Origin of the sequence: Neorhizobium populisoli, assembly GCF_019430945.1 — a bacterium.
Taxonomy (GTDB): Bacteria; Pseudomonadota; Alphaproteobacteria; order Rhizobiales; family Rhizobiaceae; genus Neorhizobium; species Neorhizobium populisoli.
In genome coordinates this window covers 330,278-387,948 of sequence record NZ_JAHYCB010000003.1, presented here as the reverse complement: position 1 = coordinate 387,948, position 57,671 = coordinate 330,278, and the positions used below count along the sequence as shown (strand labels likewise).

Below are 57,671 nucleotides of genomic sequence, written 5' to 3'. Positions count from 1 at the left end.
TGGGCCGAATTCAAAATTTAATGAAATCTTCATCCTGGATGCCGGGCATTTCGATTATCCTGAATGCGCCGCACAAAATGCGGCTCTCGACGAAAAGCTCCGACAGTTCTTCAGGGTGCCATGAATCGCGAATACCTGCGCTGGTACAGTCCTCGGCTTCATCGGGATATGGAGCTTCTCGTTTTCGGCCATTCCGGCGCCAAGGTATTGATGTTTCCGACCCGGGACGGCCGGTTCTTCGAATATGAGCAGCTTGGAATCGTCGAAAGCCTTGCGGAAAAAGTCAGGGTAGGGCAGCTGCAGCTCTATTGTATCGAGGGGCTGGCAACCGAGACCTTTTACGGATCGAATTGGCACCCATCCGAACGCATCCGGCGCCATGCGGCCTTTGAGGCATATATCCTCAACGAAGTCTTGCCGCTGATGGCGCAGAAGAACCCGCATAACTGCACGATCGTGCAGGGCTGCAGCCTCGGCGCTTTTCAGGCGGCAAGCCTCGTCTTCCGTCACCCGCATCTCTTCCACAAACTCGTCGCTTTCTCGGGTCGCTATGATCTGACGCTGAAAGTGGAGGCTTTTGGCGACCTGTTCGACGGCTATTACGACGACAGCATCTATCATCATATGCCGTCACATTTTCTGCCCGGCCTTTCGAGCGAGGAGCACCTTGCCAGCCTGCGGCGAATGGATATCGTGATGACGATCGGCAATGCAGACCCATTCCTCGACAATAATCGGCAATTCAGCCGGGTCATGTCCGAAAAGGGTATCGGTCATCAGATGCATGTCTGGGATGGCCGCGCCCATCGAGCGGGCGCATGGCGGAAGATGGCGGCGCTTTATATCTGACCGAAGATCGACATATCCGACCGAAAATCGACGGGCTGCCTGCGAGCCGCGAGGCTCAGTCCTTTATCCCTCGAGGCCTATCGGTCTTTCCGCTAAAGAGCGAGTGCTCGCTCCTTCGCCGCTTTAGGTATTGCCGCCGGAGCGGGTGCGGGCGGCGCCATCGACGGCGGGCTTGTAATTGGGGTCGATCCGCACGGCATGCGAATAGGAACGGTAGGCGCGCGACTTGTCGCCGCGGCGTTCATAGACCAGCGCCTGGTTCGCCCAGGACTCGGCGACCTTGTCGTTCATCTCGATGGCGCGGTTGAAGTCCGCGAAGGCATTGTCGTCGTTGTTCAGTGCCACATAGGAAATGCCGCGGCCGTTATAGGGTTCGGGCGAGCCGGGCGACAGCGAGATCGCCTTGGAGAAATCGTCGATTGCCTGGTCGTGCTGGCCGCGCAGCTGGAAGATCAGGCCGCGGCCATGATAGGCGCGACCGTCCGTTGTGCTGAGCTGGATGGCGCGGTTGAAATCGTTGAACGCCTCGTTGGTGCGGCCGTTCTGACGATAAAGATTGCCGCGGCCGATATACGCGACATCATAATTGGCGTTGATCTGCAGAGCGCGGTTGTAGTCGTTCGCAGCGTCGCCCGGGCGGCCCATGTTGCGATAGACCAGTGCCCGGTTGGCGTAGGCCTGATAGAACTGCGGATTGAGCTGGATGGCACGATTGAAATCGTCCAGGGCGCGGGAGAATTCGCCACCGCGGCCATAGGCCGTGCCACGGACGTTATAACCCTCCGGATCGCTCGGATTGGCATTGATGACTGCGGAGAGCGAGGAAATGTTTTCCTGGCTGCCCTGAGCGCGGTCGACCGTGATCACGTCCGTCGAGCTCGTTGTGGAGCAGGCGGACAGTGCCAAAGCTGCAAGCAGGACCGAAGCAAGAGCAGTTTTGCCACGAATGGGAAGAGCGCTGGTCGAAAGGCCGGAAATCAGAGTTCCACGATTGAGAACGGCGGTCTTGGCGGCCATCAGGCGCATTTCCTCATAGCGGTAAGGCAGTTTCCATCCGTCTGCGTGCCGTTTGATAAACCGGATCCCGTCTTCCGGTTTCAGTACGCAGCCGATATTACTTCAAATCAAAAGAGCGGCGGCGCCCATGTCGCCACCGCCCTCAAAAGCACATGAAAACGTCGAAAAAACGACAGCTCAACGAGCCGGGCGTGCGACGCGCGGAGGCGAAGGAAGCAGGCCTTCGCGCTGCATGCGCTTGCGAGCCAGCTTGCGGACGCGACGAACGGCTTCAGCCTTTTCACGAGCGCGCTTCTGCGACGGCTTCTCGTAATAATCCCGCATCTTCATTTCGCGGAAAATACCTTCGCGCTGCATCTTCTTCTTGAGAGCGCGGAGCGCCTGATCGACATTGTTGTCGCGGACAAGTACCTGCACGTGAATCCCGTTCCTTTGGTTTTGGTTGCTCGCCGGGAATCACAGGGAATTCGGGGCGAAATAATAACGTCCGCTCGGCGTAGGCCGTGCGATTGGTGTGTGCAGATATCAGATGAGTCTGTGGAAGTCCAGACGCCGTGGCGCAAACAGTGGTGAAATTAACGCTACGCTGCCTGTCGGGGAGGTTTGTCGAAACAATCTTCTCTTGCGTCGCAAAACGGCCATTGCGACGGATATTGATTTGCGATGGGTATGGCACTACCCAAGACCGATCCGATCGTTGCAGGAGAACAAGGCGAGATGCGCAGATATTCGGTTTTCGCCATAGCGCGCGAGGCGATGCGCGCCCATAGGGGCTGGGAGGCGCAGTGGACTTCGCCGGAGCCGCGTTCAAGCTATGACGTGATCATCGTCGGCGCCGGCGGACACGGGCTGGGAGCCGCCTATTATCTCGCCAAGGAGCACGGCATCACCAATATCGCGGTGATCGAGAAGGGCTGGCTCGGCGGCGGCAATACCGGCCGCAACACCACGATCATCCGCTCGAATTATCTCTACGAAGAGAGCATGGATATCTATGAGCATTCCCTGAAGCTGTGGGAAGGCCTGAGCCAGGATCTCAACTACAACACCATGTATTCGCCTCGCGGCGTGATGATGCTGTCGCACAACACGCATGATCAGCAGTCGTTCAAGCGGCATATCAATGCCAACACGCTTTATGGCATCGATAACGAGTGGCTGACGCCGGAACAGGCGAAGGCTTTTGTGCCGGTTCTCGATATTTCCAAGACGGCGCGTTACCCGATCAACGGTGCCGCTTTGCAGCGACGCGGCGGCACGGCGCGTCACGATGCGGTTGCGTGGGGCTATGCGCGCGCGGCGTCGGATCGCGGCGTCCATATCATTCAGAATTGCGAAGTGACCGGCATCCGTCGCGGACCGAATGGCGAAGTGCAGGGCGTCGAGACCTCGAAGGGGTTCATCGGCGCGAAGAAGGTCGGCGTTTCCGCTGCCGGCCATTCGTCGGTGGTGATGGAGATGGCGGGCGTTCGCGTGCCGCTACATTCCAACCCGCTGCAGGCGCTGGTGTCGGAGCCGCTGAAGCCGATTTTCCCGTGCGTCGTCATGTCGAACACGGTGCATGCCTATATCTCGCAGTCCGACAAGGGCGAGCTCGTCATCGGCGCCGGTACCGATCAGTACAATTCCTATTCGCAGACCGGCGGGCTGCAGATCATCACACATACGCTGGACGCCATCTGTGAGCTGTTCCCGATCTTCCGGCGCGTCAAGATGATGCGCCAGTGGGGCGGCATTACCGACAACACACCGGACCGTTCGCCGATCCAGGGCGTCACGCCGGTGCCCGGCCTGTTCGTCAATTGCGGCTGGGGTACTGGCGGCTTCAAGGCGACGCCGGGTTCTGCGAACCTGTTTGCCTATCTGATCGCCAAGGGCGAGCCGCATCGGCTGGCCGCCGGCCTGACGCTCGATCGCTTCCGCACCGGACGGCTGATCGACGAGGCTGCGGCTGCCGCGGTGGCGCATTGATGCTGACGGCGGTTCTCCTTTCGGCAGGCATGGCAAGCGCGGCGCCGGTCGTGCCGGTGGGGAATTTCGTTCCGACTGAGAAGGATTTTCGCACCCAGAAGATCCATCGGCTGCAGGGCGAGACGGAATGGCCGTTTACTGCCGACAAGGGATTGATGTTATGCGCGCCCAGCTGGCAAAATCGGTTGGTCTATTTCGTTCCCGAAGATGCGGGCGGTAAGAATGAGGCGCCGCTGGCGCTGGATTACGGGCTGGCGACGATTGCCCTGATCAATATGGGCCGGGCATCTGCATTCCGGCCTTACGAGAATTTCGAACAATTCGTGAAACGGCTTGCTCCTTATATCGCGATGGGCAAGCGGCTTTGTGATCAACCCGCCGGAACCGACCTTCCGGACAGTGCCTTCTAGGTGGACCAACGATGCTTCTGATCCATTGCCCCTATTGCGAAGAAGATCGCTCGGAACTGGAATTCCGCTGGGCCGGCGAGGCGCATATCGCCCGGCCGGAAAACATTGCGGCGATTTCGGACGAGGAATTCGCGGAATTCTTCTTCCTGCGCAACAACGAAAAAGGCCTCACCTATGAGCGCTGGCGGCACATTCACGGCTGCGGTCGCTTCTTCAATGCGGCGCGCGACACGGTGAGCGACAGGTTCCTGATGACCTACAAGGCGGGCATGCCGAAGCAGCCGATTCCGGTGATGGAAAAAGCCGTGGCGATTGCTGAGGAGAAGACCGTCGAAACGTGGGAAGCTACGGAAGGAGATGCCCGATGAGCGGTTCTTCCAAAAATCTCGGCGCGTTCCGCATCCAGGGTGCCGGCCGCCTGACGCCGGCGCGTACGGCGCGCTTCACCTTCGACGGCAAGAGCTATACCGCGATGGAAGGCGACAGCGTCGCCTCGGCGCTTCTGGCGCATGGCGTGCATCTGCTCGGTCGTTCGTTCAAGTATCACCGTCCGCGCGGCGTGCTTTCCGCCGGGCCGGAAGAGCCGAATGCGTTGCTCGACGTTTCGCGCGACGCATCCCGTCGGCAGCCGAACGTGCGCGCCACCGTGCAGGAAGTGTTCGACGGCGCCAAGATCGCTTCGCAGAACCGCTGGCCGTCGCTGGCCTTCGATATCGGGTCGTTCAACGATCTTCTGTCGCCGTTCTTTGCGGCCGGCTTCTACTACAAGACCTTCATGTGGCCGCGCGCCGCTTGGCATAAGCTGTATGAACCTTTTATTCGCCGCGCCGCCGGTCTTGGTGAGGCGCCGAAGGAAGAGGATGCGGATCATTATGCCGGCCGTTACGTCCATTGTGACGTGCTGATTGCCGGTGCGGGTATTGCCGGCCTGACGGCCGCACTCTCGGCCGCATCGACCGGCGCTTCGGTCGTCCTCGTCGACGAACAGCCGGAAGTCGGCGGCGCGCTGCATGCCGATGCCGCAACCACGATTGACGGCCAGAACGGTTATGACTGGGCACAGGCGACGGCGGCGAAACTGAAGGCCATGCCGAATGTCGCCGTGCTCAACCGCACGACCGTGTTCGGCTACTACAATCACGGCTTCCTCGGCCTCGTCGAGCGCGTTACCGATCACGTTGCCCGTCCCGGAAAGGACCTGCCGCGCGAGAGGTTGTGGCAGGTGCGGGCGAAGAAGGTGGTTTTGGCGACCGGTTCGATCGAGCGGCATATGGTATTCGCCAATAACGACCGGCCAGGCATCATGCTGGCGTCTGCGGCGCGCACCTTCCTGAATCATCACGGCGTCGCCGTCGGCCGGCGCATCGGCGTTTATACGGCGCATGATTCCGCTTATGAGGCTGCCTTCGACCTGAAGCGTGCCGGCGTCACGATCGTCGCGATCGTCGACAGCCGCGAGAAGCCGGGTGAGGCTGTGCTGGCGGAAGCCCGTTCGCTTGGTATCGACGTCCTGACCGGCCACGCGGTCACCAATACCGGTGGTCGCCGCCGCATCAATTCGATGACGGTGGCGCGCAACGGCAATTTCGACGTGCGCAAGATGCCGGTCGATGCACTGATCGTATCCGCCGGCTGGACGCCGTCCGTGCATCTCTTCTCCCAATCGCGCGGAAAGCTGCGCTTCGACGAACAGAACCAGCGTTTCCTGCCGGATATCTATGCGCAGAACTGCGTTTCCGTCGGCGCCTGCAACGGTACGGACGATCTGGCCGACCTGATCGACGAAGCGATCCGTGCCGGTAGCGGTTCAGTTGCGGTGTCGGGTGAAAACCGTTTCGAATGGACCGGCGGCATGATCGGTGCGGCCGAAAGTGCGGGGCCGGAACATGCTGTCAAGGCTTTCGTCGATTTCCAGCATGACGTGACCGCCAAGGACATCCGCCTTGCCGTGCGCGAGGGCATGCACTCGATCGAGCATATCAAGCGCTTCACCACCAATGGCATGGCGTCCGACCAGGGCAAGCTTTCCAACATGCACGGCCTGGCGATCGCCGCCGAAATGCTTGGCCGACCGATCCCGCAGGTTGGCCTCACCACCTTCCGCGCGCCCTATACGCCGGTGACCTATGGGACGCTGGTCGCACATTCGCGCGGCGACCTGTTCGATCCCGCCCGCAAGACGCCGATGCATGATCTGGAGACGGCGGAGGGCGCCGAATTCGAGGATGTGGGCAACTGGAAACGCGCCTGGTATTATCCGCAGCGCGGCGAGGACATGTTTGCTGCCGTCAACCGCGAGTGCAAGACGGTTCGTGACGTGGCCGGCGTGTTCAACGGTTCGACGCTTGGCAAGATCGAGGTTGTCGGCCCGGATGCGGCAAAATTCCTGAACCTGCTCTATACCAATGCCTGGGATACGCTGAAGCCCGGCAAGGCGCGTTACGGCATCATGACCCGCGAAGACGGCTTCGTGTATGACGATGGCGTCGTGGGCCGGTTGGCGGAAGACCGTTTCCATGTGACAACCACGACCGGCGGTGCGCCGCGCGTGCTGCACCATATGGAAGACTATCTGCAGACGGAATTCCCCGATTTGCGCGTTTGGCTCACCTCGACGACCGAACAATGGGCGGTGATTGCGGTTCAAGGGCCGAAGGCGCGCGAGATCATCCAGCCCTTCGTCGAAGGCGTGGATATTTCCAACGAGGCCTTCCCGCATATGAGCGTGGCGGAATGCCAGGTCATGGGTGTGCCGTCGCGGTTGTTCCGGGTGTCGTTCACCGGCGAGCTCGGTTACGAAATCAACGTGCCGGCGGATTACGGTCCGGCCGTCTGGAAGGCGATCTGGGAGCGGGCGAAATCGATGGGCGCCTGCCTCTACGGCACGGAGAGCATGCACGTGCTGCGCGCCGAAAAGGGCTATATCATCGTCGGACAGGACACGGACGGAACCGTGACGCCGAACGATGCGGGCCTCGACTGGGCAGTCTCTAAGAAAAAGATGGATTTCGTCGGCATCCGTGGCCTCAAACGACCGGACCTCGTGCGCGATGGTCGCAAGCAGCTCGTCGGCCTCATTACCAAGAGCCCGAATATCGTGCTGGAGGAGGGCGGCCAGATCGTTGCCGATCCGAACCAGCCGAAGCCGATGAAGATGCTCGGCCACGTGACCTCCGCCTATTGGTCGGAGAATTGCGGCCGTTCGATCGCGCTGGCGCTCGTCGCCGGCGGTCGATCGCGGATCGGTGAAACGCTTTATGTGCCGCTCAAAGACAAGACGATTGCCGTTGAAGTGACCGACATGGTGTTCTTCGACAAGGAAGGAGGCCGCATCCATGGTTGATTCTGGGATTGAAATGGCAACGCGTACCTCATCGCTTTTCGGCCTGCATGGCGGCTCGTCCGCTGTCCGCCTCGAAGCTGCGCCGGCCGCCGAACGGATTTCGCTGCGTGTCCACGCCGAGAATGTTTCCGCGCTTTCCGGCGCTCTCGGCGTCGACCTGCCGGTAAAGCCGAAGACATCGGCATCGGCCAATGGTCGCACGGCGCTGTGGCTCGGGCCGGACGAGTGGCTGGTGATTGGTGAAGGCGGCTACGACATAGGCAATAGCCTGATGCAGGCAGCGGCGAATTCCGGTGCGCTGCATTCGGCGACCGATGTTTCCCATCGCAACGTGGCGATCCTGGTTTCGGGACCCGGTGCTGCGGCAGCGATCAATGCCGGTTGCCCGCAGGACCTGTCGTTGAAAGCGTTCCCGGTCGGCGCCTGCTCGCGGACGATTTTTGGAAAGATCGAGATCGTTCTACTCAGGACCGCCGAAGATGCCTTCCGCGTCGAAGTCTGGCGTTCGTTTTCCGACTATGCCTTCGGCCTTTTGGCAGAAGGCGCGCGGGATGCTGCCCTCTAAGACGTTCGCCTAGCTTGACTTGATCCAGAGGAACCGCACTCTCGTCTTCAAAAAGACGGGAGGGTTTTATGATTGGATTTCCTTTGATCGCGCTGGCCGTGATTGCCGCGATGGCGGGCGGGGTCATTGCCGCGAAGCTTTCGAAGATCGAGATCTGGAAGGGTGCTTTGGTCAGCGGCTGCGCGGCCGTTGCAGCTCTGTTGGCGTCTTTTGTGCCGGGTGTCGATCGTGATCTTTCCATGCCCATGGCGGCGTTGATCGCGGCCGGTATCGTCGGTGCGATGATCGGGCTGACACCGGCGCGCACCGCCAATATCGCAATCGGCGCGGCGCTGCCGCCGCTCCTCGGGTTTCTGCTGATGGAACTCGGTCTTTAACTCCAGCCCTTCCACTTCACCCAGCGACCGTGCGGATCGACGCGGGCGAGTTCGCGGGTCTCGCCGGTCGGCCAGATCTGCAGGCTGAGCGAGGCGCTGTTCGGTTCGCCCATCATTTCCATCTGCAGGCGTGCCAGCGGCGCTTCCGCCGTCGCGCGGCTGCCGGCCTCGGCGATGATCGATTCCCCGAGTTCACGAAGCTGCGGCGGCAGATATTGCCAGGCGATCGAGTGGAAAACGACATGCACCGTGCCAGGTCGGAGCGTCTTCAGCCGTTTGTCGCGCAGCCAAGCCAGAGCGTCACCTTTTTCGACGAGCGCCTTGTGCTGCCGGGCGATATCGAGCGCTGCGCGGGTGCGGATGACGCGGTCGGTCTGGTCGGCCCAAAGATAGGAGAGAAGCCGCAGGCTGTCTTCCGGCGAATGCGGGTCGAGCGGGTTCAAGTCGCAGCCGGCTCGGTCCTGCACGATGATTTCGGCGCGGGGCGGGTGTCGCCCTTCCCAATCCGGCTTGAGCTGCACCGGTGAGGCGGGATCGCCCCAGAGGAAGCCGCCGAGATCGTAGCGGTAACGGTCCCAGTTGAGGTTGAGGCCCATGCTAGCGCCGAACTCCGAGAGGATCAGCGGTTTGCCCAACAGATCCGCGATCGTCAGGAACCCCGCAAGCAGGGCGCTGGAGCGGCGCACTTCATTGGTCTGCGGCGCGAAATTCAAACGCTCCAGGATGAAAGCTTCGTGCGTGTCGAAGGCATTGCGGATCGCGGCCCAAAGCGCGTCGTCGCTGACTTCGTTCGGCGGATACGCCGCCTTCAGGTCATCATCCTTGCCGTCGATGATCAGCGCATGCAGCGCGCCGGCAAGGCGGGTGGGGACGATGTCGCCACGGGTGGTGGGGTCGTTTTCCCAGCTCAGTATCCGCTTTCCCACCGCGGTGGAGCGATCGAGATGTGCCAACATCAGCTTGCCGAGGCGGCTGGTGAACGGTGAACCCAACAATTCGCCGGCAATGACCTGCTCGCGAAAAGCCTGCCAGATCTGTTCCTCGGTAACCATTGGATCACACTCCCTCGGGGCGATCCTTCGGGTCGAACTGGACGATCGTGATCCAGGTGGCCGTCATCGCCGGTTTCTTTTCGTTTTCGATCTCGACCGAGACATCGTAGGTGGTCATCAGCATGCCGGCGCCGCGGAAGCGGGCATCGGTCAGCGTGAAGTGGCCGCGCACCCGGGTGCCTGCCTTGACCGGAGACATGAAGCGGACGCGGTCGAAACCGTAATTGATGCCCATGGTCTGCTCGCGCACTTTTGGTACGCAGTCGAAGTTCATGGCGGAGAGCAGCGAAAGCGTCAGGAAACCGTGCGCGATAGTGCCGCCGAACGGGCTTTCCGCCTTGGCGCGTTCCTCGTCCACATGGATGAACTGGTGGTCGTGGGTGGCATCGGCAAACAGGTTGATCATCGACTGATCAGCCATGATCCAATCCGAAACGCCGACTTCCGTACCCACCAGGCCCGGCATCTCGGAGAGCGAAATTTCACGCATTCAACACCACCACGCGACCTCACCACATTTCAAATTCCGGGCCGGACTGTACTCGTTTTGAATGGGTTGGCGAGCGGTTTTTTGCAGTGCATCATTCTTCGATGCAAAAGCGCACCGAACGCGCCGGCAAAACCTGATTCCACAGCTCGCGGGAGGGGAAATGCTTCCAGCCCCACCCGGGCAGGGCGAAGCTGGCTTCCTCATGGCCGCGGTTGAAGAGCATGGCGATGCGGGTCAACTTGTCGGTCTGGCGGTCGAGCGTTTTCAGCACCATGCCGAGCACGGGGTTGGACGGGTTTTCCCAATCGCCTACCTCCATCGGCCGGCCGGCGGTGTTCAGCCATTCGATATCGCCTTCGCCTGTGAAGAATCCGGTTTCGGAGAAGACGGCGAAGCGTTTGCGGAACGCGGTAAGCGCTGCCGTGTGCTCCACCAGCGTCTTGTCGATCTTCGTCCAGTCGAACCAGGTGATGATATTGTCCTGGCAATAGGCGTTGTTGTTGCCGAATTGCGAGCGGCCCGCTTCGTCGCCCATCGTGAGCATCACCCAGCCGCGGCTGGCGAAAAGCGTGGAGATGAGGGCGGCGACGTCCCGGCGGCGGTTTTCGAGGATCGCGGCATCGTCGGTCCGGCCTTCAGCGCCGTTGTTCCAGGAATAGTTCTCGCCGTGGCCGTCGCGGTTTTCTTCGCCGTTCGCCTCGTTGTGCTTGTGCTCGTTGGAGACGAGGTCCATCAGCGTGAAGCCGTCATGGGCGGCGAGGAAGTTGACGGTGCGGCTCTTGCCGGATTTCTCGAAGACATCCGATGAGCCGGCGAGGCGGGTCGCAAGTGCCCCGGTCGTCCATTGGTCGCCACGCCAGTAACGGCGCATGTCGTCGCGGGCGCGGTCGTTCCATTCGAGGAAGGCGGCCGGAAAATTCCCGAGCTGGTAGCCGCCAGGGCCGATGTCCCAGGGCTCGGCGATCATGATGCGGTCCTTCAGAGCCTCGTCGGCGAGCATGGCTTTCAGCGTCTCGCCCTTGGCGTCGAAACCCTCCGCCGTCCGGCCGATGACCGGCGCGAGGTCGAAACGGAAACCGTCAATGCCGGCATGCACGACGAAATGGCGCAGCGTATCGACGATCAGCCGGCGCACGGTCGGGTGGTCGCAGGCGACCGTGTTGCCGGTGCCGGTATCGTTGACGAGATGGCCCGGTTCGCCGGGCACGGACCGATAATAGGTGCGGTTGTCGAGGCCGCGCATGGAGAGCGTCGCACCGTGGCGGTCGCTTTCGCCGGTATGGTTGAAGACGAGGTCGAGGATGACGCCGATGCCGGCCTGATGCAGGGTGGCGACAGTTTCGCGCAGTTCCTTAACGCCGCCGGGACATAGCCGCGGATCGAGCGCCATGAAGCCGACAGGATTATAACCCCAGCCATTGGTGAGGCCAAGCGGCGGCAAGTGGCGCTCGTCGATCCAGGCGGTGATCGGCATCAGCTCGATGGCGTCGACGCCGAGCTTTTTCAGGTGCGCAATGATCGAAGGATGGGCGAGTGCTGCGACGGTGCCGCGCTGCGGTTCCGGGATGGCGGAATGCAGGATGGTGAAGGGGCGGACGGCGATTTCGTAGATGAAGCCGCCGGACGGCAGGAGCGGTTTGCCGATCTTGGCCAGCGGGTCACGGGTGATGACGGTCTTCGGGACGATGCTCGCCGTATCAACGCCGAAAAGCGAGAGCTTCGCATCGTGGCGGAAAGGGCGGTCGAGTTCGCGGGCGTATGGGTCGACCAGGAGCTTGGATGGATCGAACCACGAGCCGTTATCCGGGTCGTAGGTGCCCCAGGCGCGGTAGCCGTAACGCTGGCCAGCGACGACGGCCGAGACCGTGGCGCGATGGATGTCGTCGCGGCCTCGGATGAGACGATGGCGGGCCGTCTCCTGCTTTCCTTCCGCGTCGAAGAGGCAGAGTTCGATCCGTTCGGCATTGCGCGACCAGACGGCGAATTCCGCGCCGTCTGGTGTCAATGTCACGCCAAGTTTTGTGGCGGCCGGTTTTTGCATCGTCTCTGGGGCCTCAAACAGCTATTTGGTGAATGTGATTTCCTGAATATGGCCGGTTTTCATGTCGATATGGCATATGTGACCACTGAAGGAGTAGGCGGAAAGCACTCCATCCAACAGTTCCACCTCGGTGAAACTATCGGGACGGCCAGGAGGCGTGCATTCCCATATGACGCGACCTGATCTGTCACAGCCAACCAAATTCCGGTCAATGCCCTGGAGCGATCCCTCCTGTTTTAACAGAAGTACCGTGAGGTCATCCGAAACGGGGAGAATCTTCTGTGCAGATCTGAGCGAATACGGCTCCATTCAAACCCTTCGGCGCTTGATCCTCACGTAATAACCGTTGGCGCATCGCGTCCGCTACGCTTCTTGAGTTCGGAAATCTCGTCCGCAACCGCGATCAGATCGGCCAGCGCTTCCTGCGTATCAATGCCGTGCTTTGCCGCATCCGGCTCGTAGCGTTCGACATAAACGCGGATCGTCGCGCCCGACGTGCCGGTACCAGAGAGGCGGAAGACGACGCGGGAACCGCCTTCGAACAGCACGCGGATGCCCTGGTTCTTGGAGGAAGAGCCGTCGACCGGATCGTGATAGGCGAAGTCGTCTGCGGCAGCGACCTTCAGCGCACCGAAGGTCTGGCCCGGCAGCGAGGCGAGCTTGTCGCGAAGCGCCGTGATCATGCCGTTGGCGGCTTCGGTGTCGACTTCCTCGTAATCGTGGCGGGAATAGTAGTTGCGGCCGTATTCGGCCCAATGCTTCTTGACGATCTCGGCAACGCTTTCGTTGCGGGCGGCCATGATGTTCAGCCAGAAGAGCACCGCCCAGAGGCCGTCCTTCTCGCGCACATGGTCGGAGCCGGTGCCGAAGCTTTCTTCGCCGCAGACGGTCGCCTTGCCGGCGTCGAGCAGATTGCCGAAGAACTTCCAGCCGGTCGGGGTTTCGTACATGCCGATGCCGAGCTTTTCGGCCACGCGGTCAGCGGCTGCGCTGGTCGGCATGGAGCGGGCGATGCCGGCAATGCCCTTGGCGTAACCGGGGGCGAGCGTCGCGTTGGCGGCGATCATTGCGAGGCTGTCTGAGGGCGTCACGAACATGCCCTTGCCGACGATCATGTTGCGGTCGCCGTCTCCGTCGGAAGCGGCACCGAAATGCGGACCGTCCTTGCTCATGACGTCGTCATAGAGGTCCTTGGCATGGACAAGATTCGGGTCCGGATGGTGGCCGCCGAAATCCGGCAGCGGGGTGGAATTGCGCACCGAGCCTTCCGGCGCGTCCAAGCGCTTTTCGAAGATTTCGACCGCATAGGGGCCGGTGACGGCGCCCATCGAGTCGATGGCGATACGCACACCGCTCGCCAAGAGAGCGCGGATGGCGCCGAAATCGAAAAGCTGTTCCATCAGTTCGGCATAGTCGGCGACCGGATCGATCACTTCGACTTCCATGCCGGCGACCTTGAACGAGCCGATTTCATCGAGATTGACGTCGGCCACGTCGGCGATCTTGTAGGAGCTGATCGTCTTGGTATGGGCGAAGATCGCGTCGGTGATCTTTTCCGGGGCGGGGCCGCCATTGCCGATATTGTACTTGATGCCGAAGTCTTCGGTCGGGCCACCGGGATTGTGGCTGGCCGACAGAACGATGCCGCCGAAGGCGTGGTATTTGCGGATGATGTTGGAGGCGGCCGGCGTCGAGAGAATACCCCCCTGGCCGACCATGACCTTGCCGAAGCCGGCAGCGGCGGCCATCTTGATCGCCTTCTGGATGACTTCGCGGTTGTAATAACGGCCGTCGCCGCCGATCACCAGCGTCTTGCCGGCGAAGTCTTCCAGCGAGTTGAAGATCGCCTGGATGAAGTTTTCCGCATAGTTTTCCTGGGCGAAGACCGGCACCTTCTTGCGAAGGCCGGACGTCCCGGGTTTCTGATCCTGAAAGGGCGTGGTTTCAACGGTCTTGATCATGGTCAGGATCCTTTTTTGGCAAGCAATGTCTTGTAGAGGTCGGCATAAAGGCCGGCGCTCTTTTCCCAGGAAACGTCGGACTTCATGCCCTGCTTCTGCAGGGCCGTCCAGATTTTCGGCTCGTGATAGAGCTTTACCGCCCGGCGAAGCGCCCGGCGCAGATTATCGGTGGTGATGGGGCCGAAGGCGATGCCGGTGGCGGCTTTCGCTGCAAGTGCTGCGTGGCTCGCATCGATAACGGTATCGTTCAGCCCGCCGGTGCGCGCGACGACCGGCACACAGCCGTAACGCAGGCCGTAAAGCTGGGTGAGGCCGCAGGGCTCAAAACGGGAAGGGATGACGATCGCGTCGCTGCCCGCCTGCATCAAGTGGGAGAGCGGCTCGTCATAGACGGACAGAACCTTGACCCGGCCCGGATGGCGGGCGGCTGCGGTATGGAAGGCATTTTCCAGTGCCTTGTCGCCAGAGCCGAGTACGGCAAGGCGGGCGCCCTGGGCAACGAGCTCGTCGGTACAGGCGGCGAGCATGTCCATGCCCTTCTGCCAGGTGAGGCGGGAGATGACGCAGAAGAGCGGGCCGTCGTCCTGATCGAGACCGAAACGCTCGGCTACCGCTTTTTTGTTGTCGGCGCGGGATTTCAATGTGGCGGCAGTGTAATGCGCCTTCACGGAATGATCTTTGGCCGGGTCCCAGACGTCGGCGTCAATGCCGTTGACGATGCCGTGCAGGTCTCCCTGGCGCAGATTCAGCAGGCCTTCGAGACCCATGCCGAATTCTGGCGTCAGGATTTCCTCGGCATAGGAGGGGCTGACCGTCGAGATCGCCCAGCTCGTCTGCAGGCCGGCCTTCAGGTAACCGACGCCGCCGAAATATTCGACGCCTTCGATGCCATAGGCATGTGGCGGCATTTCCAGATAGGGGAAGATGTCGGCGCCGTATTGGCCCTGGAAAGCGATGTTATGGATGGTGATGAGGGTCGGAATTTCCGGCGCTCTCGAATAGCGCATATAGGCCGGCACCATGGCCGCCTGCCAATCATGCACATGCACTACATCCGGCCGCCAGCCTTCGTCTTGCCCTTCGGATGCTCCCCTGGCCAGGATGCCTTGGGCGATCATCGCACCGGCCTTGGACAGCGCCGCGAAACGCCGCCAGTTGTCGAAATGGTCCTTGCCGGTGGCATCCGCATAAGGGCCACCCGGCCGGTCGAAGAAGGTCGGCGAATCGAGAACGAGGAGATCAAGCCCCTGATGATGCACCGACAGCAGATCTGCCTTGGCGCCGAGCAGGCTTTCGAAGCTGTAGATCACCTTCGGGTCTTCGATCACCCGCATGACGGCCGGATAACCGGGCATCAGCGTCTTCACGCTGACGCCGTGGCTTTTCAGGGCAAGCGGAAGCGCGCCGGCTACATCTGCCAGCCCGCCGGTCTTGACCAGCGGATAGACTTCGGACGCGACCGAAAGAACCTGCATGAAAATGCTACTCACATCCTGGTTTGTGGATTCACAGATCCAGCTTGTCGATCATCGCCTGAGTGATCAGGCAGATACCGGTCTCGGTGCGGCGGAATCGCTTGGCATCGAGTTCGGGGTCTTCGCCGACGATCAGGCCCTCGGGGATGGTTACACCGTGATCGATGACAACATCGCGGAGCTGCGCGCGGCGGCCGATACGAACATTCGGCAGGACTACGGCGCCGTCGAGGCGAGAATAGGAATTGGCCCGCACGCCCGTGAACAGAAGACTGCGATTGAGCGACGAACCGGAAATGATGCAATCGCCCGACACGACTGAGGACGTCGCCGAGCCACGGCGGTCTTCGTCGTCATGCACGAACTTGGCCGGCGGAGTGATTTCCGCATAGGTCCAGATCGGCCAGGATTTGTCGTAGATGTCGAGGCCGGGCACGACTTCCGTCAGGTCGATATTGGCCTGCCAATAGGCGTCGATTGTGCCGGCATCGCGCCAATAGGGCTCGCGCTCGAAATCGGAGCGGACGCAACTGTCGGCGAAGCGGTGCGCAACGGCCTTACCGTGTTCAACGATATAGGGAATGATGTCCTTGCCGAAGTCGCGGCTGGAGCCGGGCGTGACCGCGTCCCGCTTCAAAATGTCCATCAGGAACTTGGTGTGGAAGACATAGATGCCCATCGAGGCCAGTGCGAAATCCGGGTTGCCCGGAATGCCCGGCGGATCGGCCGGCTTTTCGACGAAGGCGATGATCTCGTCCTTCTCGTTGACATGCATGACGCCGAAACCGGTCGCTTCCATGCGCGGCACTTCGAGGCAGCCGACGGTGACCTGCGCGCCTGAATCCACATGCTGCTGCAGCATGTATTCGTAGTCCATCTTGTAGACGTGGTCGCCGGCGAGGATGACCATGTATTCGGGTGCATAGGCCTCGATGATGTCGATGTTCTGGTAGACCGCGTCGGCCGTGCCTTCATACCACTGCGTCTCTGAGACGCGCTGGGAGGCGGGCAGGATATCGAAGCTCTCGTTGCGCTCGGGGCGGAAAAAGTTCCAGCCGCGCTGCATGTGGCGGATCAGCGAATGCGCCTTGTATTGCGTCGCCACGCCGATGCGGCGGATGCCGGAGTTCAGCGCGTTCGACAGCGCGAAATCGATGATGCGCGCCTTGCCTCCGAAATAGACGGCGGGCTTGGCGCGGCGGTCGGTCAGTTCCTTGAGGCGGCTTCCCCGGCCGCCTGCGAGGACATAGGCCATGGCATCACGCGAAAGGGGCTGAATTCTCTTCTCGTTCATTCGTTCCTCCCAGAATTTACTCAGGCCAATGGTCAGATCTGTTCAAGTTCAAGCATGATGGTCGCGAGCGGCGGAAGCGTGACTTCGGCGTAAACGGTTCCTCCCGCATTCACTGCCTGAACGCGACCGCCATTGCCCTTGCCGCTGCCGCCGTAGATCTCGGCGTCCGTATTGAGGACTTCCCGCCATCTGCCCTCGTTTGGCAAGGGGATGCGGAAATTTTCCCGGTAAACGGGCGTAAAATTGCTGATCACCGCCACCGGCTTTTCTCCCGGCGCCATGCGCAGCCAGGCGAAAACGGAATTTTCCGCATCGTCGGCCACCAGCCAGGTGAAACCTTCGCCTTCGCAATCGCGCGCATGCAAGGCGGGCTTGGAGCGGTAGCAGAAGTTCAGGTCGCGCACGAGGCGGCGCATGCCTTCGTGCGGGTGATAAGCGAGCAAGTTCCAGTCGAGCGAACGGGCCTCGCTCCATTCCGACCATTGGGCGAATTCCTGGCCCATGAAGAGTAGTTTCTTGCCGGGGTAACCCCACATGAAGCCGTAATAGGCGCGCAGGTTGGCAAATTTCTGCCAGTCGTCGCCAGCCATCTTGGCGATCAGCGAACCCTTTCCGTGGACCACCTCGTCATGGGAGAGCGGCAGCACGAAGTTTTCCGAATAGGCGTAGATCAGGCCGAAGGTGAGTTCGTTGTGATGGTGCTTGCGGTGAACGGGCTCACGCTTCAGATAGCTCAGCGTGTCATGCATGAAGCCCATGTTCCATTTGAAGCCGAAGCCGAGGCCGCCTTCATGGACCGGGTGCGAGACCTTCGGCCATGAGGTCGATTCTTCGGCGATCGTCATCACGCCGGGATGGGCGGCGTAGGAGAGCGAGTTCATCTTCTGCAGGAAACGCACGGATTCGAGATTTTCGCGGCCGCCATATTCGTTCGGCACCCATTCGCCCTCCTTCCTCGAATAATCGAGGTAGAGCATGGAGGCGACCGCATCGACGCGCAGGCCGTCGAGATGGAACTTCTCGGCCCAATAAAGCGCATTGTTGACGAGGTAGGACAACACCTCGTTGCGGCCGAAATTATAGATCGCCGTATTCCAGTCCGGGTGGAAACCCTGGCGCGGATCGGCGTGTTCGTAAAGTGCGGTACCGTCGAACTGGCGAAGGCCGTGGGCGTCGGTCGGAAAATGGGCGGGCACCCAGTCGAGGATGACGCCGATACCGACCTTGTGGCAGCCGTTGACGAAGCGGGCAAAGCCCTCCGGTTCACCGAAGCGGGCGCTCGGGGCAAAAAGACCGGTCGTCTGATAACCCCAGGACGGGTCGAACGGATGTTCGGTGATCGGCAGAAATTCGATATGGGTAAAGCCCATATCCGTGCAGTAGGGGATAAGTTCAGCAGCGAGCTCGTCCCAGGATAGAAAGCCGCCATCCTGTTTCTTGCGCCAGGAGCCGGCATGCACTTCGTAGATGGAAATCGGCTGGCGACGATGGTCGGCCTTTTTCCAGAATTCCAGATGCGCGTCGTCATCCCATTTCTGGGAAAGTTCCGGCGTGGTCATGGAAGCGGTATTTGGCCGAAGTTCGGCACGGCGGGCGTAGGGGTCGGCCTTGAGCGGCAAAACCACGCCATTCTTGCCGACCACCTCGAACTTGTAGGCTGTGCCGGCCCGAATGTCGGGGGCGAAGATTTCCCAGATACCGGTATCGGCGCGCAGGCGCATGACATGCCGGCGGCCGTCCCAGTTGTTGAACTCGCCGACCACCGAAACGCGCTTGGCATTCGGTGCCCAGACGGCGAAGTGAAAACCTTCGACGCCCTCGTGCTTCATCGGGTGCGCGCCCATCTTGTCGAACAGGCGCAGATGCGAGCCCTCGCGGACGAGATAGTCGTCCATCGGTCCAAGAACAGGTCCGAAACTATAGGGATCGGTCACTGCCCATTCATCATCGCCGCGGCGGGCACGGTAGCGAATGGGCTGCAGTTGCGAGGCATTGACGAGGCCTTCGAAATATCCGGCATCGTGGCGAAGCGTCAATTCACCGAGCTCTGTCCCATTCAGCGCGAGAACCGTGACGGCTTCCGCACCGGGAATGAAGCAGCGGGCCCTGAAACCGCTCCCGAGCTTGTGCAGCCCGAGAACGGCAAAGGGATTGGTATGCCTGCCTTCCAAAATCGCCTCGATCTCGGATAACGGAATTTCGCCGGGGGCTCTTCCGTCATCAACGACGCGGGGCGATTTTTTCATCAGGCTCTCCAGATTTCCGACGCGTACTGACGAATGGTTCTGTCTGAAGAGAACCATCCCATCCGAGCGGTATTCTTGATGGTCTTGGAATACCATGATTTAGGGTCGGACCAGATTTGGTCAACGTTGCGCTGCGCTTCCGCGTAGGCATCGAAGTCGGCGGCGACCATGAACCAGTCGTGGTTGAAGATGCCGTCGATTAGGCCGGTGAAGCGAGAACGATCGTCCGGCGAGAAGACACCCGAAGAGATCGCGTTGAGGGCCTGAGCCAGTTCGCGCGACTTCTCGATGATGGCGCGCGGCTGGTGGCCTTCGTCACGAACCTTCTGGACCTCGTCGGCGGTCATGCCGAAGATGACGATATTGTCTTCACCGACATGATCGCGCATCTCGACGTTAGCGCCATCGAGCGTGCCGATCGTCAGTGCGCCGTTCAAAGCGAACTTCATGTTGCCGGTGCCGGATGCTTCCATGCCGGCAGTCGAGATCTGCTCCGAGAGGTCGGCGGCCGGAACCATGACTTCTGCGAGCGAGACGTTGTAGTTCGGCACGAAAACAACCTTCAGCAGGCCGCGCACGGCCGGGTCGTTGTTGATCGCGCGGGCCACGTCATTGGCCAGCTTGATGATCAGCTTGGCGTTGTGGTAGCTCGGCGCCGCCTTGCCGGCGAAGAGTTTTACGCGCGGGACCCAATCCTGTTCGGGATGCGAGCGGATCTGGTCGTAGAGCGATACCGTCTCGATGATGTTGAGGAGCTGGCGCTTGTATTCGTGGATACGCTTGATCTGGATGTCGAACATCGCCGACGGATCGATGCGGATGCCCATGCGGCTGCCGACGAGATTGGCAAGCTGCACCTTGTTCGCGTGCTTCACGGCGGCGAACTTTTCCTGGAAGGACTTGTCGTTTGCGAACCCGTCGAGGTCACGCAATGCTTCAGTGTTGTCCAGGAACTTGTCGCCGATCGCTTCCTGCACCAGCGAGGTGAGGCCCGGATTGCACTGCATCATCCAGCGGCGGGGCGTGATGCCGTTGGTCTTGTTGTTGATGCGGGTCGGATAAAGCGTGTGAAGGTCGGAGAAGACCGTGACCTTCATCAGGTCGGTGTGCAGCGCCGAGACGCCGTTTACCGAATGCGAACCGACAAAGGCGAGGTTGCCCATGCGCACGCGACGGTCGCCGCTTTCGTCGATCAACGAGATCGAGCGGATCTGGCTGTCGGTGAAGCTCTTCTGTTTGCGGGCCTCGAGCAGGATTTGCGCGTTGATCGCATAGACGATCTGCATATGACGAGGCAGCAGGCGCTCGAAAAGCGGAACCGGCCAGGTTTCCAGCGCTTCCGGCAGAAGCGTGTGGTTGGTGTAGGAGAAGGTCTTGCGGGTGATCTCCCAGGCCAGCTCGAAATCCATGCCGTGGATATCGGTCAAAAGACGCATCAGCTCGCTGATCGATACGGCCGGGTGCGTGTCGTTGAGCTGGATCGATACCTTGTCATGCAGGTTGGTGAAGTCCGGATATTGCTGCAGGTGGCGACGCAGAATGTCCTGAAGCGAAGCGGACGAGAAGAAGAATTCCTGGCGCAGGCGCAGTTCCTGGCCGGCCGGGTTGGCGTCCGCCGGGTAAAGAACGCGGGTCAGGGCTTCCGCCTTGTTGCTCTCGCGCAGTGCGCCGATATGGTCGCCGGCATTGAAGGCATCGAGCAGGATCGGGTCGATCGGCTGGGCAGACCAGAGGCGCAGCGTGTTGACGCGCTTGCCGCGCCAGCCGACGGCCGGGGTGTCATAGGCCATGGCGATGACGCGTTCGGCCGGCTTCCAGACGTAGCGCGGGCTTTCGTCATAGGCGCCGACGGTTTCTACCGTGCCGCCATAGCCGATTTCGTAGGAGCTTTCGCGACGCTCGAATTCCCAGGGGTTACCGTGGGCGAGCCAGTTTTCCGGCAATTCGACCTGCCAGCCGTCGGCCATCTGCTGACGGAAGAGGCCGTGGACGTAACGGATGCCGTAACCATAGGCCGGGATATCGACGGTCGCCATCGATTCCATGAAGCAGGCGGCGAGGCGGCCGAGACCGCCGTTACCGAGTGCGGCATCCGGCTCGAGGCCGGCGATGACGTCGATATCGACACCGAGCGAGCTGAGCGCATCGCGGATTTCCTGCATCAGGCCCATATTGGTGACTGCGTCACGCATCAGGCGGCCGATCAGGAATTCCAGCGATAGGTAATAAACGCGCTTCTGGTTCGTCCGATAGGCCTTGCGGGTCGATTCCATCCAGGTGTCGATGATTCGGTCGCGCACCACGAGGATCGTGGCGGTCAGCCAGTCATGCGGCTTGGCGACCTTGGCATCCTTGCCGATGCGGTAGGTCAGGCGCTCGATGATTTCTTCCGCCATGATTTCGGGGCGGGAGCTGCGGGGAGCCGGCTGGGGAATTTCGACCGGAGAAGGGGTTTTATTCATGAGTCGCCAACTTTCTGGGGAGCGAGGTGATAGCGTCCGATTCAGTCCATCCGGCATGATGTAGCGAGACAGTTTATGCACCGTTATGACACTGATGCAATGATCGTTTTATCTTTGCATGTTCCCAAGTGTTTTGATGCCGCAAACAGCAAAACGCCCCGCCGGTGAAAGCGGAGCGTTTTAAAAAGATCGTCTTGTCCTGGATGGACCAGTGTATCTTGGCGATCAGTTTGTCAGGCGGGTCGTGGTCTTGGCGGCTTTCTCGGCGATTTCGCCGAAGTCGGTGATCAGCTGCTGCATGTTGGTCGGCTGATAGTAGTTTTCGGTGCCGCTGGCGCAGTAGCTCAGAAGTTCCTTGCCCTTGCTGGGCGCCATGAATGCCACGGTGAAGATGATGATGCCCTGTTCGCTGCCGTCGATCTTGCCGTTGCCGTTGGTATCGCCGTCAAGCTTGGCCTTGTCGCAAAGGTCCCGGACCTTCTTGTCCAGCGCGCTGTTCCAGCTGCTGCTTCCGCCGGTCATTTCGCCATCGGTCATCAGAAGGATGTAACGCTGGAAGTTGGAATGACTCTTGCTCTGATGGGCTGTCGCCTCAGTCGTGTTCGTCTTCTTCAGCGCGTCATAGGCAATCTGCATCGCGCCGCTTGCATCGGTGCCGCCGGTCGGTACGGACGGAAGCGCGCTGACATAGGTCGAGGCGAAGGTCGTGCCCCAGTGCATGCCCGTCGCTGCCTGCGTCGAGTCCGTGTAGGAAACAGCGCCGACACGCACGAGGTTGTTCTTCGGGTCGGACGTGTTCAGCGACTTGAACAGGCCGCTTGCCGCAGTCTGCAGAGCCTGAATCTTGCGGATATAACAGGGGTTCGAAGGCTGCAGGTATGCCTGGTATGCCCAGTTGGTTTCCGTGTAGTTGATGCAGAGCGAAAGAAGCGGGTTCTTCTCATCGGTCACGAATGACATGGAGCCGGAGCGATCCAGCGCCAGATACATGGAAATTGCAGTTTCCGAAACGCTGGTGCTTCTTGCCGAGCTTGCCACCTGCACCTTCATGGTCTTGCCGGCAAACATGCTGGTCATGGCATTGAGCGGCATGTCGTAGCTGCTCGTCATGGAGACGTCGAAGATTTTTCCGGCTGTGTCGGTCGTTTGCTTAACGTCGACGGTTGAGGCGTCGCGGATCGCCTTGTCGAGAGCCGCAAGTTCTGCAGGCGTCTCCTTGCCGGTCTTTACATAATCGATGAGCTGGGAGGCCAGGAAGTCCTTGGCGAGTTCTTTCGAGTCGGCTTCATTGGTCCCCTTGGCAGCCATGGAGGATGCGGCCGCGAGGGCTGCAGAATCGGTCAGGCCCTGCAACCGGCTCTTCTGTTCCACGGCGCTTGTGACGTCGATCGCAACGCCTGCAACTGCCAGGAGAACCGGAAGCATGATTGCCGTCATGATACCGAAATTGCCGGAGCGGTCTTTCATCAGCTGCGGAAAGAGAGAATGCGCCATGATAGTCCCCAAAAGCCGTTCAATTCATTTGAACCAGAGTGAGGGAGTTTTATCGTGTGCGAGTGTAGGAAGGCCTAAGCGGTTCGCTGCAATTTTAGCGATTCCCAAGAATATACGCTTCAGCGAATATAATTCAGGATTTCAACGGAATGACATCGACCGCCTGGATGGCCTTCTGGTTGCCGTAGCCTTTCAATACGCCGATGACGGGCGCTATGTCGGCATAGTCGCGCCCATAGGCGACGACGATATGGTCGCTGCCGGCTGGAATGTTGTTGGTCGGATCGAGTTCGATATAACCCATGGTTTCGCCACACCAGACGCGCACCCAGGCATGCATGGCGTCGGCGCCTTCCAGCCGTTCCTTGCCCGGCGGCGGAATGGTGCGCAGGAAGCCGGAAACGTAGCCGGCCGGAATGCCGAGGCTGCGGAGCGCGACGATCATGATATGCGCGAAATCCTGGCAGACGCCGCGTTTCAGCCGGAAAGCCTCCTTCGGCGTCGTATCGACCGTGGTCGCTTTCGGATCGTATATGAAATCCCTGTAGATGCGGGCACAGAGTGACAGCGCGACCTCCCGCACCGTCTGGCCGGGTTTCAGGACTTCCTTGGCATAGGCTGCGATCTGCGGGTCCTCCGGCAGGCGCGGCGAGGGGGCAGCGAGATGATGCGGCGATGACGGGTCAACCGACCAGACTTCCGCCAGCTCTTCGCCGAGCTTGCAGAGAAGCGGCGAGAAATCTGCGGTCATCGAATGGGCTTCCACCTGGACGCGTGCCTGCATACGGATATCGAGACGCTCATGCGGCGCGCGGAGCAGAACGGATGTCGCCTGTTGGCCGAAGAAGTCGATGAAGGTCGTCTTCTCCTCGGCATTCGGTGTGACGGTAACGGAGCCGACGATCAGCCTTTGCCGGTCGGGCAGCGAAAGAGGCAGAACGCGGATCACATGGCGGGCGCCGGACGCCGGCACGTCATAGACATAGCCCATATGAAGGGAGAGATCGTAGAGCATGGGCGGTTCTCCTCCCTTTCCAGGTTAGTTGAAGTAAGTCTGGCCGAGAAGGTCGGACAGCTTCTCCATCTCATTTTCGAGCTTCTGGTAGACCTCTTCATTCATCGCCTCCGGCGTCATTACGGCAAGGCCGGAATGCAGGCGCAACGCTTCACGATAGAACGGTGACATCTGGCCGTTCACGTAAGCGTTCGGCAGTTGCTCCACCTCGTTACGGATCTCGTTCAGCTGGAAAAGGATCGAGCGCGGATTGAGCGGATCGAGCGCCAGAAGGTCGGCAACCGTCAGGCGGGCGGTATTGACGTTATAGCGGCGGCGGTGGGTCATGACGCTATCGCCGATCTCGATGAGCATATCGAGTGAACCGTCCGGCGCATCCGGGCCGGACATGTGGCCGAGCAGGCGGGTCATATGCATGCCGCGTTCCAGGTGGCGACCGATCGACAGGAAACGCCAGCCCATGAAGCGATACATGTTTTCATGCACGAGGCCGGCAAAGCCCGCGAGCTTGCGGAGAAGCACGGTCATGGCATGCGCTGCGTCGTCGCCCGGCCGCACCTTTTCATGGAAACGGCGGGCGGTTTTCGACAGGTCTGTCAGCGCCAGCCAACCATCCGGCGAGAAGCGGTCACGCAGGTTGCTGGCAGAGTAGATCGCGCTGTCGATATTGCGCAGGAGCGGCGTCGGCACCGCCTTGGTCATCTCGATATCGATGCCCTTCAGGTAACGGGTGATATCGGCGAGCAGCGGGGCGTTCGGATCGGCGGATTCCGCGTAGCGCAGATGCCAGGCGCGCAGGATGCGCAGCGCTCCTTCGGCGCGCTCGATATAACGGCCGAGCCAGAACAGGTTATCGGCTGCGCGGCTCGGGAGCGAACCCGGCATGTTACGGGTGAAGCTTTCTTCCGGCGGCAGCAGCGACGGTTTGGCGACCGGCTTGTCGGAGACGATCCAGACGTCGGCAGCGGTGCCGCCGGCCTGCATGGCGATCGCCGCCACATCATCGCCGGAGCCGATCCGGGCAAAACCGCCCGGCATGATCTGCCAGCCGCTTTCGGTGCGGGCGGCAAAGACGCGCAGCGACATCGCCCGCGGAACAAGCTTGCCATCGACATAGGCCGGGGTGGTCGAAAGCGTCACAACTTCCTGGCCGACCAGCTTGGCCCCCTCATTCGTCAGCCACTCGCCGACCGTATCCTTGGCGGTTTTGCGGAGCGACGAGCCGAGGACGGACTGGCCGTTGTCGTCGAAGAAGGGCAGGCGGGAATAGGATGGGCCGATAACCATCCGCTCGATATTCTTGGCGACGTGCTCCCGCTCGGTCTTCTGGCCGCACCACCAGGTGGCGATCGACGGCATGATCAGATCTTCGCCGAGCAGTCTGCGACAGACGGTCGGCATGAAGGCGAGGAGGGCGCGGGTTTCCAGAATGCCGGAGCCGAGCGCGTTGACGAAGGTAACGGCGCCGGAGCGTAGCGCCTCGACCATGCCGGGCGTGCCGATATGGGAGTTCTGGTTCAATTCCAGCGGATCGGCATAGGAAGCGTCGAGGCGACGCCAGAGCACGCCGATCGGCTTCAGGCCCGCGACGGTGCGGACCATGACGCGATTGTTGACGACGGTCAGATCTTCGCCTTCGAGCAGCATGAAGCCGAGATAGCGGGCAATATAGGCGTGTTCGAAATAGGTCTCGTTGGCCGGGCCGGGAGACAGAACCGCGATACGGTCCTCCGGATATTGCTTGTGCCCCTGAAGCGCATCGCGGAAGGCGCCGAAGAAGGAGGCGAGGCGATGCACATGGCTTTCGGCATAAAGATCGGAAAAGGCGCGGGTCGTCGCAACGCGGTTTTCCAGCGCGAAACCGGCACCGGAAGGCGCCTGCGTGCGGTCGGCCAGAACCCACCAATTGCCGTCTGGGCCGCGGCCGACCTCGAAGGAGCAGAAATGCAGGTAATGGCCGCCGACCGGTTTGACGCCGACCAGCGGGCGCAGGAATTCCGAATTGCCGGCGATCAATGCCGGGGGCAGGATGCCCTCCTGCACCAGCCGGTTTTCGCCGTAGATATCGGCGATCAGGGTTTCCAGAAGATCGGCGCGCTGGGTGAGGCCTTTGCAGACCGTCTCCCACTCTTTGCCGTCGATCAGGACGGGAATATGGCTGATCGGCCAGTTGCGCTCGCCACTGCCCTGGGCTCCGTAGGTGCGATAGAAGACGCCGGCGTCGCGAAGATAACGGTCGGCACGGGCAAAACGCTCGTGCAGTTCGCCTTCGGTCAGGCGGCTCAGGTGATTGATGAGATTGCGCCAGACCGGCCGGATCTGGCCGGTGGCATCCACCATCTCATCGGCGATTCCGGGCAAGGCCGCATAACCGAGGATAGGGTCGATGCCGACCTCCCCTTCAGCTACCCGTTCTGTTGCCGGCCCTTTGGACATCGACGTTTCTTACACCTCTAGTTCTACACACCTGCCGGCCGGCGCAGATCAAGCGTCAGCGGAAATTCCGGCGATGGCGTTTCGGCGGAGAGCGCATAACGCCCCGCCGTGTGACCCCATGGCTCGAACCGGGCAAGCCGGCGTGCTTCCGCCTCGTTGCCGTTGACCGGGAAAGTCTCATAATTGCGACCGCCCGGATGGGCAACATGGTATCTGCAGCCGCCCACAGATCGGCCGGACCACGTATCATAGACATCGAATGTGAGCGGCGTATTAACCGGCAGAACCGGGTGCAGGCCCGAGGCCGGCTGCCATGCCTTGAAGCGGACGCCGGCGACCGAAACGCCGGCCGTGCCAGTCTCCTTCAGAGGCACCGCGCGGCCATTGCAGGCGACGGTATAGCGCTCCGGATTGGCGGTATCGAGCCGTACCTGCATACGTTCGACCGACGAATCGACATAGCGCACCGTGCCGCCGATCGCCCCTTCCTCGCCCATGACATGCCACGGCTCCAGAGCCTGCCGCAATTCGAGCTTGGCGCCCTCATATTGGACCTCGCCGCAGAAAGGGAAGCGGAATTCAAGCTGCGCCTCGAACCATTCCGGCCGGAAATCAAAGCCGTTTTCACGCAGATCCTGCAGAACTTCCAGCAAGTCGGCCCATACATAGTGGGAGAGCATGAAGCGGTCGGCAAGGGCTGTGCCCCAGCGCACGAATTTGCCTTGAGCCGGGTTCTTCCAGAACCGGGCAATCAAGGCGCGGACCAGCAATTGCTGGGCGAGCGACATGCGGGCATTCGGCGGCATTTCGAAACCGCGGAACTCGACCAGCCCGAGCCGGCCGGTCGGACCATCCGGAGAGAAGAGCTTGTCGATGCAGATTTCCGAACGATGCGTATTGCCGGAAACATCGGTCAGGAGGTTGCGGAACAGGCGGTCGACCAGCCAGGGCAGCGGTGGCTGGCCCTGTCCGGGGGCAGGCACCTGCGACATGGCGATTTCGAGCTCGTAAAGCGTGTCGTGGCGGGCCTCGTCGACGCGAGGCGCCTGGCTGGTCGGGCCGATGAACATGCCGGAGAACAGGTAGGACAGCGACGGATGGCGCTGCCAATGCAGGATCAGGCTCTTCAGCAGATCCGGGCGACGCAGGAACGGGCTGTCATTCGGATTGCTGCCGCCGACCACCACATGGTTGCCACCGCCCGTGCCGGTGTGGCGGCCATCGATCATGAACTTGTCGGCACCGAGACGGGTCTGGCGTGCCTCGTCGTAGACCGCGGTGGTAATTGCCACGCATTCGTTCCAGTTCGAGGCAGGATGGATGTTGACCTCGATGACGCCGGGATCTGGGGCCACGCGCATCACGTTGATGCGTTCGTCCTGCGGGGGCGTGTAACCCTCGATATGGATCGGCAGGCCGATCTGTTGCGCGGCCCTTTCGGCGGCGGCGATGAGATCGAGATAATCCTCGATCCGTTCGACCGGCGGCATGAAGACGCAAAGCCGGCCATCGCGCGGCTCGACGCTCATGGCGGTGCGGACGGCGCCCCTGATATCGCCCGCCGAGCCGGTGATATTCTGCTCGTTGCGGTCCTGCTGGGGGTCGCTCGTCTTGCGCGATGCCTCGGCCATGGCGCGGCCCGGCGCGCTGTAGTCCGGCAAGGGCTCGCGGGGGATCGAGGGGTCCGCCTGGTGGATATAGGGATATTGCGAGGGCGGAACGTAGGGGAGGGTGCCGAGCGGCATTCGGAAGCCGATCGGGCTGTCGCCGGGGATAAGGAAGATCTTGCCGCGCCGGGTGCGCCAGCGCTCGCTCACCCAGCGGCGTCCGCCGGCTCTCGCATTCCACGCCTGAACGGGAAGGATGTAACCAGTCGGCACGGTGAGGCCACGTTCGAACACCTTGGCGATGCGGGCGCGTTCCTCAGGGCTTTCCAGCTTGGAGTTGGACGGATCGACATTTTCGGGAAGGCTGCCCTCCTTGATGATCCACTCCGCCGGATCCTCGAAGGCCGGGATGACCATATCGCTCTCGATATCCAGCTCGGAGGCTATCGCGACGATCAATTCTTCCGCCTCTTTCGCGGTAACGTTCGTGTCCTTGCCTTCGGCGGCAATCAGGTCCGGATCTTGCCAGATCGGCTTGCCGTCCTTGCGCCAATAAAGCGAGAAGGTCCAGCGCGGCAGGCTTTCGCCCGGGTACCATTTGCCCTGTCCGTAATGCAGGAAGCCGCCCGGCGCGAATTTCTCGCGCAGTTTGCGGATCAGGATATCGGCCTTGTCGCGCTTGGTCGGGCCGACGGCGGCCGTATTCCATTCTTCCGATTGGAAATCGTCGATAGACACGAAGGTCGGCTCGCCGCCCATGGTGAGGCGGACGTCCTGTGCCGACAATACGCGGTCGACCTGCTCGCCGAGATCGTTCAGAGCATCCCAGCTTTCGTCCGAAAAAGGCTTGGTGATGCGCGGATGTTCGGCAACGCGCGACACTTTCATGTCGAACTCGAACGAGGTTTCCGCCTCGCCATAGAAGCCGCCGGAGATCGGCGCGGCGTTGCGATAATGGGGTGTTGCAGAGAGCGGAATATGGCTTTCGCCGGTCAGCAGGCCGGAGGTCGGGTCGAGGCCCACCCAGCCGGCGCCGGGCAGATAGACTTCGCACCAGGCATGCAGGTCGGTGAAATCGACTTCCGTGCCGGACGGGCCATCGAGCGCTTTCAGGTCCGGCGTCAACTGGATCAGGTAGCCGGAGGTGAAGCGGGCTGCGAAACCCATATGCCGCAGAATCTGGACCAAGAGCCAGCTCGTATCCCGGCAGGAGCCCTTGGCGGCGGCAAGCGTTTCCTCCGGCTCCTGTACGCCAGGCTCCATCCGGATGACGTAGCCGATTTCCTGTTGGAGGCGGGCATTGAGCGCGACGATCATGTCAACCGTCGGCTGGTCCGGCGTCCAGTCGAGCGTTTCGAGAAAGGCCTTGAGGAGCGGCGTCGCCGGCTCAGGCTTGCGGTATATGGAGAGGTCTTCGACGAGCGTTTCCGGATATTCGAAAGGCCACCTGGTCGCGTGTTCCTCGACGAAGAAGTCGAAGGGATTGTAGACCGTCATGTCAGCAACGAGATCGACCTCGATCTTGAACTCGGTGACCGGGTCCGGGAAGACGTACCGGGCGAGATAATTGCCGTAAGGGTCCTGCTGCAGATTCACGAAATGATTTTCGGGCGTGACCTTCAGCGAATGGCTCAAGACCTTGGTGCGGGAATGGGCAGCGGGCTTGAGGCGGATGATTTGCGGTCCAAGGCGGACGGGCTTGTCGTAGATATAATGGGTGAGGTGGTAGATACTCGCCTTGATCGACATACTGACCCTTCGTACCCCTTGCGCCGGCCTTTGGATTTGACCGATCCGTCATCGTTGCATGGATTTTGTGCGCTGCACGAGAATAATGCAAGGCGGAATCAGAGTATGTCGCTTGCAGACAATACCGGTGAATTGCGTAGGTGAGACGACCGATGGAGGTGAAAGCGGTGCCGCTTGGCAGACTGGTGATTTATGTCAGAGACGTCGAGGAAATGGCTCTCTTCTATGAGACGCATTTCGGGTTTCGGGCGCTGCGGCTGCCGGGCGACCGGATCGTCGAACTCGTCGCGCAGGATGGCGGGGCGAACATCATGCTGCACCCGGCTGCGAAGAGCCAGAAAATGGGGCAATCACTGGTGAAGCTGGCCTTTGATGTCGAGGATGTCGAAGGTTTCTGCCGTCAGGCGAAGGTAAAGGGTCTCGATTTCGGCTCGATCCACAAGGCGGACGGTTATGTCTACGCCAATGCGAAAGACCCGTGCCAGAATCCCATTTCGATATCCAGCCGTGCTTTTCGGAAGGTGGATTGAAAGAGAGCGGGTCCCGCGGCGGAGGTTCGCGGGACCCGCATCTTGGTCGGCCTGTTGTTGCTTTTATGCGGCGACCGGTTGAACGGATTTTGCGCCGGTCATGAAGGCAACGGCATCCGACATCGTATGGTCCTTCGGATTGATGACGGTAAGGCGCCGGCCGAGGCGGTGGATATGGATACGGTCGGCCACCTCGAAGACATGCGGCATGTTGTGGGAGATGAGCACGATCGGAATGCCGCGTGAGCGGACGTCAAGGATGAGTTCGAGCACCTTGCGGCTTTCCTTGACGCCGAGCGCGGCTGTCGGTTCGTCGAGAATGATGACCTTGGAGCCGAAGGCGGCGGCACGAGCCACGGCCACGCCCTGACGCTGGCCGCCGGAGAGGGTTTCCACCGCCTGATTGATGTTCTGGATGGTCATCAGGCCCAGTTCGGACAGCTTTTCGCGGGCGAACTTATCCATCGCCTTGTGATCCAGCTTTCGCAACACCGAGCCCATGAAGCCCGGTTTGCGCAGTTCGCGGCCGAGGAACATGTTGTCGGTGATGGAAAGCGCCGGCGAGAGCGCGAGGTTCTGATAGACCGTCTCAATGCCGGCATCGCGGGCTTCCAGCGGCGACTTGAAGTTCACCACATTGCCCTCGAGTTTGATCTCGCCGCTATCGGGACGGATGGCGCCGGAAATCGCCTTGATCAGCGAAGACTTGCCGGCGCCGTTATCACCGATGACGGCGAGGATCTCGCCCGGATAGAGGTCGAAATCGGCGTTGTCGAGGGCGGTCACCCGGCCGTATCTCTTGAACAGGCCGCGGGCTGAGAGGATCGGTTCTGCAGTCTGCATTATCGTCTCCATTACACGCCTGCCTTTCTGATCCACTGGTCGATGGCGACGGCCGCGATGATCAACCAACCGGTCAGCATAACTTTCCATTGCGGGTCGGCGCCGAGCATGTTGAGACCCATCGACATGACGCCGACGAGCATGGCGCCGAACAAAGTGCCGAGGATCGAGCCGCGTCCGCCGAAGAGCGAGATGCCGCCGATCACGGTCGCTGTAATGGCCTGAAGATTGTAGTCGGTCACCGCGGCGGAGGGCGAAACCGAGCCGTTGCGGCCGATCGAGACCCAGGCGGCAAAGGCGGCGATGACGCCCGCGATCGTATAGACACTGAGCAGCACCTTGCGGGTCTGGATGCCCGAGAGCTTTGCCGCTTCCGGATCGTCGCCGACGGCATAGACGTGGCGGCCCCAGGCGGTGTGGTTCAGCACGTACCAGAGAATGCAGACCAGCACGACCATGGAGATGACGCCGAGCGTCAGGATGGCGCTGCCGAAGCGGAAATTGATGGCAAAGAGATGCAGCAGCGGCGCATTCGCATCCACATCCGCGTCGCGGATCGTCTGGTTGGCGGAGTAGATGAAATTCGTCGCCATGACGATATTCCACGACCCCAGCGTGACGATGAAGGGGGGCAGCCTGACGATTGCGACCAGGAAGCCGTTGAAAAAGCCGCAGACCCCGCCGGTGATGAGCCCGGCCAGGATGGCGATCGGTGTCGGCAAGCCATAGGTCACGGCGAAATTGCCCATGATGACCGCCGAGATGACCATCACCACGCCGATCGAAAGGTCGATGCCGGCAGTCAGGATGACCAGCGTCTGGGCCGCACCCAGAATGCCGACGACCGCGATCTGCTGCAGGATCAGCGTCAGCGTGTAGGATGAAAAGAAGCGCCCGCCGATCGTCAGTCCGAAGATGAAGACTGACAGTACCAGCACGATCAGCGGCACGGCGGCCGGCGTCGAGTGCAGAAAGTGCTGGGCACGTTTCAATGGGGATATGTTCTGGTGTTCGAAGGAGGCGACGTTCTTGTCGCTGCCGTCGAGCGTGCGCTCGAACTCCTGTATGCCGCTCATGCTTCCTCCTCCTCTGGTTTTTTGGTGGTGGGCCGGCCAGCCCCTTCTCTCCCCCTTGCGGCGAGAGATGCCTGGTAGGGAGAGTGGGGGTGGTTCAGCACATTCTACCGTCGGGTTTGTGGCACCACCCCCATCTGTCAGCTCCGCTGACATCTTCCCCGCAAGGGGGAAGATGGGAGTGTGCCGCACCGTTTCCCGGCCCTTCGCTTACGCTTCGGGCGTTCGGACTTCGAAATGATTCACTGGATCATTTCGTCGGCTTTGCCGACCAGTCCTCACCCCCAGCACTTGTCGGTGCCTTCCTTGACGCTGATCGACTTGACGCCGGAGACCGGCTTGTCGGTGACCAGCGAGACGCCGGTGTCGAAGAAGGATTTGCCTTCGGTCGGCTTCGGCTTTTCCTTGGTGTCGGCGAACTTCTTGATCGCCTCGATGCCGAGCGATGCCATCAACAGCGGATATTGCTGCGAGGTGGCGCCGATCTGGCCATCCTTGACCGACTTGACGCCCGGGCAACCGCCGTCGACGGAGACGATCAGCACGTTCTTTTCAAGGCCGACAGCCTTGAGAGCCTGGTAGGCACCGACGGCGGAAGGCTCGTTGATCGTATGGATGACGTTGATGCCCGGATCCTTCTGGAGAAGGTTTTCCATGGCCTTGCGGCCGCCTTCTTCGTTGCCGTTGGTCACGTCGTGGCCGACGATGCGTTTATCGGTCTCGTCGCCGATCTTGTCCGGGTTCTTGGGATCGATGCCGAAGCCGATCATGAAGCCCTGGTCGCGCAGCACGTCGACTGTCGGCTGGTCGGGTGTCAGGTCGAGGAAGCCGACCTTGGCGTCCTTGGCTTTGTCGCCCATGGTTTCCTTGGCCCACTGGCCGATCAGCTTGCCGGCGAGAAGGTTGTCGGTGGCGAAGGTGGCGTCGGCCGACGCGATCGGATCGAGCGGGGTATCGAGCGCGATGACCAGAATACCGGCATCGCGGGCCTTCTTGACGGTCGGCACGATGCCCTTGGTGTCGGATGCGGTGATCAGGATGCCCTTGGCACCGTCGGCGATGCAGCTTTCGATCGCCGCGACCTGGCTTTCAGAGTCGCCGTCGATCTTGCCGGCATAGGACTTCAGCGTCACGCCGAGTTCCTTGGCCTTGGCAGTCGCACCTTCCTTCATCTTGACGAAGAAGGGGTTGGTGTCGGTCTTGGTGATCAGGCATGCAGAAACGCCCGCGGCCTGCGCCGGTGCGGAAAAGGCGACGCCGAGTGCCAACGCACCGAAGGCGGCTGAAAGTACGGTTTTCTTCATGGGTCTCCTCCCGAGAGTTTTAAATCTGTCCCGCCATTCTGGCACTCAGGCCGTTGGCGATCCGATGGTTGGGCACGAGTGCCATCGAAGTTGACGGGCGCCTCCTCCAAGCCGCCTCATGCCCTTAACAAGGCTCATTAAGGCGAAATTCAAATCGCCTGTCAATAATTAATTCCGATTGAATTATTTATCTGTCGTGGCATAGTTTCACCTTAGGAGGAACCAAATCCCGCCTGCCGCGACATGTTGCGTCTTGCAGTTCTGGCCCGGATACCGAAGAAGGTATTCGGACCACAGCAAGGCATTCCTCGCGGATATAGGGGGAGAGTTCCGGGAGGAAAGGCCAATGTCCGTATCGGACGGCATGGAGCAGGGGCATGCGCCGCTCGGGAATTTTACCGGCGGTTCGAACCAGGTGCGGGTGAGGGCCTATAACGAGAGGCTCGTGCTTTCGCTTGTCAGGCTCCACGGCTCGATGTCCAAGGCGGATATTACCCGCCGCAGCGGGCTGTCGGCCCAGACCGTTTCCGTCATCATGCGTTCGCTGGAAAAGGACGGCCTGCTTCTGCGTGGCGAGCCGGTACGCGGCAGGGTGGGCCAGCCTTCGGTACCAATGCGGCTCAATCCGGATGCGGTCTATTCCTTCGGGATCAAGATCGGCCGGCGAAGCGCCGATCTGGTGCTGATGGATTTCGTCGGACGCATCCGTCTGCAATATCACGAGACCTATGCCTATCCGGTGCCGGAGAAGATCATCGAGATCATCGCGTCGGGCATCGCCCGGCTGGAAGCGGGCTTGAGCGCCACCGAGCGCGACCGGATTGCCGGCATCGGTATTGCGGCTCCTTTCGAACTCTGGAACTGGGCCGATGAGGTGGGCGCGCCGCAGGACGAGATGGATGCCTGGCGGGGCGTCGATCTTCAGGCGGAAATTTCCGGGCGGGTGCGCCATGCGGTCTATCTGCAGAACGACGCGACCAGCGCCTGCGGGGCGGAACTCGTCTTCGGTGTCGGCCCCTCCTATCCGGATTTCGTCTATTTCTTCATCGGCTCCTTCGTCGGCGGCGGTATCGTCCTAAACTCGGCGATCTTTTCCGGCCGCACCGGCACGGCAGGCGCCGTTGGTCCCCTGCCGGTGCGTGGCAAGGGCGGCGAAACGCGACAGCTGCTCGATATCGCCTCGATCTTCGTGCTGGAAAACATGCTGAAAGAGCGCGGCATCGATCCGCAGCCACTGTGGTATTCCGCCGACGACTGGATCGATTTCGGCGAGCCTCTGGCGCTGTGGATTTCCGAGACCGCCAATGCGCTGGCGCAGGCGATCGTTGCCGCTGCCTCGATTATCGATTTCGGCGCGGCGATCATCGATGGCGGTTTTCCCGCCTGGGTGCGCAAACGGCTGGTTACCGCGACGATCGAGGCTGTACGGCGGCTCGATCTTCAGGGCGTCATCATTCCGGATATCATCGAAGGCCGGGTCGGTTCGCATGCCCGCGCCATCGGCGGCGCCAGCCTGCCGATCTTTGCGAAATACCTCACCGACCAGAGCGTGCTCTTCAAGGAAGTCTGATCGTTTCCAGCCTGCGCAAGGTTGTCGCTGGCAATTGCCGGGCGACTTGCGTCTCTCCACATCTGTACAACGGCTTGCCGCATGTTAAGGGTGCGGCACTCGCATTGATCCATGCACAGGAGCTCGTGAAAGATGTCGCAAACCCCGGAAGCGGAATTGCAGAACTACGAGCTCTCTCTGGGCGGTCAGCTAAAAATGATGACCAGCGCCTTCTGGAATACCGAAGTGCGCAACCGGGTTCTGGTCCTGACGGTCGCGCTTCTGGTCGTGATTTTCGCGACGACCTACGCGGCCTACAAGCTGAACGAATGGAACGGTCCGTTCTACGACGCGCTGCAGCGGCGCGACATGCCGGAATTCCTCAACCAGCTTATGATGTTCGGCATCATCGCCTTTTCGCTGACGCTGCTCAACGTCATCCAGCAATGGCTTAACCAGATCGCGGCGATGCGGATGCGCGAAGGTCTGGCGCGCGATCTGGCCGATGTCTGGCTGGTGCCGGGGCGGGCGCTGAAACTCTTCGGCGCCGGCTCGATCGCCAACAATCCGGACCAGCGGCTGCATGAAGACACCCGCATCCTGGCGGAAAACACCACGGCGCTGGCAATCGGCCTCGTCAACTCCACCATCCTGCTCGCAAGTTTCATCGGCGTGCTCTGGGCGATCTCCTCGGATTTCGTGTTCAAATTCGGCGACCATACGATCTCGATCCCCGGATATATGGTGTGGGCGACCATCATCTATGCGCTGCTCGGTTCGGTCCTGAGCAATGTCGTCGGCGCCCGTCTGCCAAAGCTGAATGCGGACCGTTATGCCAAGGAAGCCGACCTGCGCGCCGCGCTGGTGCGGGCCAACGAGAACCTGAAGCCGATCACGCTGGCGCGTGGCGAGGCAAGCGAGCGGGAGCGTGTTCACGGGGCCATCGACGGCGTGCTTGAAATGCTGCGTCAACTCGCCTGGGCTCTGGCGAACCTCACCTGGGTTTCGGCGGGTTTCGGCTGGCTGGCGCTGGTGGCGCCGATCATCATCGCGTCGCCGATGTATTTCTCCGGCGGCCTGACCTTCGGTGGGCTAATGATGGCGGTCGGGGCCTTCAACCAGGTCAATCAGGCGCTGCGCTGGTATGTCATCAATTTCAGCGTCATTGCCGATTGGCGGGCGACGCTGACGCGCGTATCCTCCTTCCGCAATGCTCTTCTCGCCATGGATACACCTGCCAAGGAGGGCGAGGTCATCGTCTATCGCGACGCCAAGCCGGACGAGGGGATCCGCATTTGCGACGTCGCCGTGTTCGGCGAGCCCGACAAGGGTGCGACCGGCCATGGCATCCAGACGCGCGAGGGCGAATGCACGATCAAGCCCGGCGAGCGGGTGATGATCAATGGTGATCCCGGCGCCGACCGGCACCTGTTTTTCCAGGCTCTCGCAAAAATCTGGCCCTGGGGGCGCGGTGAGATCGCCATGCCGGCTGCGGCCAGCATGATCATGATGCCGCAGGATGGTTACCTGCCGACCGCAACGTTGCGCGAGGTGATGACCTATCCCGCCGGCATCCCGGATGTCACCGACGAGGCTATGGTCGATGCGCTCGACAAGGCCGGTCTGGAGCGGCTGATCGAACGGCTGGACGAGGTAGAGCGCTGGGACCGGCTGCTCGACAAGGACGAACAGGCGGCGCTGCAGATCGCCAATGCCGTGATGCGCAAGCCCGAATGGCTGATCATGGACGACGTGCTGGAAGGTCTGGAGCCGGAGACGCAGCAGAGGCTGCTCGACGTGCTCGAAGGGCTGGAAAACACAACGATCATCTATATCGGCCGCTCAGAAGAGTATGCGAAGAAATTTTCGCCGAAGCTTTTCCATCTCGCGCCTTTGCACCCGCACGAAGATCATCATCACCCGGATCGTAAAGCCGATCAGCCGGACGCGGCCGAAGACAAGAAGGACGGAGCTTGAGCATGGGCAGGCATCTGGCAAAGACCGGGCAATGTATCGTTTGCGGTCGCACATTCCCGATGGCGAAGCTCCACAAGGTGGGGCTGCTCAGGCCGAAACTTCACGAAATGCTTTGCGCGGAGGTGAAGGACTGCACGGATGAAAGCCTGATCTGCGATGACGATCTTGCCCGCTATCGCCGCCTTTATGTCGAGAGACTTCTGGAGGAAGAGCGCGGCGAGCTTTCGACGCTGGACCGTCAGGTGCTCGAAAATTTCGAGAAAGGCGCTTCGACCGTGCAGAACAGCGCCGCCACGACGCTCGAGCGCAATCCGACCTTTGGAGAAAGCGTTGCCGACAAGGTCGCGACCTTTGGCGGCTCCTGGACTTTCATCCTCACCTTCCTCGGCATTCTCGTCGTGTGGATGGGCATCAATATCGTCGGCATCTTCTCGCAGCCCTTCGATCCCTATCCGTTCATTCTCCTGAACCTCGTGCTTTCCTGCCTTGCCGCATTGCAGGCGCCCGTCATCATGATGAGCCAGCGGCGACAGGAGGAAAAGGATCGGCTGCGCTCCGAGAACGATTACATGATCAACCTGCGCGCCGAACTGGAAATCCGCCAGCTGCACGAGAAGATCGACCACCAGATGGCCAAGCAATGGGAAAGGCTGACGGAGCTGCAGCAAATCCAGATCGACCTGCTGGAGCGGCATAACGGAAACGGACAGCATTGATCGCGTGTTAAAATCCCATGCATTCCGATTATCACTCCATCTATTCTTAAGAGCGGCGTGCTAATTCCGTTGTGCCGCCGATTAAATCATCTGCGGTTCACTCCTTTCAGGATTTCCAGATGAAAAAAGCCCTTCTGATTGCCATGCTCGTTCTGGCCGCGCCGGCGCTGGCCCAGGCGAAGACCCTCAAGTTCCCGAGCGACAAGCCCGTCGCCAGCATCACTATCCCCGACAGCTGGGGCCCGAAGGAAACCGATACCGGCGTCGACGCCACGTCCAAGGACGGTGCAGTCTATCTTTCGGCTGACACCGCTGAACTCAAGTCGATGGACAAGGTCGTTTCCGATGCGATCGACTTCCTGGGCGAAGCCGGCGTGACCGTCGATCCCAAGACGCTGAAAGAAACTCCGGTCGAGGAGTTCAACGGCATGCAGATGACGACGCTCGACTGGGACGGCACGGATAAGGACGGCCCGGTCAGCGTCGGCCTCGCCCTCATCCAGACGACGCCGACCAAGGGTCTTGTCGTCACCTATTGGGGCTCGAAGGGCGACGAGGAAAAGCACCAGAAGGAACTGGTCGACATCCTGCTGTCGATCAAGCCGATCGTAAAGTAACAGACAAAGCGGCGGCGATGTTTCCGTCGCCGCTTTTTCAGTCGCCGATCCGATCGGCGACTATCCCACGAAGTCGTGGATGATCCGGGCCACCTCTTCCGGCAGTTCGAGCTGCAGCATATGGCCGCTTTCCACCGTCATCGACTGCCATGACGGGTCCGCGCTCACCTTTTCATAGATGCCGGAAAAGATCGCCGACTGGTCGATCGGGGCGGAGACATAGAGCCGTTTTTCAATCTTCAGATAGGCGCCGGTGAGCCTGATCTTCTGGATCATCGAGGCCAGCGGATGCGGTGAGCGGCTGGTCATGTAATGGCGCAGATGCTCGGGCACTCGCGTCGCATGGCGAGCCGGCGGCGGGACGGCGATGCCGCCGAGTTCGCCGGCCATGGCAAGATTGGCGAGCGCCACTTCCGGGCCGAGCAGGTCGAGCGCCGACTGGCCATTCTCGGGCAGGAAAGCATCGAGATAGGTCAGCGTGCGGATGCGCTCCACATAACGGTCGGCGACGCCGGTGATGACCATACCGCCATAGGAATGGCCGACGAGGTCGAACTCATCGAGGCCTTCGGCTTCGATGAGGCCCGCCACGTCGGCGATATGTGTATCGAGATTGATCGAGCCGGACAGGAGATGGGTGCGTTCACCAAGTCCCGTTAGGCTCGGCACGAAGACGTGATGGCCCATGCCGCGCAGAATATCGGCCACCGGCGTCCAGCTTGCGCTCGAACCCCAGGCGCCCTGCACCAATACGATCTTGCGGCTCATTCTGCGATCTCCTCCACCCGAATGAATGCCAGTGTTTCCCATTCAGCGGAAACCTCGTCAATGCGACAGGCGAGGGGACAAGCTAGCGCCACATGCCGCGCATCTTCGCGGTGATATCCATGCGGACCTGATGGCGGGCCTGGCGTTCGGCTGGAGACATGGGCGCGACGACCGGCCAGGCGGCGGTTTCGAAGAACTGCAGCAGCGTCGCCGGGATGAAGCGGGTGCGGGCCGCATAAACGTGCCGGTCGCCCTGCGACGCCTGACCATGCACGAAGAAGCGCTGCGGGGTGATAAGATGCAGGTAGTCCTTGGCGCGCGTCATGGCGACATAGAGAAGCCGGCGTTCTTCCTCGATTTCCGCCGTCGAGCCGACACCGAGATCGGAGGGGATGCAGCCGTCGACACAGTTCAGCAGGAAGACCGAGCGCCACTCCTGGCCCTTGGCCGAATGGATGGTTGAGAGGATGAGGTAATCGTCGTCGAGCAGCGGCGTGCCGGATTCTGCGCTCGTCGCATCCGGCGGATCGAGCGTCAACTCGGTGAGGAATCGTTCGCGCGACACATAGCCGGAGGCGATCTGCTCGAGCTGCAGCAGGTCAGCCTTGCGGGTCTCGGCATCCTCGTGGATGCGGGCGAGATGCGGTTCATACCACTGGCGCGCGAGACCGATTTCGGAAGGCCAGCCTTCGCCGCGGCGGATGGCTGCGAGCATCTCCACGAAAGCCGGCCAGTCGGCGCCGGTGCGCGGCGGTGCGGGGATTTCCTGCAATGCTGCGAGCGGCTCGGGATCTGTCGCGATGGCGTCGAGGATTTTGCCAGCCGTCTGCGGGCCGACGCCGGGGATGAGCTGCATCAGCCGGAAGCCGGCGACGCGGTCGCGCGGGTTCTGGGCAAAACGTAGCGCCGCCAGCATGTCTTTCACATGCGCGCTATCGAGGAATTTCAAGCCGCCGAATTTCACGAATGGAATGTTGCGGCGGGTGAGTTCGACTTCCAGCGGACCAGAATGGTGCGACGAGCGGAACAGCACGGCCTGCTGTTTCAGCGTCATGCCGGTTTCGCGATTTTCGAGGATCTTCTCGACGATGTAGTTTGCCTGCTCCGTCTCGTCCTTGACGGCGACGAGGCGGGGGCGCTCTTCGGATTCGCGATCGGTCCACAGGTTCTTGGTAAAACGCTCGCGGGCGAGGTCGATCACGCCGTTGGCGGCGGCAAGAATCGTCGTGGTCGAGCGGTAGTTTCGGTCGAGCGTGACGATATTGGCTGGCGGATCGAAGGTCGTCGGAAAATCGAGGATGTTGCGGATCGTCGCGGCGCGGAAGGAATAGATCGACTGCGCATCGTCGCCGACCACGGTCAGGCCTCTGCCGCCCGGCTTCATCGCCATCAGCACGGAGGATTGCAGCCGGTTGGTGTCCTGATATTCATCGACCAGCACATGGTCGAAGCGGCCGCCGACATCCTCGGCGATCACCGGATCGCTCATCATCTGCGCCCAGTAGAGCAGGAGATCGTCGTAATCGAGGACATTCTGGGTCTGCTTGGCTTCGACATAGGTGGCAAAGAGTTCGCGCAGTTGCTTTTCCCAGCTGGCGCACCAGGGGAAATGCAGTTTCAGCACTTCGTCGAGCGGCGTTTCGGAATTGACCGCGCGGGAATAGATGGCGAGGCAGGTGCCCTTGGTGGGAAAGCGGCTTTCGGTTTTCGAGAAGCCGAGTTCGTGGCGCACGAGGTTCAGCAGGTCGGCGGAATCTTCCCGGTCGTGGATGGTGAAATCCGGGTCGAGGCCGATCTGTTCGGCATGCAGGCGTAACAGGCGGGCGCCGATGCCATGGAACGTGCCGGCCCAGGCGAGCGCGTCGGTCATGACGCCGGCCTTTTCGCCCAGGACCTGGCGACAGATGCGCTCGACGCGGCGGGCCATTTCGGAGGCCGCGCGGCGGGAAAAGGTCATCAGCAGGATGCGGCGGGGATCGGCGCCGGAGACGATCAGATGCGCGACGCGGTGGGCGAGCGTATTGGTCTTGCCGGAGCCTGCACCGGCGATGACCAGAAGCGGACCGGCCGGACCGCCATTCGGCACGTCCGAGCCATGCTCCACCGCGCGACGCTGCGCGTCGTTCAATTTTTCCAGATAAGCGGCTGCGGCCATGCCTGTCCCGATGGGTGTGTTCCCGATGTGTTCGGATGAGGCATAGCTGATTCGTTTGGGAACAGGGACAGCGCTTGCCTTACACACCGGGCTCAGCAGGCTTTGGATACAGGTTTAATCGGCGGCAAAGCGTTCCAGGGTTCGATAAACCTTGGAAAGGGGCAAATTGAGTTCCTTGGCAATGGAGTGGGAGCTTCGTCCGGCCGAGCGGAGAACCATGGCCATATCCAGCCATTCGGGTTTTGCCATCGTGTTCTTAGGGTATCTTCGCCTGTCGACCGGAATGTCCTGACAGTGACGCACGACGAAGCTTCGTTTGTATCCCAGCTTGGCGGTTATCTCATCGAGCGTGAAGCCCTTGTACCGGAGATCCCGCACCTCCTTGACTCGCAGAGCCAAGGTTGCAGCTTCAAGTTGTTCGATTGTCAGTTCAAGCTCAGCCATTTCCGATATCAGAGCTGCGATGATCGTGGCTAGTTCCGGGGTCTGTTCAAGAGTGGACAGCCTCTCGATATCATCCTCGATGCGGCGCAGGCGAACCAGCATCGCATCCCTTCGCCCGGAGTTATTATCTGCCATCCTCTCCTCCAAGGTAACATGCTGATCGCCTCACCAATCAACAGTTGTCTAATACCTGGGTAGACATGAGTGGTTAGTCAAACGAAATTTAGTCTTTTTGCCTGTATATCAGGGTATTTTAGGTGCGATTTGCGGGATATCCCGCGACGGATGTAGTTCAGTCAATTTAGGCCGAAATTATACCTGATTCCGATCAGCCAATTCATATCTGATTTCTTCCGCTCTAGCATGCAAATCCGCGATCGGATTGCGTGCCGCCATGACGAAGGCGTGAGTATCGCTCGACCAGTAGACGAGATTGAGGCCGCTGCGCTGTTCGGTGCGCATTTTTTTCGAGCCGGCGGTGGAGGCGATAATACAGAGCGCGACAGGACCGTGCTGGGGATCGAGATACATGATCTGGCCAAGCGGTTTGCCGTCATATTCCAGAACTTGCGTGCGGCGCATTTCCAGCCCACCGAGGCTCATCGCGAAAGGGTCAAGCTGCAGGCCGAGGCGTTGGCTGGCGTGCTGCAACTGGGCGGTACGCTTGCTTTCCTCGATCGTCATATTGCGCAACGTTTCCGGTGTGTAGAGCGCCAGATATTCGGCTACTTCACCACGCCAGTCTGCTTCCTCGTCTGCGGAACGCGATGAGGCAAGGTTTTGGACGGCAATGAACGCGCGGTCGAGCGCGATGCCGGAGACGAGGCAGCCGAGTGCCGCTGCGATCAAGCCACGGCGGCTGATGGATCGAGCCGGCCTGACCGTAGTCTGCGGGGAGGGGATGGCCGCCAGCATTGCTTCCAGCTTCTGTTGCGGCGCCTGCCCGAGCAGCGGCTCGAAGCTTTCGGAAAAGGGCAGATCGCTTTGTCTGAGCGTGGCAAGGCGCGCGGCCGTGCCAGCGTCTGCGGAGACCGCGGCTTCAACTTCGGCACGTCTGGCAGCGTCGAGTTCACCATCGAGATAGGCGACCAGCAGTTCATCCATCGGGGTTTTGGTCATTGTGCTTTCCCCCGGCTGGGAAAGGTGGAGGTTTTCGGCTCGCTGGTTGCCTCGGCAATCCGGGCGCGGGCGGCGGCAAGACGGCTCATCACGGTTCCGACCGGGATCTGCAGCACATCAGCCACTTCGCGATAGGAAAGGCCTTCAACATAACACAGGAAGACGGCGGAGCGCTGTGCTTCAGGCAGTGCGTGGACATGGTTCATGATCTGCACGGCAAGAATATGGGTTTCGGTTTTGGCGGCGCCGTCGAAAGTCAGAGTCTCGCTGGCCTCGACAAAGCCCTGGCCTTCGCGAACCCGTCGAGCGCGCACTTCGTTCAGCCAGATGGAATGCAGAATCGCAAAAAGCCAGTGGTCGAGCCGTGAGCCCGCGGCGAACTGGGCGGAGCGTTCCAGCGCGCGGACACAGGTCGCCTGCACGAGGTCGTCGGCGGTATCGCGATGATGCGACAGCATCACGCCATATCGCCACAACCGCGCCAGATACTGGCTCAGTCCCGTCCTGATGTCCTGTTCGCTCGCGATGGGAGCCTCCACGGCTTGTCGCAAATGTGCGACCCTTTCCGTCGCTTAGCGCCGATCGAATGGTGGCGTCCATAGATTCTGGAAAAGGTGAGCAAAAAAATCCGAATATTTTTCGCGCTGGCGTGTTCACCCCAATATCCAGTGCCGTGAAAGCGGTCGCCGTCTTACCAAAATGCCGTCCTGACGGCCGTGCTGAGTACAATTGAATTATTGATCGGCCGGTGGCGCAGTAAAATTGCTGCCGGTCGCGTATCCTATTGTAAAAAATTAAGAATTCACGGATTTGTTATTCTTTTTCGTCAAATAAACTTGACCGTAAATGTCGGCTTTGGCTAAGAGGGCTGCGTCATATTCATTCGCGGAGGCGATCTTGAAAACTTCTTCCCTGCTGGCCGGCGTTGCGCTTGCTATTTCCTTCATCGCGGCTTCCTCGCCGGCTTCGGCCCAGGTCAAGGACAGCATCACCATCTACAACGCCCAGCATGAGGGCCTGACCAAGGAATGGGCGCAGGCCTTTACGGAAGAGACCGGCATTGCCGTCACCATCCGTAACGGTTCCGACCTCGAAATCGGCAACCAGATCGTCCAGGAAGGCGCGAACTCGCCGGCCGACGTATTCCTGACCGAGAACTCGCCGGCCATGGCACTCGTCGACGGCAAGGGTCTTTTCGCCCCTGTCGACCAGGCGACTCTCGATCAGGTTCCGGATGGCTTCAAGGCCGGCAACGGTCATTGGGTTGGCGTCGCCGCCCGTTCTACCGTATTTGCCTATGACAAGCGCAAGCTGAACGAAGGCACGCTGCCGAAGTCGATGCTCGATCTCGCCAAGCCGGAATGGAAGGGGCGCTGGACCGCGTCTCCGTCGGGTGCCGATTTCCAGGCCATCGTCGGCGCGCTGCTGCAGCTGAAGGGCGAAGAAGCGACCGCTGCCTGGCTGAAGGCCATGAAGGAAAATTCGACTTCGATCCGCGGCAACTCGACTGCGATGAAGGCCGTCAATGCGGGTCAGTTCGAAGGCGCGCTGATCTATCACTACTACTGGGCTGGCGATCAGGCCAAGACCGGCGAGAACAGCAACAACGTTCTCTTGCACTACTTCAAGAACCAGGATCCGGGCGCATTCGTGTCGATCTCCGGCGGCGGCGTGCTGGCTTCGTCGAAGCACAAGGAACAGGCCCAGGCTTTCCTGAAGTGGGTTACCGGCAAGGGCGGCCAAAAGGTTCTGCGCGACGGCACCTCGTTCGAATACGCCGTCGGCAAGGGCGAAGCCTCCAACAAGGCGCTCATTCCGCTCGCAGACCTGCAGGCTCCGAAGGTCGAGCCCTCGACCCTCAACAATGCCAAGGTCACCGACATGATGACCGCTGCCGGACTCCTCTAAAAAGTCTGCTTTGATAAGTTTGCTCTAAAACTCAGCAATAGATATTGCATGGAGACATCGCAGGGCGTACCTGCGATGTCTTATTCTTCTCAGGTCTGCAATGACGTCCACCACCGAGACCATGTTTTCGACTGCGCCGCGCCGCCGCTCTCCCGCGGGTTCGTCCTGGACGCTGACGATTGCCGTCGTGGTGGCCCTTCTGGCCCTTTTGCCGCTCGGTTTCGTGCTCTGGGCAACTGCGGCGACGGGCTGGGATACGGCGATCCAGCTGATTTTTCGCGGCCGCGTCGGCGAACTTCTCACCAATACCGTTCTGCTGATCCTCTTTACGGTGCCGATCTGCACTGCTCTTGCGCTGGCACTTGCCTGGCTGACGGAGCGCACCGATCTCCCCGGCGCCCGCTTCTGGTCTTGGATGGCGGTAGCGCCACTCGCCGTTCCGGCCTTCGTGCATTCTTATGCCTGGGTCGGCATGTGGCCGGCCATCAACGGCCTCGGCGCGGGCGTGGCGATCTCAGTCGTTGCCTATTTTCCGTTTCTTTATCTGCCGATCTCCGCAGCGTTTCGGCTGCTCGATCCGGCGCTCGAAGATCAGGCGGCCTCGCTTGGCCTGGCACCCTTTGCCGTCTTCCGCCGCGTCGTGCTGCCGCAATTGCGGCTGGCGCTCTGCGGTGGGGCGCTGCTGATCGGCCTGCATCTGTTGGCCGAATACGGTCTCTTCGCGATGATCCGCTTCGACACGTTCACCACGGCGATCATCGACCAGTTTCAATCTACGTATAACGGCGTTGCGGCCTATATGTTGGCTTTGGTGCTGGTGCTCTGCTGCTTCGTGCTTCTGGGCATCGAGGCCGGCTTGCGTGGGCGCCGGCGGTATGCCCGGCTTGGGCCGGGCGTTGCCCGCCATGTGAAGATCGCCAAACTCGGCGCCTGGAAATACCTGCTCCTGCTGTTGCCGATTGCCACGGCCGCCTTTTCGCTCGGCATTCCGGCGCTGACCATAGCCCGTTGGCTGATCGCTGGTGGCTGGAGCATCTGGAACGTCAGTGAGGTCGGTCTTGCCCTGTGGCAGACACTGGTCATCTGCCTGATCGGCGGCCTTGCAACGACAGCCGCCGCTGTGCCGATCGCCTGGCTTTCGATCCGCCGGCCGACACGTGCCAGCCGTTTCCTCGAGGGCTGCTATTATCTTGCAAGCTCCATGCCGGGCGTCGTCGTGGCGCTGGCGCTGGTCACCGTCACGGTGCGCGCTATCCTGCCGCTCTACCAAACGGTCGCGACCATCGTGCTCGCCTATGTCGTGATGTTCCTGCCGCGCGCACTTGTCAGCCTGCGCGCCAGTATCGCACAGGTCCCGGTGGAGCTGGAGCATACGGCCGCGTCGCTCGGCCGCTCGCCAGGCAATGCTTTGTGGTCCACCACCGTGCGACTTGCCGCGCCGGGTGCAGCGGCGGGCGTGGCGCTCTCCTCGCTCGGCATCATGAACGAACTGACCGCCACTCAGATGCTGGCGCCGAACGGCACCCGCACGCTCGCCATGGCTTTCTGGGCGCTGACCAGCGAGATCGACTATGCCGGTGCCGCGCCCTATGCGGTGCTGATGGTCGTCTTCTCCATGCCGCTGACATGGCTTCTCCATCATCAATCGAAAAAGATCGCCGGGCGATGACGCTTCTCCAACTGACCTCCCTGCGGAAAAACTATGGCTCCGTTGCAGCACTCGACGGCGTAACGCTTTCCGTGCCGGCCGGCAGCCGCACCGCGATCGTCGGGCCTTCCGGCTGCGGCAAGACCACGCTCCTGCGTCTCGTTGCCGGTTTCGACCAGCCGGACAACGGCACGATCACCTTCGACGGACAAGTGCTGGCCGACGGCTCTTCACATGTGCCGGCCCATAAGCGTGGCATCGGCATCGTGGCACAAGATGGTTGCCTCTTCCCGCATCTGACGGTGCTGCAGAATATCGGTTTCGGCATGACCGAAGACCGTGCTGCCAAGGAAGCGAGTGCCGCCGAGCTGATGAGCATGGTCGGCCTCGACCGTGCCATGCTCGCCCGCAAGCCGGACCAGCTTTCCGGCGGCCAGCAGCAGCGCGTGGCGCTCGCCAGAGCGCTTGCCCGCAAGCCGCGGCTGATGCTGCTCGACGAGCCCTTCTCGGCGCTGGATACGGGCCTGAGAGCTGCTACACGCAAGGCGGTGACGGATGTTCTCAGCGCTGCTGGCATCACCACCCTGCTCGTCACCCATGACCAGGGCGAGGCGCTTGCCTTCGCCGATCAGGTGGCGGTAATGCGCGCCGGCAAATTCGCGCAGGTGGGAAGCCCGCGCGACGTCTATTCGCGGCCCGTCGATCCGGCAACGGCTGCCTTCCTCGGCGAAGCGATCGTCCTGCCGGCGGAGATCGCAGATGGACGCGCGCAAAGCCCGCTCGGCCTTCTGCAGGTTGATGATCTAGGTTATCGCGGCCGGGCAGATATCCTGTTGCGCCCCGAACAGATTTCCGTCGTGGCAGAAGGCGAGGGGACGGCCGGCACTATTTCCGAAATCAACTTCTGCGGCCCGACATCGGATGCCCGCATTGCGCTTGGGGAAGGGTTTTCCTTCCGCCTGGATATTCCCAGCCGCGAGATGCTGCTGCCGGGAGATGCCGTTAAAATCGGTGTATCCGGCAAAGCTCACGTCTTCCGGTAGGCCTTCTCCACCCTGCTGAAATCAGAGTCGATTTCGTCGCTAATCAGCATGTTCCCGATGGAACCCGGGAACCCTGCTTCACGTTATCCGGCCATCAACGTGAAGGAATAATTCCATGCTGAAATGGGCGCTTATTTTCCTGGTCGTCTCGATCGTTTCCGGCTTCCTCGGCTTCTCGGGCGTTTCTGCCGCGACGGCCGGTATCGCCAAAATCCTGTTCTTCCTGTTCCTGGTGGTCTTCCTGATCTTTTTGGTACTGGCGCTCATGGCCGGTCAGGCCATCATGTAATTTTGGAAAACGCTGCCGCAAAGCCACCCGCATTCAAGCGGTGGCGATTTCCTTAAATCATCCGAAAACAAAAAAGCCCTGCCGAATTTCTCAAGGCAGGGCAAAATTGGGGAAAATCCACGCCACTAAGCGTGGGCAAGTCGCATTTGGCATATTTCCTGTCGTCCGACGAGGGCGATTCCGGATGATTCGGTACGGACAGCTGAGAAAATAGACGGATTGCCGACGCAAATCTTAAAATTTATGGAGTCTAGCGCTTTCTGAGGTACGGCAGCGCTGCCGCGAAAGCTAAAGTTCCAGCTGCCAGCAGCAAGATCGACCATTCTGTCAGATACCGTATATCCAGTCCATCTGCCCGATATTGCGAGTAAAAACCCTTTCTGAACAGCATAACGATGTGACAGATGGGGTTTAGCAGAAGATAGTCTTTGAATGGGGTGGGAAGCCCGTCCGGAAGGTGAAACACACCTGAAAGAAGCAGGAGAGGTCGCGTGACGACCGTATAAAGCTTTTCGTAAAGTGGAGAGTAGAAAAAGAACGCGCTGTTTAACATTCCAACGCCGAGGGCGAGCGTCCACGCAAAAGTCATCGCCAACAGGATTGGCGCAAAATTGATTTCCGTCACCTGACGGACATCTATGTGGCAGACGGCGAGGATGATTGACGAGACGACGATCCAAGTAATCGCTTGCAATAAAAACCGTGCGATGACCGGATCGATAGGCGAAACGATCGGATATGATAAAAGGCTTCTATTCGCATCGACAGCCTTAACGACATAGGTTTCTGTCGCTCTGTAAAGTTGGAAAGCAAGATATCCCGTAGCAAAAAACAGAATATAGCTGCTTCCGATGGGCGGGACATGGGAAATAGCGCCAAACAATACGCTCATTATTGCGATATAAGCCGCCGGCTCGAGAAACGACCAGATGTAGCCGCCTGGGTTATTGCCGTAACGCGTTGCCATTTCTCTCAAGAGAAACGCAGCTACGATCCGGATATGGTCTCTCATATATCGCATGCACATCTCGCCAAGAGGTGGTGGTGTCATTCTTATAGTCCGATTGCAGCTGGTCTATCAAAAGAAATCGGCCGAATCGGGATGGGTATGACGTTCTGGGATATTGGCGGTTTTCTTAAGGATGCCGCAGGAGGAACGCTTCTGATGGCGCCGCCGTCCTGCTATGCATTGCGCTGTCGTATGTTTAGATGGCTCCTCAGAGCCCCCTTGTTCGAGCCGTTCGCTCAGGGCGACTGCATCGCGTAGGCTTCGAAAATAGCAGTGCATATTGCCAAGGATAGATCAGGGGCCTCTGCCGGCGGGGCGTCCCAGACCTGAGCCCGATAGACTTCACCTTCCCAAGTGAAGGCGACAGGTGTTCCAGGCATAAGTGTTTCAGCCAAAGCAACGGCTTCATCAAGGTTGCGGGTGTAGTCGGGCATTTTTGTACGCTGACCACTTTTATCGATGAAGACTGGGCTGACTTTTTCGGTTTCTCCGGGCAGTAGCTGCTCGAAAGTCCGACTATAGCCGGCCAACAAGCCGATCATGATGTCGAGAGTCCGATGGGGCGCCTTCGCTTTTTTGAGGCGGCGCAACACTTCGTTTACATCATCCACAATCTGCCCTCGCTCTTCTGATCGGAGAACGTTGGTTCGTATCAGTCTTCTGATCTTTTCGGAAGACGTTGGGATATTGCGGAGGAGATCAATGGACGGTCTCAGGTTTGCTTAACCCATAGAGCCCTATGGGCCACCCGTTCGCACCGTTGAACGAAAAGCAAAAGGCCCCGTAAAAACAGGGCCTTGTGAGGTATCAGATGGTGGGCGTGACAGGGATTGAACCTGTGACCCCTACGATGTCAACGTAGTGCTCTCCCGCTGAGCTACACGCCCATCCGATGTCGGCGCATAGACCATACAGTAATCGGGTCGTCAACTGGTTTTGTGAGGAATTGCGAAGCTTTTTTGAAAGGCGCGCATTTCCGGGCATTTGAAATGAAAAACGCGCCGGTGAAAATCGCCCGGCGCGTCTAACATACTGTTTTATTGTGTTGTCCAGCGAGAATCGATCCCTTTTCAGGTCGATTCGAGCGCGAGCTTTGCCTCAAGCGGCGAGAAGTTTGTTCACTTCGTCGACGAGGTCGCGCAGGTGGAACGGCTTCGACAGAACCTTGGCGTCCTTCGGAGCCTTGCTGTCGGAGTTCAGCGCGACGGCCGCAAAGCCTGTGATGAACATGACCTTGAGGTCCGGATCGAGTTCGGTCGCCCGGCGGGCGAGCTCGATACCGTCCATTTCCGGCATGACGATGTCGGTCAGGAGCAGCGAGAAGGGCTCTTCGCGCAGCCGGTCGTAGGCGCTTGCGCCGTTGTCGAAGGACGCGACCTTGTAGCCCGCCTTTTCGAGCGCCTTCACGAGGAAACGACGCATGTCGTTATCGTCTTCGGCGAGAAGGATTTTCTGAATCATCTCGATGACCGTCATCCAATGCAATTTTAAGAGTTTTAGAGGCTTCTTACACTGCCAAAGCGCGGTAAACATCCGTTTAATGGGCGGATAAGAAGGTTTGATAGGGTATAGATAGTATGGACTTCACGTCGGGCAACTGGCAACATGAGCCCTTCAACAAGTTCATGACATGGTAAAGGCAGGATGGATTGCATAGCGGGCGATTTTGAACACTTCGAAGTGAGGGAGCCCGTGACGCAGACTATCCCCTTCGTATTCAATTCGCCTCATAGTGGCCGGATCTATCCTCCTGAATTCCTTGCATCTTCCAGTCTCGATGCGTTGGCGATCCGGCGTTCTGCCGACCATTTCGTCGACGAGCTGTTTGCTGATGCGCCCGAACTTGGTGCGCCGCTTCTCGTCGCCCATTTCCCACGCGCTTATCTTGATGTTAACCGGGAGCCCTACGAGCTTGATCCGCGCATGTTCGACGGGCCGCTGCCGTCCTATGTGAATATCGGTTCCATGCGGGTGGCCGGCGGATTGGGCACCATTCCGAGGATTGTCGCCGAAAATATGGAAATCTATCGCCGCCGACTGCCGGTGGGCGAGGCGATGTCCCGGATCGAGACGATCTATAAACCCTATCATTCCTGCCTGCGGAAGCTGATCGCCCGCACGCATGCGCGCTTCGGCACGGGGATTTTGATCGATTGCCACTCGATGCCCGGCAATATCCGGCTTTCAGGCTCGGATATCCGGCCGGATTTCATCATTGGCGACCGTTATGGCACCAGCGCCTCCGTCGAACTTTCGCGGGCCGCCATGCATTTCCTCGAAGGCATGGGTTTTGCCGCCGTGCGCAACAAGCCCTATGCGGGCGGTTTCATTACGGAACACTATGGCCGGCCGGTGCGCGGCCTGCATGCGCTGCAGATCGAGATCAACCGCTCTCTCTATGTGGATGAGGCGACGTTGGAAAAACGTGCCGAATTCCCGCTGATTGCCGCCGCGCTGTCGACTTTCATGCGTCAGATGGCGGAATTCGTCATCGATTTTTCCGGCTCCAGCAACGCGCTCGCGGCCGAATAACATCCCTACTTATCCACAGGATGATGACCTCTTCGCAGAGGTGATGGCTGGTGTTCGCGAATTGCGGGCAAAAAAAACCGCGCTTGTGGGCGCGGCTAAGTCTAGGGAGGAAACACCCAAGGAGGGTATTTACAGTCAAAGACTGTAGGATGAACTTAGTGCTGCATTGCACAAATGTCAAGCATGTATTTTTTGTGACTAAATTTTCATCATTTTTTGCGGGTTTGATAAAATTTGCAGCAGCCATTGCCTGAAATTTGTTTTTCGTCCTGTGGATAACCGAAATCGGTTTTCAGGAGCGAGCCGCTGTTTTAGAAAAGCGCATCCTGCCCACCAGAGGTTCATCCATGCTTCCCGACCGCGATTTCTTCGATGCGTTGGCCGATGCGGCCAAGGCCGAAACCCTGCCGCGCTTCCGCACCGGCCTTTCGGTCGTTAACAAGGTCGAAGGGGGGTTCGATCCCGTGACGGAGGGGGATCAGGCGGCGGAATCAGCGATCCGTGCGCTCATTACCGCAAGGTTTCCTGATCACGGTATCCTTGGAGAGGAGCACGAAAATATCGGCCTCGACCGAGAGAACATCTGGGTGATCGATCCGATTGACGGTACGCGCGCGTTCATTTCCGGCCTGCCCCTCTGGGGCACGCTGATCGGGTTCCAGTCCAGCGGTCGGTCCGTGATGGGCATCATGGACCAGCCCTTCATCGGCGAACGCTATTTTGCGGACGGTAAGCAGTCCTGGTATCGCGGACCGGATGGCGAACGACAGATTTCCGTGCGTGATTGCGGCAGTCTTGCCAATGCCACCCTGTTCACCACTTCACCGCACATCTTCACCGGCGAGGACCTTACCAAATACCGCTCGGTCGAGGAAAAGGTGCGGCTCTTCCGTTATGGCTGCGATTGTTATGCTTATGTGCTGCTTGCGGCCGGCCATATCGATCTCGTCGTCGAAAACAGCCTGAAGCCCTATGATGTCGGTGCGTTGATCCCGATCATCGAGCAGGCGGGCGGCATCATCACCACCTGGGATGGCGGACGCCCGGAGAACGGCGGTAATATCATCGCTGCAGGCAGCAAGGCTGTTTACGACGAGGCAATGAAGCTATTGGCCGGAAGGTAATAAGACGGCTGCATATGCGTGAGTTTGTCCCTTGGCCCGCAAGCGGTTGAGGGGCAATTTCAAACCCTGCTCAAGCTGCCGTTTCAGACAGCCCGTAACGACCGTCCTCCCCGGGCATAAAGGCCTCGATCGCGGCTATCAATTGGGCGCGGTAGATGTCGCGGTCCTGGAAAAGTTCGTGGCGGGCGCCGTTGACGGTGACGAGCTGCCCGGCTCTGAAATTGCGGGAAAGTTCCTCCTGCGCTCGGTAGGGAACGATGCCGTCCAGCACTGGCGCGAGGATCAGCGTCGGAATGGTAATCTTCGTCAGATGCGATTGGTGCGCGGCGCGGCTCATGGCGCGGAACGTCTCATGCAGCCAACGGGCGGTCGGTGGGCCGATCGTCAGCTCCGGGTGCGCGGCGGCAAGCTCCATGTTTCGATTGAAGCGAGCGGCATCCGAAGTCAGCGGATTGCCTTCGAAAGCGCGGCGGTTCATGTCCTTGCCGAGCTGAATGCGGCCAAGCCCCGTCCATGCCATGCTGCCGGCGACCGAGCGTATCAGACCTTCCGGAACGCCCTGGCCGGAGAGCGCCACATAAGGGGCATTCAACGCCATCCGGCTGATGCGGTTCGATAGGCGTGGAGCGGCCGATAGCGCGATCAGCGCGCCGGTCGAATGCCCGACGAGAAAGAAGGGCAGGCGGGCGTCGGGCAGGACGATGTGCTCGAGGAAGATCTCGAGATCCTTTTCGTAATCGGAGAAGCGGCGTACATGGCCCGCGCGCGCATTTTTTGTCAGCCGGTCGGAGCCGCCCTGACCGCGCAGATCATAGGCCGCGACCCAGAGGCCCATGGCGTTCAGGTCGCGGATCGTTTCGAAATATTTCTCGATACATTCGTTGCGGCCCTGCATCAGTACGATCGTGCCGATCGCCGGCGAACGTTCGGAGCGGAAGAGGCCATAGCGAATCTTTGCGCCACGGTGGCCGGTAAAATACCCCGCCGTATAGTTCTCGGGCGGCGGATTGTTCGGCATCTGACGGAAGATATCGTCTTGGGGATTTGCTGCTTCGCTCATAGAGGTAAGCGACAGCAGAGCGGTGATGACGTCAAGGAAAATGTGTGGTGTCGCAGCATACTCCCTTCTTCCCCTAGAGGCGGCTCGAAGAGCGGGTGAAGACAGCCGGGTTGGCGCAACGAACCCGACGGCAGAGATTGCCGAGCCATTCAGGCTATCAACGCTGGCGAAATCTTCCCCAAGGGAAAAAGGAGGTTGCTGCACCGTTTCCGGCTACTTATTTCCTGGTGCCGGCTGCCAGCATGAAGCCATCAAAAAATGCCGCCAGCTTTTCATAGGCATCAAGCGGCAGGATCTGCGCAACATATTGGTCGGGACGAACCACGACCATGCAGCCTTCGCTGCGGTCGATACCGCGCAGCTCGAAGATGTCACTGCCGCCCTTGAGGTCGGGGCAGAACATCTTCTCGTAGTCGCGAAGGCCGAGCTTGCCCTTGGCGGGAAGAAGCAAAGGCGGCATGGCCTCGACCTGCAATTCGCGATGCGCCTGCTGGAAGACGGCGCGGACATCGAGGATCGCGTCGATATCACCGCCTGTAGGCGTGTATTTCTTCACAGGTGAGGAGGGCGCGTTTGTCAGAAAATCGCAAAGTGCCGCAAGCGGTGACCCCGGCTGTGCCCGGTCGCCGGCTCCGGCGAAGGCATAAAGCCGCCATCGGCCGTCGGCTTTCGCCGCGTGTCCGAGCTCCATCGGCTTGGCGTCCCCGAGGCGGATGACAGGCGCGGAATGGAAACGGGCGCCGATCGCAAAACCTTTGGCGAGATGTTGGTGATTTGCCTCGCCTGTGAGCCTCGACGGGCTGTAGCGGGTGGCGGTGCCGGCGGTATAGCGGCCGGAGCGGACGAAATATTGCTGCACCTCCGCCGGATCGATGCCGGCCGGATTGGTCGCGGATTTCAACGGCGCGCTCAGCATTTTCGACCATTCGCGATCGAAATCGATCAGCTCGTTGGCGATCGCCTGACGTTCGTCGGAATAGCTGTGCAGCAGCTCCGGAGGCGAGCGGCCCTCCAGCACGGCGGCAAGTTTCCAGCCGAGATTGAAGGCATCCTGCATGGAAACGTTCATGCCCTGGCCGGCTTTCGGGCTATGGGTGTGGCAGGCGTCACCGGCAATGAAGACATGCGGCAGGCGCGTCGCAACGTCATCTTCCGGTACGTCGTCGAACTTGTCGCAGAGCCGCTGGCCGATCTCGTAGACCGACCACCAGGCAACCTCACGGACGTCGAATTTATGCGGATGCAGTACGCGCTGGGCGGCGGCAATCAGGCGGTCGATGGTGATGTTCTTGGCCGCGACGCGTTCGTTTTCGGCAAGCTTGTCGAGTTCGACATAGATGCGGACAAGATAACCGCCCTCACGCGGGATCAGCACGATACTGCCTTCGCCCGCCGACTGGATGACGCATTTCAGGCGGATGTCGGGAAAATCGGTCACGGCCAGCACATCCATGACGCCCCACGCCTGATTGGCGGAATCGCCCTTCAATTCGCGGCCGAGCGATTTGCGGACGGCGCTGCGGGCGCCGTCGCAGCCGACGACGTAACGCGCCTTGACGGTCTCGATCTCGCCTTCGTGGCCGGTCTCGGTGCGTTCGAGCCTGACCGTGACGGGATGGTCGCCAGCGGTTGCCGACGTATCGACATCAAGATCGGCGAGGCGGCGCGCATAATGTGGTTCCAGCCGGCTTGGCGAGCGGCGCATGGTTTCAAGATAGAAATCGTGGACGCGCGCCTGGTTGAGGATGACATGCGGCATTTCCGACAGGCCGTCCTCGACATCCTGGATACGGCCGTGGCGGATGATATTGCCGCGGTTCGCGTCATCGGGTTTCCAGAAGGCGGTCTCATTGACCCAGTAGGATTCCTTCAGCACCTTTTCCGCAAACCCGAATGCTTCGAACATTTCGAGCGTGCGGCAGGCGATGCCATCGGCCTGGCCAAGCTGCAGCGGGCCGGGTTTCTGCTCGACGATCGCGGTTTTGATGCCCGGGAAAGCAGCGAGCTGAGCCGCGAGGGTGAGGCCAGCAGGGCCGCAGCCGACGATCAATACGTCGACTTCGGTCGGCAGAGTTTCGGTCCGCTGCAATGCCTGTTCCGAGGGTTCGGAAAGGCCCGGATCGCCGGTGCGGAAGCCGTTGAAATGGAACTGCATGCCGTGTCTCCTCCAAGACCGTCGCGGACAAGTTGGGTGTCGGATATCGACGCCGGCAGCTACCCGCGGTTAAAGTGGGCAACGGTACAGCAATTGCCCGTCGCGATAATTGATCAGTATGCTGATTATCAGTATACTGTCAAGCGTTGCCGCGGATGTGGAGATGTGGGTGAGAGACAATAACGATATGCCGGGGCATCTCGCCCGACGGTTCCAGCAGATTGCGGTGGCAGTGTTTCATGCGGAGGCGGAAGCGGCCGGTTACGACCTGACGCCGGTGCAATATGCGGCTCTCGCTGCGATCAGCGCCAATCCGGGCATCGATCAGGTGACGCTTGCAGGCCTCATCGCCTACGACCGCACGACGATCACGGGGGTGGTGGATCGGCTGGCGCAGAAAGGACTGATCGAGCGTCAGGCAAGCAGCCGTGACCGACGGGCCCGCGAACTGACGATTACGCCGGAAGGTTCGAAGACACTCGAGGGGATCACACCGGCTGTCGAGGCGGCGCAGCAATCGATGGTGCGCGGACTGACGGCCGAGGAAACTGACGACCTGATGCGGCTGCTGCGTAAGGCGATTGCCGCCGGTAACGAACTAAGCCGGGCGCCCTTGCGCGGGATGCCCATGGAGAACGACAGGAAGACATCATGAGTGCCACGGTCCTCGCGGATCAGGTGACGACCATTCCGGTTCTGCAGACCGATCGTCTGATCCTTCGTCCGCCGGAAATGAAGGATTGGCCGCGCTACGCGCAATTGATGGCCTCCGACCGTTCGGTCTATCTGGGCGGGCCGCACGGCGAAACTGCCGCTTGGGGCATGTTCTGCCACGACGCGGCCCTGTGGCCGCTGATAGGGCACGGCGCGCTGATGATGGAGGAGCGCGAAACCGGACTTTGCCTCGGGCAGGTCGGTATCAACCACGGTCCTCTGTTTCCTGAAAAGGAGCTGGGCTGGTTCGTTTATCCGGAGGCCCAGGGCAGAGGCTTTGCCTATGAGGCAGCCATAGCTTTGCGTGATTGGGCTTTCCGTGTTCGCGGCCTGGAAACATTGGTGAGTTATATCCATCCAGACAATGTCCGCTCCATCCGGTTGGCGGAGCGGATGGGGACACTGCGCGATGCGGATGCGGCTCGCCATGACCCTGCGGATCTGGTCTTCCGGCATCTGCGAAACCACGTGCTCTAACAGTTGGTGCGCGGAAAAAAGCCGGAACCGGCGGTATCGGGGGACCCGCAAGGTTCCGGCGAGCAAGGGCTGAAGTGAAGGGACGAAGTGAACTTCAGCCGTGAGAGGCAGTCTGCCTTCCAATGATGCGTTTGTAGCAAGGCCCGTGTGAACGGAGCCAAAACCGGCCGTTCACGCGGGGTTCAAGAACGCGGCCGGCTTTCCGAGCGCTATAACCTGGCGAAGCTAGGGCTTGGGCGGAGGTTCGGCACCGGCCTGTCCGGGCTCCGCGTGACCGGCGGCGTCGGTGGGGTGGGGGTGATCCGGGTCCGGACCATGCGTCGTGTGGTAGATCGCCGGGCCTGCCGCACCTTCATGACCGTAGAGCGCGATATGCAGACCCCAATAGGACGAGACGAAGATCACCAGCGCCGCTGCGATTCCTGCCGGAACGCCGACGAACATTCGCTCGAAGGCCGGCATCAGCGGTTCGTCGCGCGTGTGGTCGGCGGCGATGGAGACGATGACGGCCATGATCAGCGCGTGACCGATAAGATCGACGCGGCCGAACGGATAGACCGCCGCATTGAAGATGACGAACAGGGCGATCGCCGACAGGCGCCTGACCAGTGGCGTCCAGAGAAGGCCGAAGCCCATGGTGAATTCCGCGATGCCCGCCATCGGAATGAAGACGTCGCGCGGCATGCCGAAGGTCAGGAACGGCTTTTCCACGACGAGCGGATAGAACCAGTCCGGATAGGCGAATTTCTCAAGGCTCGACCAC

At 60.5% G+C, this 57,671-nt stretch carries 50 protein-coding genes and 1 tRNA gene (2 of these 51 running past the window's edge); 21 read left to right on the top strand and 30 right to left on the bottom strand.

All coding sequences use genetic code 11. The features are described 5' to 3' along the window. Both KX729_RS09795 and KX729_RS09790 read left to right on the top strand, forming a co-directional pair. Window positions 1-124: the 3' portion of an acetylxylan esterase gene (locus KX729_RS09795; protein ID WP_219742247.1), read on the top strand. Its footprint begins 854 nt before the window's first position; only the last 124 of its 978 coding nucleotides appear in the window; its start codon lies off the left edge, out of view; it ends in the stop codon at window positions 122-124. Then, window positions 121-849: an esterase family protein gene (locus KX729_RS09790; protein ID WP_219742246.1), complete on the top strand. Its 729-nt coding sequence runs from the start codon at window positions 121-123 to the stop codon at window positions 847-849. The genes KX729_RS09795 and KX729_RS09790 overlap by 4 nt, the downstream gene beginning before the upstream one ends. Window positions 850-972: 123 nt before the next feature. Here the strand turns inward: KX729_RS09790 and KX729_RS09785 are convergent, their stop codons facing one another. Continuing rightward, window positions 973-1,866: a tetratricopeptide repeat protein gene (locus KX729_RS09785; RefSeq protein WP_219742245.1), complete on the bottom strand. Its 894-nt coding sequence runs from the start codon at window positions 1,864-1,866 to the stop codon at window positions 973-975. Between the two features lie 177 nt (window positions 1,867-2,043). Next, window positions 2,044-2,283: a 30S ribosomal protein S21 gene (gene rpsU / locus KX729_RS09780; RefSeq protein WP_219742244.1), complete on the bottom strand. Its 240-nt coding sequence runs from the start codon at window positions 2,281-2,283 to the stop codon at window positions 2,044-2,046. A gap of 300 nt (window positions 2,284-2,583) precedes the next feature. Between rpsU and KX729_RS09775 the strand changes: the two genes are divergently transcribed. From KX729_RS09775 to KX729_RS09750, 6 genes are all read left to right on the top strand, one after another. Further along, complete coding sequence (locus KX729_RS09775) at window positions 2,584-3,837, top strand: sarcosine oxidase subunit beta family protein (protein ID WP_219742243.1); 1,254 nt, start codon at window positions 2,584-2,586, stop codon at window positions 3,835-3,837. Further along, complete coding sequence (locus KX729_RS09770) at window positions 3,837-4,247, top strand: hypothetical protein (RefSeq protein ID WP_219742242.1); 411 nt, start codon at window positions 3,837-3,839, stop codon at window positions 4,245-4,247. Before KX729_RS09775 ends, KX729_RS09770 begins: the two co-directional genes overlap by 1 nt. Before the next feature lie 11 nt (window positions 4,248-4,258). Beyond that, a complete protein-coding gene (locus KX729_RS09765; protein WP_219742241.1) occupies window positions 4,259-4,615 on the top strand; it encodes a sarcosine oxidase subunit delta in 357 nt (118 codons plus the stop codon). Next, a complete protein-coding gene (locus KX729_RS09760; protein WP_219742240.1) occupies window positions 4,612-7,590 on the top strand; it encodes a sarcosine oxidase subunit alpha in 2,979 nt (992 codons plus the stop codon). Before KX729_RS09765 ends, KX729_RS09760 begins: the two co-directional genes overlap by 4 nt. A 13-nt stretch (window positions 7,591-7,603) precedes the next feature. Then, entirely contained in the window at window positions 7,604-8,155 is a 552-nt protein-coding gene (locus KX729_RS09755; RefSeq protein WP_376775946.1) for a sarcosine oxidase subunit gamma, read from the top strand. A gap of 68 nt (window positions 8,156-8,223) precedes the next feature. Further along, window positions 8,224-8,532, top strand: coding sequence for a hypothetical protein (locus KX729_RS09750; RefSeq protein WP_219742238.1), 309 nt, complete (start codon window positions 8,224-8,226; stop codon window positions 8,530-8,532). Here the strand turns inward: KX729_RS09750 and KX729_RS09745 are convergent. The 13 genes from KX729_RS09745 to KX729_RS09690 all read right to left on the bottom strand — a co-directional run bounded on the left by KX729_RS09745 (window position 8,529) and on the right by KX729_RS09690 (window position 29,854). Further along, window positions 8,529-9,584 carry a DUF2332 domain-containing protein gene (locus KX729_RS09745; protein WP_219742237.1) on the bottom strand — a complete coding sequence of 352 codons (1,056 nt, stop codon included), beginning with the start codon at window positions 9,582-9,584 and terminating at the stop codon, window positions 8,529-8,531. The two genes, KX729_RS09750 and KX729_RS09745, sit on opposite strands and share 4 nt — an antisense overlap. A gap of 4 nt (window positions 9,585-9,588) precedes the next feature. Then, window positions 9,589-10,074: a MaoC family dehydratase gene (locus KX729_RS09740; RefSeq protein ID WP_219742236.1), complete on the bottom strand. Its 486-nt coding sequence runs from the start codon at window positions 10,072-10,074 to the stop codon at window positions 9,589-9,591. A 91-nt stretch (window positions 10,075-10,165) separates the two neighbouring features. Then, a complete protein-coding gene (gene glgX, locus KX729_RS09735) occupies window positions 10,166-12,115 on the bottom strand; it encodes a glycogen debranching protein GlgX (RefSeq protein ID WP_219742235.1) in 1,950 nt (649 codons plus the stop codon). Window positions 12,116-12,136: 21 nt separating this feature from the next. Next, window positions 12,137-12,424: a DUF7957 family protein gene (locus KX729_RS34905; RefSeq protein ID WP_512699454.1), complete on the bottom strand. Its 288-nt coding sequence runs from the start codon at window positions 12,422-12,424 to the stop codon at window positions 12,137-12,139. Window positions 12,425-12,447: 23 nt separating this feature from the next. Then, window positions 12,448-14,076 (bottom strand): alpha-D-glucose phosphate-specific phosphoglucomutase, encoded by a 1,629-nt coding sequence (locus KX729_RS09730; RefSeq protein WP_219742234.1) that lies wholly within the window; start codon window positions 14,074-14,076, stop codon window positions 12,448-12,450. A 2-nt stretch (window positions 14,077-14,078) separates the two neighbouring features. Then, a complete protein-coding gene (glgA, locus tag KX729_RS09725; protein ID WP_219742532.1) occupies window positions 14,079-15,551 on the bottom strand; it encodes a glycogen synthase GlgA in 1,473 nt (490 codons plus the stop codon). Between the two features lie 31 nt (window positions 15,552-15,582). Further along, window positions 15,583-16,845, bottom strand: coding sequence for a glucose-1-phosphate adenylyltransferase (glgC, locus tag KX729_RS09720; RefSeq protein WP_219742233.1), 1,263 nt, complete (start codon window positions 16,843-16,845; stop codon window positions 15,583-15,585). Window positions 16,846-16,877: 32 nt separating this feature from the next. Next, window positions 16,878-19,091 carry a 1,4-alpha-glucan branching protein GlgB gene (glgB, locus tag KX729_RS09715; RefSeq protein WP_219742232.1) on the bottom strand — a complete coding sequence of 738 codons (2,214 nt, stop codon included), beginning with the start codon at window positions 19,089-19,091 and terminating at the stop codon, window positions 16,878-16,880. Further along, window positions 19,091-21,553 carry a glycogen/starch/alpha-glucan phosphorylase gene (locus KX729_RS09710; protein WP_219742231.1) on the bottom strand — a complete coding sequence of 821 codons (2,463 nt, stop codon included), beginning with the start codon at window positions 21,551-21,553 and terminating at the stop codon, window positions 19,091-19,093. The genes glgB and KX729_RS09710 overlap by 1 nt, the downstream gene beginning before the upstream one ends. A 225-nt stretch (window positions 21,554-21,778) precedes the next feature. Further along, entirely contained in the window at window positions 21,779-23,047 is a 1,269-nt protein-coding gene (locus tag KX729_RS09705) for a TadE/TadG family type IV pilus assembly protein (protein ID WP_219742230.1), read from the bottom strand. 133 nt (window positions 23,048-23,180) lie between these two features. Further along, window positions 23,181-24,062: a transglutaminase family protein gene (locus KX729_RS09700; protein WP_219742229.1), complete on the bottom strand. Its 882-nt coding sequence runs from the start codon at window positions 24,060-24,062 to the stop codon at window positions 23,181-23,183. A gap of 24 nt (window positions 24,063-24,086) precedes the next feature. Further along, entirely contained in the window at window positions 24,087-26,498 is a 2,412-nt protein-coding gene (locus KX729_RS09695) for a circularly permuted type 2 ATP-grasp protein (protein ID WP_219742228.1), read from the bottom strand. A gap of 23 nt (window positions 26,499-26,521) precedes the next feature. After that, entirely contained in the window at window positions 26,522-29,854 is a 3,333-nt protein-coding gene (locus KX729_RS09690) for a transglutaminase family protein (RefSeq protein WP_219742227.1), read from the bottom strand. Between the two features lie 167 nt (window positions 29,855-30,021). On the opposite strand from KX729_RS09690, the gene KX729_RS09685 reads away from it, so the two are divergent. Continuing rightward, window positions 30,022-30,384, top strand: a complete 363-nt coding sequence (locus KX729_RS09685) for a VOC family protein (protein WP_219742531.1) — start codon at window positions 30,022-30,024, stop codon at window positions 30,382-30,384. A gap of 63 nt (window positions 30,385-30,447) precedes the next feature. Here the strand turns inward: KX729_RS09685 and KX729_RS09680 are convergent, their stop codons facing one another. The 3 genes from KX729_RS09680 to KX729_RS09670 form a co-directional block, all read right to left on the bottom strand. Beyond that, complete coding sequence (locus tag KX729_RS09680; protein WP_246617499.1) at window positions 30,448-31,227, bottom strand: ATP-binding cassette domain-containing protein; 780 nt, start codon at window positions 31,225-31,227, stop codon at window positions 30,448-30,450. Between the two features lie 11 nt (window positions 31,228-31,238). After that, window positions 31,239-32,303: an ABC transporter permease gene (locus KX729_RS09675; protein ID WP_219742225.1), complete on the bottom strand. Its 1,065-nt coding sequence runs from the start codon at window positions 32,301-32,303 to the stop codon at window positions 31,239-31,241. 275 nt (window positions 32,304-32,578) lie between these two features. Next, on the bottom strand, window positions 32,579-33,604 hold the full coding sequence (locus KX729_RS09670) for a sugar ABC transporter substrate-binding protein (protein WP_219742224.1): 1,026 nt from the start codon (window positions 33,602-33,604) through the stop codon (window positions 32,579-32,581). Between the two features lie 346 nt (window positions 33,605-33,950). On the opposite strand from KX729_RS09670, the gene KX729_RS09665 reads away from it, so the two are divergent. The 4 genes from KX729_RS09665 to KX729_RS09650 all read left to right on the top strand — a co-directional run bounded on the left by KX729_RS09665 (window position 33,951) and on the right by KX729_RS09650 (window position 38,463). Next, entirely contained in the window at window positions 33,951-35,174 is a 1,224-nt protein-coding gene (locus KX729_RS09665) for an ROK family transcriptional regulator (protein ID WP_219742223.1), read from the top strand. A gap of 132 nt (window positions 35,175-35,306) precedes the next feature. Then, window positions 35,307-37,130: an ABC transporter ATP-binding protein/permease gene (locus KX729_RS09660; RefSeq protein WP_219742222.1), complete on the top strand. Its 1,824-nt coding sequence runs from the start codon at window positions 35,307-35,309 to the stop codon at window positions 37,128-37,130. A gap of 2 nt (window positions 37,131-37,132) precedes the next feature. Next, on the top strand, window positions 37,133-37,846 hold the full coding sequence (locus tag KX729_RS09655; protein ID WP_219742221.1) for a DUF1003 domain-containing protein: 714 nt from the start codon (window positions 37,133-37,135) through the stop codon (window positions 37,844-37,846). Window positions 37,847-37,965: 119 nt separating this feature from the next. After that, window positions 37,966-38,463: a histidine kinase gene (locus tag KX729_RS09650; RefSeq protein ID WP_219742220.1), complete on the top strand. Its 498-nt coding sequence runs from the start codon at window positions 37,966-37,968 to the stop codon at window positions 38,461-38,463. Window positions 38,464-38,523: 60 nt separating this feature from the next. Here the strand turns inward: KX729_RS09650 and KX729_RS09645 are convergent, their stop codons facing one another. The 5 genes from KX729_RS09645 to KX729_RS09625 form a co-directional block, all read right to left on the bottom strand. After that, window positions 38,524-39,231, bottom strand: a complete 708-nt coding sequence (locus KX729_RS09645; protein WP_219742219.1) for an alpha/beta fold hydrolase — start codon at window positions 39,229-39,231, stop codon at window positions 38,524-38,526. A gap of 82 nt (window positions 39,232-39,313) precedes the next feature. Next, complete coding sequence (locus KX729_RS09640; protein WP_219742218.1) at window positions 39,314-41,386, bottom strand: ATP-dependent helicase; 2,073 nt, start codon at window positions 41,384-41,386, stop codon at window positions 39,314-39,316. A gap of 114 nt (window positions 41,387-41,500) precedes the next feature. Further along, window positions 41,501-41,965 (bottom strand): hypothetical protein, encoded by a 465-nt coding sequence (locus KX729_RS09635; protein ID WP_219742217.1) that lies wholly within the window; start codon window positions 41,963-41,965, stop codon window positions 41,501-41,503. Window positions 41,966-42,142: 177 nt separating this feature from the next. Continuing rightward, window positions 42,143-42,949 (bottom strand): zf-HC2 domain-containing protein, encoded by an 807-nt coding sequence (locus KX729_RS09630; RefSeq protein WP_219742216.1) that lies wholly within the window; start codon window positions 42,947-42,949, stop codon window positions 42,143-42,145. After that, window positions 42,946-43,500 carry an RNA polymerase sigma factor gene (locus KX729_RS09625; RefSeq protein ID WP_219742215.1) on the bottom strand — a complete coding sequence of 185 codons (555 nt, stop codon included), beginning with the start codon at window positions 43,498-43,500 and terminating at the stop codon, window positions 42,946-42,948. Before KX729_RS09625 ends, KX729_RS09630 begins: the two co-directional genes overlap by 4 nt. Before the next feature lie 346 nt (window positions 43,501-43,846). Here KX729_RS09625 and KX729_RS09620 point away from each other — a divergent pair, with 346 nt between their 5' ends. From KX729_RS09620 to KX729_RS09605, 4 genes are all read left to right on the top strand, one after another. Further along, the gene (locus tag KX729_RS09620; RefSeq protein ID WP_246617498.1) at window positions 43,847-44,857 is read left to right on the top strand and encodes an iron ABC transporter substrate-binding protein; all 1,011 of its coding nucleotides are present in this window, start codon (window positions 43,847-43,849) and stop codon (window positions 44,855-44,857) included. A 100-nt stretch (window positions 44,858-44,957) separates the two neighbouring features. Next, complete coding sequence (locus KX729_RS09615; protein WP_219742213.1) at window positions 44,958-46,526, top strand: ABC transporter permease; 1,569 nt, start codon at window positions 44,958-44,960, stop codon at window positions 46,524-46,526. Then, window positions 46,523-47,548 (top strand): ABC transporter ATP-binding protein, encoded by a 1,026-nt coding sequence (locus tag KX729_RS09610; protein WP_219742212.1) that lies wholly within the window; start codon window positions 46,523-46,525, stop codon window positions 47,546-47,548. The genes KX729_RS09615 and KX729_RS09610 overlap by 4 nt, the downstream gene beginning before the upstream one ends. A gap of 115 nt (window positions 47,549-47,663) precedes the next feature. Further along, window positions 47,664-47,837, top strand: a complete 174-nt coding sequence (locus KX729_RS09605; RefSeq protein WP_219742211.1) for a DUF1328 domain-containing protein — start codon at window positions 47,664-47,666, stop codon at window positions 47,835-47,837. Window positions 47,838-48,087: 250 nt separating this feature from the next. On the opposite strand, the gene KX729_RS09600 is transcribed toward KX729_RS09605, so the two are convergent. The 4 genes from KX729_RS09600 to cpdR1 all read right to left on the bottom strand — a co-directional run bounded on the left by KX729_RS09600 (window position 48,088) and on the right by cpdR1 (window position 50,307). Next, window positions 48,088-48,849: an ABC transporter permease gene (locus KX729_RS09600; RefSeq protein ID WP_246617497.1), complete on the bottom strand. Its 762-nt coding sequence runs from the start codon at window positions 48,847-48,849 to the stop codon at window positions 48,088-48,090. Window positions 48,850-49,082: 233 nt separating this feature from the next. Beyond that, a complete protein-coding gene (locus tag KX729_RS09595; protein ID WP_219742210.1) occupies window positions 49,083-49,457 on the bottom strand; it encodes a hypothetical protein in 375 nt (124 codons plus the stop codon). 201 nt (window positions 49,458-49,658) lie between these two features. Then, a tRNA-Val gene (locus KX729_RS09590) sits at window positions 49,659-49,733 on the bottom strand. 211 nt (window positions 49,734-49,944) lie between these two features. Further along, entirely contained in the window at window positions 49,945-50,307 is a 363-nt protein-coding gene (gene cpdR1, locus KX729_RS09585) for a response regulator CpdR1 (protein WP_037077221.1), read from the bottom strand. A gap of 183 nt (window positions 50,308-50,490) precedes the next feature. On the opposite strand from cpdR1, the gene KX729_RS09580 reads away from it, so the two are divergent. Together KX729_RS09580 and hisN are read left to right on the top strand one after the other, a co-directional pair. Beyond that, a complete protein-coding gene (locus KX729_RS09580) occupies window positions 50,491-51,378 on the top strand; it encodes an N-formylglutamate amidohydrolase (RefSeq protein ID WP_219742209.1) in 888 nt (295 codons plus the stop codon). A gap of 347 nt (window positions 51,379-51,725) precedes the next feature. Next, a complete protein-coding gene (hisN, locus tag KX729_RS09575) occupies window positions 51,726-52,502 on the top strand; it encodes a histidinol-phosphatase (RefSeq protein WP_219742208.1) in 777 nt (258 codons plus the stop codon). A gap of 70 nt (window positions 52,503-52,572) precedes the next feature. Here hisN and KX729_RS09570 read toward each other — a convergent pair whose 3' ends face one another. Further along, entirely contained in the window at window positions 52,573-53,562 is a 990-nt protein-coding gene (locus KX729_RS09570) for an alpha/beta fold hydrolase (protein WP_219742207.1), read from the bottom strand. Between the two features lie 217 nt (window positions 53,563-53,779). Next, window positions 53,780-55,717: an FAD-binding monooxygenase gene (locus KX729_RS09565; RefSeq protein WP_219742206.1), complete on the bottom strand. Its 1,938-nt coding sequence runs from the start codon at window positions 55,715-55,717 to the stop codon at window positions 53,780-53,782. A 169-nt stretch (window positions 55,718-55,886) separates the two neighbouring features. Here KX729_RS09565 and KX729_RS09560 point away from each other — a divergent pair, with 169 nt between their 5' ends. Both KX729_RS09560 and KX729_RS09555 read left to right on the top strand, forming a co-directional pair. Next, window positions 55,887-56,372 carry a MarR family winged helix-turn-helix transcriptional regulator gene (locus tag KX729_RS09560; RefSeq protein ID WP_219742205.1) on the top strand — a complete coding sequence of 162 codons (486 nt, stop codon included), beginning with the start codon at window positions 55,887-55,889 and terminating at the stop codon, window positions 56,370-56,372. Next, window positions 56,369-56,908, top strand: a complete 540-nt coding sequence (locus KX729_RS09555; protein ID WP_219742204.1) for a GNAT family N-acetyltransferase — start codon at window positions 56,369-56,371, stop codon at window positions 56,906-56,908. The genes KX729_RS09560 and KX729_RS09555 overlap by 4 nt, the downstream gene beginning before the upstream one ends. Before the next feature lie 225 nt (window positions 56,909-57,133). Here KX729_RS09555 and KX729_RS09550 read toward each other — a convergent pair whose 3' ends face one another. After that, a protein-coding gene (locus tag KX729_RS09550) for a hypothetical protein (RefSeq protein WP_219742203.1) crosses the window boundary here: on the bottom strand, window positions 57,134-57,671 show its 3' end. The gene runs 626 nt beyond the window's last position; the window shows 538 of its 1,164 coding nt (coding positions 627-1,164); the start codon falls outside the window, past its right edge; the stop codon is at window positions 57,134-57,136.

Bases quoted from the DNA above. Each gene is read 5' to 3' on its own strand.
- KX729_RS09660 (WP_219742222.1), top strand. From the start codon at position 35,307: ATGTCGCAAACCCCGGAAGCGGAATTGCAGAACTACGAGCTCTCTCTG.
- KX729_RS09600 (WP_246617497.1), bottom strand. From the start codon at position 48,849: ATGAGAGACCATATCCGGATCGTAGCTGCGTTTCTCTTGAGAGAAATG.
- KX729_RS09745 (WP_219742237.1), bottom strand. From the start codon at position 9,584: ATGGTTACCGAGGAACAGATCTGGCAGGCTTTTCGCGAGCAGGTCATT.
- KX729_RS34905 (WP_512699454.1), bottom strand. From the start codon at position 12,424: ATGGAGCCGTATTCGCTCAGATCTGCACAGAAGATTCTCCCCGTTTCG.
- KX729_RS09740 (WP_219742236.1), bottom strand. From the start codon at position 10,074: ATGCGTGAAATTTCGCTCTCCGAGATGCCGGGCCTGGTGGGTACGGAA.
- KX729_RS09605 (WP_219742211.1), top strand. From the start codon at position 47,664: ATGCTGAAATGGGCGCTTATTTTCCTGGTCGTCTCGATCGTTTCCGGC.
- KX729_RS09630 (WP_219742216.1), bottom strand. From the start codon at position 42,949: ATGACCAAAACCCCGATGGATGAACTGCTGGTCGCCTATCTCGATGGT.
- KX729_RS09690 (WP_219742227.1), bottom strand. From the start codon at position 29,854: ATGTCGATCAAGGCGAGTATCTACCACCTCACCCATTATATCTACGAC.
- KX729_RS09710 (WP_219742231.1), bottom strand. From the start codon at position 21,553: ATGAATAAAACCCCTTCTCCGGTCGAAATTCCCCAGCCGGCTCCCCGC.
- KX729_RS09775 (WP_219742243.1), top strand. From the start codon at position 2,584: ATGCGCAGATATTCGGTTTTCGCCATAGCGCGCGAGGCGATGCGCGCC.
- cpdR1 (WP_037077221.1), bottom strand. From the start codon at position 50,307: ATGATTCAGAAAATCCTTCTCGCCGAAGACGATAACGACATGCGTCGT.
- KX729_RS09615 (WP_219742213.1), top strand. From the start codon at position 44,958: ATGACGTCCACCACCGAGACCATGTTTTCGACTGCGCCGCGCCGCCGC.
- KX729_RS09755 (WP_376775946.1), top strand. From the start codon at position 7,604: ATGGCAACGCGTACCTCATCGCTTTTCGGCCTGCATGGCGGCTCGTCC.
- hisN (WP_219742208.1), top strand. From the start codon at position 51,726: ATGCTTCCCGACCGCGATTTCTTCGATGCGTTGGCCGATGCGGCCAAG.
- KX729_RS09555 (WP_219742204.1), top strand. From the start codon at position 56,369: ATGAGTGCCACGGTCCTCGCGGATCAGGTGACGACCATTCCGGTTCTG.
- KX729_RS09670 (WP_219742224.1), bottom strand. From the start codon at position 33,604: ATGAAGAAAACCGTACTTTCAGCCGCCTTCGGTGCGTTGGCACTCGGC.
- KX729_RS09705 (WP_219742230.1), bottom strand. From the start codon at position 23,047: ATGGCGCATTCTCTCTTTCCGCAGCTGATGAAAGACCGCTCCGGCAAT.
- KX729_RS09765 (WP_219742241.1), top strand. From the start codon at position 4,259: ATGCTTCTGATCCATTGCCCCTATTGCGAAGAAGATCGCTCGGAACTG.
- KX729_RS09635 (WP_219742217.1), bottom strand. From the start codon at position 41,965: ATGGCAGATAATAACTCCGGGCGAAGGGATGCGATGCTGGTTCGCCTG.
- KX729_RS09700 (WP_219742229.1), bottom strand. From the start codon at position 24,062: ATGCTCTACGATCTCTCCCTTCATATGGGCTATGTCTATGACGTGCCG.
- KX729_RS09640 (WP_219742218.1), bottom strand. From the start codon at position 41,386: ATGGCCGCAGCCGCTTATCTGGAAAAATTGAACGACGCGCAGCGTCGC.
- glgA (WP_219742532.1), bottom strand. From the start codon at position 15,551: ATGCAGGTTCTTTCGGTCGCGTCCGAAGTCTATCCGCTGGTCAAGACC.
- KX729_RS09790 (WP_219742246.1), top strand. From the start codon at position 121: ATGAATCGCGAATACCTGCGCTGGTACAGTCCTCGGCTTCATCGGGAT.
- glgB (WP_219742232.1), bottom strand. From the start codon at position 19,091: ATGAAAAAATCGCCCCGCGTCGTTGATGACGGAAGAGCCCCCGGCGAA.
- KX729_RS09580 (WP_219742209.1), top strand. From the start codon at position 50,491: ATGGATTGCATAGCGGGCGATTTTGAACACTTCGAAGTGAGGGAGCCC.
- KX729_RS09675 (WP_219742225.1), bottom strand. From the start codon at position 32,303: ATGAGCGGCATACAGGAGTTCGAGCGCACGCTCGACGGCAGCGACAAG.
- KX729_RS09770 (WP_219742242.1), top strand. From the start codon at position 3,837: ATGCTGACGGCGGTTCTCCTTTCGGCAGGCATGGCAAGCGCGGCGCCG.
- glgX (WP_219742235.1), bottom strand. From the start codon at position 12,115: ATGCAAAAACCGGCCGCCACAAAACTTGGCGTGACATTGACACCAGAC.
- KX729_RS09565 (WP_219742206.1), bottom strand. From the start codon at position 55,717: ATGCAGTTCCATTTCAACGGCTTCCGCACCGGCGATCCGGGCCTTTCC.
- KX729_RS09650 (WP_219742220.1), top strand. From the start codon at position 37,966: ATGAAAAAAGCCCTTCTGATTGCCATGCTCGTTCTGGCCGCGCCGGCG.
- KX729_RS09730 (WP_219742234.1), bottom strand. From the start codon at position 14,076: ATGATCAAGACCGTTGAAACCACGCCCTTTCAGGATCAGAAACCCGGG.
- KX729_RS09785 (WP_219742245.1), bottom strand. From the start codon at position 1,866: ATGGCCGCCAAGACCGCCGTTCTCAATCGTGGAACTCTGATTTCCGGC.
- KX729_RS09655 (WP_219742221.1), top strand. From the start codon at position 37,133: ATGGGCAGGCATCTGGCAAAGACCGGGCAATGTATCGTTTGCGGTCGC.
- glgC (WP_219742233.1), bottom strand. From the start codon at position 16,845: ATGAACGAGAAGAGAATTCAGCCCCTTTCGCGTGATGCCATGGCCTAT.
- KX729_RS09610 (WP_219742212.1), top strand. From the start codon at position 46,523: ATGACGCTTCTCCAACTGACCTCCCTGCGGAAAAACTATGGCTCCGTT.
- KX729_RS09570 (WP_219742207.1), bottom strand. From the start codon at position 53,562: ATGAGCGAAGCAGCAAATCCCCAAGACGATATCTTCCGTCAGATGCCG.
- KX729_RS09760 (WP_219742240.1), top strand. From the start codon at position 4,612: ATGAGCGGTTCTTCCAAAAATCTCGGCGCGTTCCGCATCCAGGGTGCC.
- KX729_RS09645 (WP_219742219.1), bottom strand. From the start codon at position 39,231: ATGAGCCGCAAGATCGTATTGGTGCAGGGCGCCTGGGGTTCGAGCGCA.
- KX729_RS09750 (WP_219742238.1), top strand. From the start codon at position 8,224: ATGATTGGATTTCCTTTGATCGCGCTGGCCGTGATTGCCGCGATGGCG.
- KX729_RS09680 (WP_246617499.1), bottom strand. From the start codon at position 31,227: ATGCAGACTGCAGAACCGATCCTCTCAGCCCGCGGCCTGTTCAAGAGA.
- KX729_RS09665 (WP_219742223.1), top strand. From the start codon at position 33,951: ATGTCCGTATCGGACGGCATGGAGCAGGGGCATGCGCCGCTCGGGAAT.
- KX729_RS09695 (WP_219742228.1), bottom strand. From the start codon at position 26,498: ATGTCCAAAGGGCCGGCAACAGAACGGGTAGCTGAAGGGGAGGTCGGC.